Genomic DNA, 57671 nt, shown 5'->3' with positions numbered 1-57671 from the left:
TACCGAAGTGCATCCCCGCGAAGTGGTTAAATCAGCCCTGAGACATAACGCTGCTGCGGTCATTCTGGCTCACAACCACCCGTCTGGTACGACAGAAATCAGCCAGCAGGATAAACATATTACTCAGAGGATTATGAAAGCGCTGGCACTGGTGGAAGTGCGCGTGCTGGATCATCTTGTAATCGGAAACGAGGTGGTGTCTTTTGCTGAACTTAGTTTGCTTTAAAGGAAGGTTTTCATGTCATTAATACCAGCCCATGAATGGGGGATAAAAAGCGATATTGTTCCACGGCTTGGAGTCAGATTAGTTCAGGAAGGCAACCGGCTGCACTATCTGGCTGACCGGGCTAGTATCACCGGTAAGTTCAGTGACGCCGAATGCCTGAAGTTGGATATCGTATTTCCGCATTTTATCCGTCAGATGGAATCGATGCTGACCACTGGTGAAATGAATTCTCGCCATGCCCACTGTGTCACTCTGTACCACAACGGTTTCACCTGCGAAGCCGATACCCTTGGTAGTTGCGGCTACGTATACATCGCCATTTATCCCACTCAACGCTAACAAATTTCACGAGAGCAAACATGAAAAATCTACCTGCTACAATTTCGCGGGCGGCGAAGCCCTGCCTGTCGCCCGTTGCAGTCTGGCAAATGTTACTTACTCGTCTGCTTGAACAGCACTATGGTCTGACACTGAACGACACGCCGTTCAGTGATGAAACTGTAATTAAGGAACATATTGATGCTGGGATTATCCTGGCCGATGCAGTCAACTTCCTGGTAGATAAGTACGAACTGGTTCGCATTGATCGCAGAGGATTTAGCTCACAGGGACAAGTACCATATTTGACCGTGACAGATATCCTTCATGCCAGAAGAGCATGTGGATTAATGAAAAGTTGCTCTTATCGGGAAGTAAGTAATATTGTTCTTAGTCATTCGCGGCAGTGAGGGGGTCTTCAAGAGCCGAGAAGATTTGCACGGTTTGTGAAGAAACTGGTGAGATTGGCGACTCAATGAAAACCTCATCGAGTCGCATGAAAAACAAGGTGGGGGCACAAAAGGGGGCATTTATAAAGATGAAACAAGAAAATATGTATATTTATCAATGGTTGGATGGGTTGTGTTATGTTCCTATTATCGCACCATTTTTCTATGTCTCCGGACTGATTTTTCCCATTTCCTGTACCAGGCTCAGGTCGTTTGATGTCATCAGCACGATGAGCAGCATCATCATCCCATTGTACTCAAATATATCTTCTGTATTACCGCTATCCTCCTTCCAGAAAAAGGAGCAGCGACAGCCGCTCCCTTCTGGCATCAGGATTTTGGGAACACCCAAACATGTTTTTCGGGTAACGCCAGGTGGCAGTGCTGAGGATCGCGAACTTCGTTGCCATAGGCGCGGATGACAAAATCATCAGCCACGGTGCGGAACAGGTACTCCCAGCGGTCACCGAGATACATGCTGGTGAGCAACGGGAGAGCCAACTGGTTTTCGCCTGGCCCGTCGGCCAGCACCACTCGTTCAACGCGGATCACCGCGGTGCCCTCATAGCCAACCTGAACGCCGTCGCCCGCCTGACCCCACAGAACCCAGTCGCGTCCTTCAATACGTGCTTTGCCGTCGCGCACGTCAGTGACTTTGCCATGCAGACGGTTGTTGCTGCCCATAAACTCAGCGGTGAACAGCGTTTTTGGGGAACCATACATCTCTTGCGGCGTACCCTGCTGTTCAATTTTGCCGTTGTTGAGCAACAAAATGCGGTCAGAAATCGACATCGCTTCTCCCTGGTCATGCGTCACCATCAGCGCGGACAACCCGAGATTAATAATCAGCTCACGCAGGAATACGCGCGCTTCTTCCCGCAGTTTTGCATCAAGGTTGGATAATGGCTCATCGAGCAGGATCACGGGTGGGTTATAAACCAGCGCCCGGCCAATCGCTACACGCTGTTGCTGGCCGCCAGAAAGTTGATGCGGATGGCGCTTACCCAGATGTCCCAGGCCCAGTTGATCCAACACACCCTGTACCCGTTGGTTGATCTCTGCGGTGGAGACTTTGCGCAACTTCAGCGGGTAGGCCACATTCTCAAATACGGTTTTATGCGGCCACAAGGCATAGGACTGGAACACCAGCCCCAGATTACGCTCTTCGGCTGGGATTTCGCTGCGCGGGGTGCCGTCGTAGACCTTGTTGTTGCCGATGGTAATTGACCCTTGTGTCGGTTTTTCCAGCCCGGCCACCGCGCGCAGGAGGGTGGTTTTACCGCTACCGGACGGTCCCAGTAACGAAACCACTTCGCCCCGTTTGAGGTCCATGGTCACGCCCTTTAGCACCGGGTTATCACCGTAGGTTAAGTGCAGGTTCTCGACCGATAATTCAATCATGTAATTTCACTCCAAAACGTAGGGCAATACCCAGGCCCACCACCACCAACAAAATATTGATAAACGAGAGTGCGGCGACGATGTCGATAGCACCTGCCGCCCACAGAGATACCAGCATCGAACCGATGGTTTCCGTGCCTGGCGACAGCAGATAGACGCCCGTTGAATACTCACGCTCAAAGATCAGGAACATCAGCAGCCATGAGCCAATCAGCCCATAACGCGAAAGCGGAATGGTAACGTGGCGGGTAATCTGCCCACGCGTCGCACCGGTGCTGCGTGCCGCTTCCTCCAGCTCTGGCCCCACTTGCAGCAACGTTGAGGAGATGAGGCGCAGGCCGTAGGCCATCCATACCACCGTATACGCCAGCCAGACGCTGAAAATGGTGCTACGCAGCGAGCGCAGCCAGACAATCAGCGTGTCTCGCAACCACTGCGACCACGGCATGCCGGATAACCAGCCGGATTTCAGCGCGTTATCGAGCCACATCGGTAAGAACAGAAACACCCACAAAAACGCCAGACCCGCGAGCAGGCCCGGCACCGCACGGGGCACCAGCACGCTGTAGTCTAGAAAACGCGTGGTGTTATCCGGCTTGCGGTGCATCGCGATACCGATAAACAGATAGCAACCTACCGCCAGTGCGCCGCCTATTACGCCAATCGCCATGGAGTTGACGATGGCCCGCAACAGGTTCGGCTGTTCCCAGATGGTACGGAAGGTGCTAAGCGACAGCTCATCCCACAGCGACACACCCACACCCCAGTTGGAGATAAACGCACGCAGCACCACACCCATCAACGGTACGCCAATGGTAATGGTCAGCCAAAACGCGACCACACCACCCGCTATCCAGCGCCATTTACCCAGCGGTAACGCGCGGGCCTGCGAGGCTTTACCCTTCATGGTGACGAAGCGGTTAGCGGTACGCATCAGGCGACGCTGTAGCATGACCAGTGGGATGGTCAGGCAGATCAGCACCACGGCAACGGCCGCCATCAGGTGATACGACGGCGTACCCAGTTTATTGGTCAGCTGGTACAGGTAGGTCGCCAGCACCATGTTGCCTTCCGGATCGCCCAGCACCAGCATTAGACCAAAGACTTCCAGACCGAGGAAAAACAGCAGCACAACGGCGTACAGAATCGAGGGGCGAACCATCGGCAGGCTGACCGAGGTCATCACCTGCAGCGGGGAAGCGCCGGAGATACGCGCGGCTTCCTCCACGTCTGAGCTCACGCTGCGCAGCGCTGATGAGATATACAGATAAGCGTGCGGTACGTGTGTCAGGCCTGCAATGACCACGATGCTCGACATGTCGTAGATATTCCACGGCACGAAGCCAATCAGCGATTGTGCCCACAGTGACAGGAAGCCTACCGGGCCTGCGGCCACCACATAGCCAAAACCCAGCACCATCGGTGAAACAAAAATAGGCACCAGGATCAGCGGCTCAATCAGACGTCTACCCGGTAGGTCGGTACGTACCATCAGGAAGGCCAGTATGCCGCCCAGAGGAATGGCGATAATGACCAGACCGAATGCGAGGATAAAGCCGCTTTTCAGCGCTTTATAGAAGTCAGGGTCGGTAAAAATAAAGCCAAAGGATTCAAGGCTCCAGTCCTTTGCCGGCGAGAAAAACGGCGCGGACAGAAAGCTTTGTATCACGATGAACGACAATGGCGTGTAGATAACCAGCGCGGTTAACAGCACGACGATGCCGCGCGGCAAGCTTTGCCACTTTCTGCGTAATGCATTCATAAGCGAGATCCGGTAACACGAATTCAGGAAACGAGCACCAGGCGCACCAGTGAACCGTGCACCTGGTTCTGGCTCTTATTTGGCCGCGGCTTCACGCCATTGTTTGATGTAGTCCAGACGTTTCTTCGGTTGCAGGTATTCAAGTAATGACTCATCAACCGGGATCGGCTTCAGCGCGCTACCCAGCATTTTGGTCATACCGTCGATGTCATTTTTACCTTCGATATCGTTACGGATAGAGGGAATATCGGCCTGGTTGGCGAGGATGTTTTGCCCTTTTTCAGACAGCACATAGTCCAGCCACAATTTGGCAGCATTGCTATGTTCTGCCTGCTGGCTGATGAAAGAAACTCGTGACAGCACCAGGGTGTAGTCCTTCGGATAGGAAATACCCAGTGACGGGTCGTTTTTGGCACGCGCTTCGGCGTAAGAGCCGAGGATATTATAACCAATCAGGTTTTCACCCGATGAAACCCTCTCCATCATCGTACCGGTGGACGATTGCACGGCTAACCCGCCTTTCGCCACGTCGGCCAATGTTTTGAAGTAGTTCGGATCGGCCTTGTAATCCAGCACCGATAGCATGAAGCCAACCCCGGATTTTTCGATATCGTAGGTGGTGACTTTGCTTTTGAATTTATCCACCTGGCCTGCAATCAGCTTTGCCAGCGCGGCGTGAGAATCCGGAACCTCATTCGCCGGGATGAGGCGCTTGTTGTAAATAAACACCACCGGCTCGTAGGTGGTGCCGTACGCTTTGTTGTGCCAGACAGCCCATTTCGGTAGCTGGTTCTGCTCTGCTGAAACATACTCCATGGCATAGTCGGTCGCGAGCTTCATCGCGGTATCCATAGAGGAGCTCCAGATGACGTCACCGCTGCCGCCGCCAGCAGCCTGTTCGCTGATATAACGGTTATACAGCTCGGTGCTGTTCATATCGTTATATTCAACTTTGATGCCCGGATAGGTGGCTTCAAAGCCCTGAATCAGCGGCTCCGCCGCTTTGGTATCCGTTGTGGAGTAAACCACGACTTTGCCTTCTTTGGTGGCGGCATCAACCACCTTTTGGTAGTCAGCCGGATACCCCTGCGGTAGCGCGGACAGGGCAGAAAACGACATGAAAACAGCAGCAGGGATCAGAGAGATGCGGAATGTGTTTGTCATTATTATTAACCTTCTAGTTACACTTTGGGAACTAAAAGTCAACATAGCGGATGAGAGGGGAGAGACAAGAGGGGGAAGAGAGCCGGCTGGTGGAAATGTGATTGCTGGCGTTGTTTCGGTAATTAACACCATAGAAACCGTGAGCGCAGGGATTTGAGAGAACGGAATGCTCACCGCTGTAGGCCGGATAAGCGAAGCGCCATCCGGCACTATACGGAACGCAGCCGGATGGCGCTTCGCTTATCCGGCCTACGGAGTTGTCAATCAGCCCCCTTCCGGTACAACCGCCTTGGATGCCCAATATTCCCATACTGAATCTCAATCACAACAAACCCAATCTCCACGCAATACTCCAGATAGCGGCGACCCGTAGTTTTACTGATCCCTGCGTCTTTCACCACCTGTTCGACTGACCAACTGGTGTCAGGATGTTCGCTGAAAATACGCTTCACCCGCTCAAGCGTTGCAGGTTCAATGCCCTTTGTTGATGGCTGGGTTGATGCCTCACCCGCGGGTAAATTGAACAGTTTATCCAGTGCATGTTGGTCAACAACCTTCACCTGCCGCAGAGTGTGTACCAGCAACATAAAGCGCTCCAGCGAGGCCCGCAGACGGTGGGAAAATACGGGTTTTAGCAGGTAGTCAAACGCGCCGCTGCGCATAGCATGGCTGCAGGTTTGCATATCGCTGGCGGCGGTGATGAATATCACCGAGCATTCAAACTGTTTGAGCAGTGGGCTATCAATAAGCTCAACGCCCTGACCGTCCGGCAAATAGTTGTCCAGCAGCAGCAGACGTGGCTGATGGAGGAGGAGCAGTTCGCGGGCCTGTTCCAGCGATCCCGCGATTCCCACGATGCGCAGATGGAAGTTTTGCTCAATAAACTCCCGATGCAACTGTGCGAGATGCGGCTCATCTTCAACAATAACAACCTCAAGAGGGCGGATATCAGTCATGGGAAGATCCTGTTGAAAGAGAAATCTGGAACGGGATGAAAACCGAAAATACGGTACCCTGTGGGATGTTATTGCTTATTTCGATGCTGCCACCTGCCCGACGAACGTAGCCCACGACCAGGTACAGGCCAATACCATGTTCTGAACCGGTGAGTTCACTGCTGTCAGTGGGTTTACTGGTAAAGCCTTGCTCAAAAATATGCGGCTTCATGGCCTCATCAACGCCACAGCCCCGGTCAGCCACTTCAATCACCAGTTCGTGGTTGCGATCCGATATATACACTTCCACCGGCGCGGTACGTGCTGGCGTTTTCAGCGTGGCATCGACAGCGTTGTCCACCAGATTACCAATGACTGACATCAGCTCCGTTTCGCTCAGTCCTTCCGGCAGGCGCGAGAGCTGGCAGGCGGGATCGAAAACCAGCTCAACGCCTTTCTCGCGGGCACCGACATATTTCCCCAGCAGCAGGCCGCACAGCGCCGGAGAGACAAACTGCCTGGAGAGGAAATCCAGCACCTGCTGGGCCCCCTCTGACTGTACCTGGATATAACGCAGCGCATCGTCATAGCGCTGCATTTGCAGCAGACCGACGAGCGTCGCCGTCCAGTTGAGCTGCTCGTGGCGCATGATGCGCAGGTTATCGGCATAGCGGGTCACCTGGCTGAGTTGGCTGCTGAGCGTATTGATATCGTTCTTATCGCGGAAGCTGAATACCCAACCGCTTTGGGTGCCCGGCTCGACTTCAATAGCCACGCGGTTGACGATGGTTTCCCGTTGATTCAGGACGGTAATATGATCGTGATGGCGGCTGTCATAAGCGGTATTGCCTGGCGCGAAAAACGACGGTGGCAGTTGAATCACCTCATCCAGCGGCTTGCCGAGCAGCGCTTGTTCACTCTGGCGAATATTGAGCATCTCCCTGGCGGCGCGGTTGATGAGTATTAGCCGCTTATCGGCATTCACCGCAAACACACCTTCGTACATGGCCTCCAGTAACGCCTTTTGCTGTAGCACCAACTGGGCGATATCTTTGGGTTCCAGGCCGAACATCTGTTTTTTCAGCGTGCGGGTCAGTAACCAGGAAAAAATAAACAGCAGCAGCAGCAGGGCAAGGCCGTACATTCCGGTGCGCCACAGCAGTCGGGCGTTGATATTGGCGATGTAGGAGGTGAGGTAACCGACGGAGACAATGCCGATTACCTGATGATGGCTATCGAAAATAGGTGCCTTACTGCGTAACGAGACACCGATCCCGCCCTTACGCACCGTGATAATGGTTTTGCCCTTCAGTACATCAGCATTGTCGCCGCCGATCATCGGCAGGTTAAGGCGCTCCGGGGATTCTGAGTGGTAAAGATGCTGTTCACGCGCATCACCAATCACAATATAGCTGGCGTCGCTTTCGGCACGCAGCGGCTGAATCAGTTGTGCGATACCGGGAATATCCCGCTGCTGTACTTTTTCTGCCAGACCGGGAATCAGGGCAATTTCGCTGGCCTGTACGCGCGCGCGTTGGCCCAAATCGTGGTGCAACTGACGGTCGATAAAGTGAAACAGCAATACGCCAAGCAGCGCCAGCAGAAGGCAGGAAAAAGCCACCAGTGAGAGGAACAGCTTTACCTGAAAGGACAATCTGAGTTTCATGTAGTCCGCAGCGGCCAGAGCAGAAAGGGTCATCTGAAAAGCCTATCATGCGAAAATACGAACCGTAATCGAGGGACGACAGAGTTGTGAACTGCCTACATTCTCCGCAAATTTCTGAGGCAATAAACGGTATGTCGACGATGCGATCCAACGACTGTATCCATTGAAAATGCGCATCGTTGACGGTGATTTTTTTGGCGCTTCCGGTCTATGACTCTGGGTGTCCGTCGATCGCGGCCTTCAGATCGCGATACTCTTCGCATTGGGTGCCGCAGATATTCTTAATGGTTGCCAGCTCCGCTTTCGCCAGGTCGGGGCGGCTTTTAACCATCCATGCTTCCCCAAGATATTCGCGCACTCTCGCATAGTGCGGATCAAGGGCAATCGATCGTTGGTAGTAACTTATCCCTTCATCCGTACGCCCTAGCTTGCGTGTCGCGTAGCCTCGATAGTTCCAGGCTTCACGCGTATTGGGCTGCTGTAAGGTATCGAGTAAATTGATGGCATCCTGATAATGGCCGGTTTTCGCCAGGTGATACGCATACTGCGTTTTATCCTGATCGTCGATCATGCTGCTTTTTTCTGGCAAACATTTTTGGGTTTTGTTGTCGTAAACCTGACCCTTCGGGCATGTTGGTGTGGTGGTATCGTCATTTCCCATGGCGCTGGCTGCAGCGGAGTAGAGCAGCCCGCCTGAGATCAGGCAAATCAACGGCAGTATTTTCGTCCTGGCGTGCATCTTCATGGTCCTGTCCTCTCGGTATGAGTGAAGGTTCTTGCATGCTGTAAACCGCGCAGACCATGCTTTATTCATTATCGATGCCTATAAATTGACCTGCCGTTTATTTTTAATACACCGCTTTATTAGCAAAGAAGGAGGAGCCGCTAACGAGGCTGTTGCTGGGTCGCACAGTGAATACCGCCGCCACCGGCCGCGATACCGTCGATATTCAATTGAATAATCTCACGCCCGGTAAATTGCTCCTGCAAAATATCGCGCGTGTTACGGTCCGTGCGTTTATCGCCAAACTCCGGCGCAATGACCGCATCATTACACAGATAGAAATTGATATAACCGGCGGCAAAATCACTGTTCGCATAGCTCTGGCGAATAGTTGATGGTCCTTCCAGCGTGATCACGTTCAGGTGCCGTCCTTTTGCATCTGTGGCTGTGCGTAAGATTTCCAGATGTCGCCGGGTTACAGCGTAGTCAAACGATGTTGGGTCCTGCTCAAGACCCGCTACCACCGTACCCGGATGTGTGAATCTGGCGTAAAAGTCCGTATGGCCGTCGGTAATATCCTTTCCGGCAATACCTGGTAGCCAGATGATCTTATCCAGTCCCAGCAGGCGCTTTAATTCGGCTTCACATTCAACTTTACTGACGCCCGGGTTGCGGTTGGGATTGAGAACACAACTTTCGGTAATAATGGCTGTCCCTTCGCCGTCTACCTCTATCCCGCCACCTTCAAGGATCAAGGTTGAGCGGATAAATTCAGCTTTAGCATAATCTGTGACAAATTCAGCCACTTCGGCATCGCGATCGTGTTCCTGCTTCTCGCCCCAGCCGTTGAAGTTAAATCCAACGCCACCGGGCATGCCGTGGGGGCTTTTCACAAATACTGGTCCGGTATCGCGGATCCACAGATCGTCAATTGGATGAACCAGCAGGTTAACTGATGGCCCACATAGTTTTGCCGCGAGCGCGTGGTCTTCTTCGCGCACCAGCATATTCACGGGTTCAAAGGCGGCAATGGTGTTCGCGACCAGCGCCAGATTTTTCCGTACCACGGGAAGCAGGTGAGGTTCCCAGATAGCCACACTGGCACCAAACGCCATCCAGGTGGCAGCATGAGGTGCTCCTTCATCCGGCATCTGCCAGCGGCGGCTCTCTGCTGCGCAGGCAACCTGGCTTAAACTGATACCCGTCATGCTGGCGAGTAGCATACTCGTTGACGTCACCAGGCTCTGCCTGACAAATGAACGTCTTGTTATCATGGGATTAACCTTTGCGTATATTTATCTGATATTGGATGAATAAAATAATAATAGATAATTAATGCTCTGCGTATTTTAAATATTGAATAATAAATAAATTGATTGCGGGTAAGTTTCATGCGGAATATAGCACAGGAGATATTCGTTGCAATCTCTTAGTTTTATATTATGAGTGAAATTGACTACTATTAAAATTTCTCAACTATATATTTATATATAATTTATATTTATCAGCATGAACATGTGTCACGCCGTTGGCTCTGAAGCCTCGTCTGACGGGCCTTGTCGCGGATTGTGATCTGGCCGGTTGTTCTGTTGTATTTATTAATGCCATGAACCGTGTGGACTATAGTAAAGATGGCCGTTATTTCTCATCATTAATAACCGTGAGTGGGGGATGTGCATGAAGAAGATACTGATGCTGGTCGGAGATTATGTCGAAGATTATGAAACGATGGTGCCTTTTCAGGCTTTGCAAATGCTTGGGCATCGTGTGGATGCCGTCTGTCCGGATAAAAGTCAGGGTGACTACGTTCAGACCGCCATTCACGATTTTGATGGGGCGCAGACCTACAGTGAGAAACCCGGGCATCGCTTCACCTTGAATGCGAATTTCTCTGATGCGCGCGAGGCGGATTATGATGCCTTGTTGATCCCTGGCGGGCGGGCGCCGGAGTATTTACGTCTGAATCCGGATGTCATTCAACTGGTACAAGACTTTAACTCTGCGGGTAAACCTATCGCCGCGGTGTGTCATGGCCCGCAACTGCTGGCGGCAGCCGGAGTGTTAGAAAACCGGACCTGCAGCGCGTATCCAGCGTGTGCGCCAGAAGTTCGGTTGAGCGGTGGGCATTATGCCGATATCGGGATTGACCAGGCGCACGTCGACGGTAATCTGATTACCGCGCCGGCATGGCCTGCTCATCCTGCCTGGTTGGCTAAATTTGTTGAAGTATTAATGAAGTAACGGGTACCGGCTTTGCAGGTCGGTATAACCCATCCGGCTATACCGACTGCAAAAAATTACCGTTGCATGAGTGCGAATACTCCCCAGCCGAGATATTCCCGGGTGAAGGTGACATGGCGTCCCGGTGACGTCCTCAGTTGCTCTCTGACTTCCTGCGCAAAGTCATCATTTGGGTTCGCCTCCAGCCATCGACGCATCGTCAACCACTTAGCGGCTTCGTATCGATCCCAGCCTTCCTGGTCTGCCAGCACCATTTCAACCAGGTCGTAGCCCAGTTTGTCGAAAAACGAAACGAGGTCGGCAAGGGAAAGAAAATCGGCCACCGAGCCGGCTCCGCATGCCTGGGCAATATCTTCTGCGGCGGGCATTTGACGCCAGTACGGTTCACCGATCACGATGATTCCGCCAGGTTTGAGGCTCTTTGCCAGCAGCGTGATTGTCCCGGCGACACCGCCTGCAATCCACGTTGCGCCGACGCAGGCAGCGATATCGCATTTTTCATCCGCGACATAACCTGCCGCATCGTTATGGATAAAGCTCACGCGATCGGTGACGCCCAACTGTTCCGCGCGTTGTCTGGCTTGTGCGCTAAACAGTTGGCTCATATCAATACCGATCCCCGTAATGCCATGGTCGCGTGCCCAGGTGCAGAGCATCTCACCGGAACCACTGCCCAGATCCAGAACACGGGTTCCTGGCGTCATACATAGCGCCTGACCTAACGTGGCATATTTTTGCGCGGTGAACGGATTATGAATGCGATGAGCGCTTTCGCTGATCGTAAAAATCTTGGGAATATCCATCACTCTCTCCTTAGCGATTATCTAACTGGGCGCGAACATTGTTTAATCCGGTGGTGTTGATGCGGTAGGGCTGACCATTGACGGATTTGATCAACTTTTTGGTTCTGAGCTTTTTAAACACCTCAAGCGTGCAGTCGCAGAGCAGCAATCCTTCACGGCTATAACATTCAACGGATGTGACGCGGCCAGCGCTGTCGCGGACGTGCGCAATGCGGCCACCTTTGGCGAGAACGTGTAAGGTACGTTGTTCCTGACGGGATAAATTCATACTGGGAAACCTGTTTAATCATCATGTGCAAAACGTGCAAACACACAGCGGTGTCCGCATTCGATTTCAGCGCATTGATAACCAGTCCGGCCTGATAAGGTCGGCAAACTGATTATCTGATGATGACATTCTCCAGCATCAAAGCCTCGGGTTGAGTTGAAAGGTATTTACACGGTGTATGATAGCAGTGGAATGTTGGATGGGAATCTTGCGCCAGTAAAAGTGTGACCCGCAACGGAAAAATGGCCTGGAAGGACATCCCGTCGCATCGAATAGCTTTAAATTGTTGTAATGTTATTAACATATTAAATCATTAAAATATTTTATAGTTAAATGGCTTTAGGAAATATGAATTTGAGTTATTCTGCACTCTTCGTTCTTATATTACACGCTAATATATTAGCCTGATTTAAGCGTGTCGGGATTGATTGTTTTATTTATGATAAGCAGTATTTATTATAGCTATCGCAGGATGATGTTCTGTAAATTATTTCTGTTTAAGAATTCTCTCTATGGTGAGAAATGTGTATACTTGATTCTGCAAGAGACTCTTCTGTTATCATTAAAATTATAAGTATGTCCTTTACACCCGTATTTCCTCTACTCTGTATCTCTTCTCAGGGTAGAGGTTTTTTTACCTGTAATTCATCGGGTAGCACCTATTAATAATAATTTAACACCGTGCCAGGTGTTATTATAGCTACTATGACTAATGATGCCGGATATCATGATTTTATAATAGTACCGCGGCGTTTCTATTCCGTAATGAATTGTTCAGCTATCCCTCTGTTTACCAGGGTATAGTATAGTGGCGCTTATAATTGTCTGTTTTTCAGCGTGATATGTTTTTCTTGTCGTTGGGATAAATGTGACCTTGCTCATGGATTTTAATGCACTAAATGGCTATTTCTAGAGAAGTGCAAACGGTTGCACGTAGCTGTAATGGTATTCGTTCATTAAAAAAATATAGCGATGGTTTGCCTTGTGTCTTTATAGGATATGGAGACTTAAATGATTTCCATTATCTCTTGGGTAGACGGAAACTGTTATGGCTTCTGTTAGCTTAACACCATGTAAAATAGTCGTAAAAACAAGCAGGGAATATGATGTGATCATCAAAAAGGCGATTTTTGATTACAAGCATAACGATCGGTTTTTTATCTTCCTTAATATAAATCGTTGTCAGAACACTCATGAGATCAGTGGTCTGGGATGAGCGCTGATTTTATTTGACACTTCAGATGTATCCCTCTCTCGCTGCATGCAGGTATCTCCTCGCAGTACCCCATGAATGAAACATTAAAGGATGTCCCACAATGGATATTGTTGAACGCTTTATTAACTACACCAAAATCAATACCACAACCTCACGGGAAAATGGCGCAAATGGCATCATGCCGTCTTCCCCAGGCCAAATGGTGCTGGCAAAACTGCTCGCAGCAGAGCTTGAAGTATTAGGGATGCAAAACATTGAAGTCAGGGATACGGCGATTGTAACGGCAACATTACCTGGAAATACTGACGATAATATTCCTGTCGTTTCCTTTTTTGGACATCTGGATACCAGTGCCGAACAGACTGCAGACACGCATGCGCAACGCCTTCACTATAGCTGTGGCGATTTATGCCTGAACAAAGAACATAATATCTATCTGCGCGAAAGTGAATTTCCAGAACTGAAAAACTATATCGGTGATGACCTGCTCGTGACGGATGGAACCAGCCTGTTAGGTGCTGATGATAAAGCTGCCATCGCTGCCATCATGAATGCCATACAGTATCTGGTTGCACATCCGGAGATTAAACATGGACCGGTGAAGGTCGGTTTTGTTCCTGATGAAGAGCAGGGGCTACGGGGTGCCAAAGCTTTTGATGTTGCCGCGTTTGGCGCAAATTTTGGCTATACCCTGGATTGCTGCGGCATAGGTGAGTTTGTCTATGAAAACTGGAATGCAGGCGATGCGGAAATTATCTTCACCGGTCAATCTGCGCACCCAATGTCAGCTAAAGGTAAACTGAAGAATTCTCTGCTGATGGCGCATAAGTTTATTGCGATGCTGCCGGGCGGAGAAGCACCTGAATATACGGAAGGTCGTGAAGGATATTACTGGGTAAAACAGCTGCAGGGTAACAGTGCCCGTACCGTACTGAAACTGGATATTCGCGACTTTAGTGAAGAAGGTTATAAGTCCCGTATGGCATTTATTCGCCAGCTTGCAGTAAGTGCCTGTGCACTATGGGGCGAAAATAGCGTGGTCTGCCATTTAACCGATCGCTATGCGAATGTGTTTAATAGCCTGCAGGGCGATTCGCATTATCCTATTGATATTGCTATGCGTGCTTATCAGAAATGCGGAATCACTCCGCAACCTGTCGCCATGCGTGGCGGGTATGATGGCGCGGTTCTGTCGCAGAAAGGGTTACCGTGTCCGAATATTTTTACCGGTGCGCATAATTTCCATTCAATTTATGAATACTTGCCGGTGCGATCGCTACGGGCAGCCAGTGATGTTGTAGTCGCAGTTATTGAAGAAACCTACGCTGAGTTCGCCGAAGGGAGAACTCAGTCATGATTCAGGTAATAATTGCCCTTCTGGTTATCGTTGTGGTCGCTCGTCTGATCCTGAAGGGGTACCGGGCCGAACCCGTGTTATTTATCGCGGGTCTGGTGCTAATGATTTGTACCGGATTAACCGGATGGGGCTCCGTATTGCCGAAGGGGGTTGCCAGTACCGGGATTGCTTTTCTCGATCCATTTGAAGTTATGCGCGATCTGTTCAGCACACGTGCAGCCGATCTCGGTCTGATGATCATGGCGTTGATGGGATTTGCTCACTACATGGATCATATCGGGGCAAATGAAGCTGTGGTGCGCGTGGTGACGAAACCGTTACGGGCACTGAGATCTCCTTATATTCTGCTGTTTTTTTCCTACCTGCTTGCCAGTCTCCTGCAACTGGCCATCCCTTCAGCGACCGGGCTTGCCGTGTTACTGATGGGGACAATGTTCCCGATTATGCTGGGCCTGAGGCTCTCTGCGGCTTCGGCCGCCGGGGTCATCGCCACCTCGCTGGGGGTGGCATACACCCCAACAGCGATTGATGCCATCAGGGGAGCGAAAGCAGTCAATATGGATGTGGTGGAATACGTTGTTTACCACCAGGGGCCAGCAGCGCTTGCAACCGTACTGGTTGTCGGTGTTTGCCATTTTTTCTGGCAACGTCATTGCGATCGCAACGCGGGGACGTTACCTCGGGAAATCGGGAGCGCTGAGATTGTCGATTCAGGAAAGGCGCCGGCTTTTTATGCTGTGCTTCCCATGCTGCCTATACTGATGGCGGTAGGATCATCCGCGATGTTTGTCAGTGGAATTAATCTAAACATAATCACCATCGTGCTTATCGCAATGGCTATTTGTATGCTGATTGAATGGATACGAGCGCGTGATTTAAAGTCGGTGTGTGAAGGGTTCAGCCATTTTCTGAAAGGAATGGGCGCGGCGTTTACCGGTGTTGTGGGCCTGCTGGTCGCAGCCGGAGTTTTCGCGCATGGCATCAAAGTCATTGGTGCCATTGATCAGTTAATTTTGATGGCAGAACATGTCGGATTACCACCCTTTGCGATGGCCGTCGTCTTTGCGCTGGTGACGCTTGCGGCAGCAATTATTATGGGCTCGGGGAATGCGCCATTCCTGGCATTTGTTGAGTTAATCCCACAAATTGCCGCGAGCATGGGCGCTAACGCGGTTGCTATGATCCTACCTATGCAGCAGGCATCACATATGGGGCGGGCTATTTCGCCGGTATCCGGTGTTGTTATTGCGGTTTCAAGTGGGGCAAAAATTACACCTTTCGATGTAGTTAAACGTACTGCTGTACCGCTTATTGTGGGCTTTGTCACCCATACTTTGATTATCGGTATTTTCTATTAGTCGTAACTGCTGCAAGCAAACCTCCGGGGCACGGAGGTTTGCTTGATAATGTTATTTATAATCTCAAATAAAACTGGTTGTCATAAGTTATTATTTGTTTTCATCTTTATCGCATTATTCTTATTGTTCTACCACGGTGTCGTATATAGATGAATGATTAAGGAAGGTAATATGTTAATCTGGCGTTTTTTATACGTGAGAATTAATTAATCTGGATCATATTATGCTGGTTTTAATTGTAGTAGTTTTTTAAATGAAGTGATGCCAAGTCCAAATGTGATAACGATTTATCTGGGTGGGTTTTAAGTGGTCAGTGATTTAGGGAAGGTGCGAACAAGTCCCTGATATGAGATCATGTTTGTCATCTGGAGCCATGGAACAGGGTTCATCATGAGTCATCAACTTACCTTCGCCGACAGTGAATTCAGCAGTAAGCGCCGTCAGACCAGAAAAGAGATTTTCTTGTCCCGCATGGAGCAGATTCTGCCATGGCAAAACATGGTGGAAGTCATCGAGCCGTTTTACCCCAAGGCTGGTAATGGCCGGCGACCTTATCCGCTGGAAACCATGCTACGCATTCACTGCATGCAGCATTGGTACAACCTGAGCGATGGCGCGATGGAAGATGCTCTGTACGAAATCGCCTCCATGCGTCTGTTTGCCCGGTTATCCCTGGATAGCGCCTTGCCGGACCGCACCACCATCATGAATTTCCGCCACCTGCTGGAGCAGCATCAACTGGCCCGCCAATTGTTCAAGACCATCAATCGCTGGCTGGCCGAAGCAGGCGTCATGATGACTCAAGGCACCTTGGTCGATGCCACCATCATTGAGGCACCCAGCTCGACCAAGAACAAAGAGCAGCAACGCGATCCGGAGATGCATCAGACCAAGAAAGGCAATCAGTGGCACTTTGGCATGAAGGCCCACATTGGTGTCGATGCCAAGAGTGGCCTGACCCACAGCCTAGTCACCACCGCGGCCAACGAGCATGACCTCAATCAGCTGGGTAATCTGCTGCATGGAGAGGAGCAATTTGTCTCAGCCGATGCCGGCTACCAAGGGGCGCCACAGCGCGAGGAGCTGGCCGAGGTGGATGTGGACTGGCTGATCGCCGAGCGCCCCGGCAAGGTAAGAACCTTGAAACAGCATCCACGCAAGAACAAAACGGCCATCAACATCGAATACATGAAAGCCAGCATCCGGGCCAAGGTGGAGCACCCATTTCGCATCATCAAGCGACAGTTCGGCTTCGTGAAAGCCAGATACAAGGGGTTGCTGAAAAACGATAACCAACTGGCGATGTTATTCACGCTGGCCAACCTGTTTCGGGCGGACCAAATGATACGTCAGTGGGAGAGATCTCACTAAAAACTGGGGATAACGCCTTAAATGGCGAAGAAACGGTCTAAATAGGCTGATTCAAGGCATTTACGGGAGAAAAAATCGGCTCAAACATGAAGAAATGAAATGACTGAGTCAGCCGAGAAGAATTTCCCCGCTTATTCGCACCTTCCTTAGGAAAGATCAGCGCATCGAGGCACAATTACCAGGATGAACTTGAAACGTTTACCTGGAGTGCATTAGTTGCCGTGGGTATCGCAATACAGGACCAGAAGATTTACTCTAAAATATCAGAGCATCTCTTCATTATGAACTGGCTGGCGATTGCGAAAAAAAGGAAGATATTTTCAAAAACTATCGCCAACGAACTTCAGTGGTTAATAGAAGAGGGGAAAAGGAAAAGCATTAATGCCCAACTTAAATTTAAGATAGAGTATTTATATGCTACATCAAGTGGTGATGTCACAATGCAGAGTTACTATTTTAAATTTACTCATGTTATTGAAAATCTAAGGAATAATGGCTGGGAGAGTTTTCTTCTCACACCCGGGAAATGGCGTGATTTGAGTGAAGATGTTAAGGTTCGCAAAGGCAATTTTATTTTTATGGATGACACCCGACTTCAGGAGTGCTTTGGTACTCAGGGCGAGATATTAAAACCTTTCTGTCTTCGGGTTTATGGTGATGTCGAATTTGCAAAGTCGCTGTTCATCAAAAATAATCTTCCGGTTGAGTTTGTAAAGCATACTTCAAATGAGTTTTACTACTTTTATTTTAATCTGGATGGGTGATGAACACTGGCGATACATAAATGAAATTTGCCAGTCATAATATGTTGTTGTAGCCAGATTTTACATTCTGAGATATAAATCGCGATAGAGGGATCGGGGATGTTTACGCGAAAGTTAACGATCACGACTGAATGGATAAAGTTATCTGATGTTCCTGACCGTGTGTTCATCGCTTTTCGAGGGGTAATCGAAATATGCGAAAGTTCATCTGTTCCTGACGACAAGACTCCCCTGCTAAGGTTGGAAAATGAAATGGCGATTATCACGGTTGACGCATTATCCTGGGTCAGAGTTCCGGCAGAAAGTCGGGGAAATATTACGGTATATATTCTCTGATGTGCTGAATATTAACACCGATAAATTACATCAGACATCGGTAAAATCATCATGACCTGATTATGCGGGCTACAACATTCGTATTGCATTGGTGTTATAGATAATGCCAAACACCGCTACCGCCAGCAGGAACAGGGATGAGATAAAAACGCTGTATCTGACAAACCGCGTGGGCATCCAGCGTTTGAAAATCACGATATAAAATGACAGAACGGCAACGTCAAAAATGATCCATACCAGCGTGAGTATCAGCATGCTGGTGGCGAAATTATGGGTAATGGTGATGAACTGTGGAAAGAATGAAACGAAAAACAGAATATCTTTCGGGTTTGATACGCCAATCAGAAAACCGTTGATAAATCCCCCATGAGACGGCTGGCGAGAGTCTTCGCAGGCGGCTTGATTTCTTGCCCACAGACTGCAAAACGCGCTATAGCCGATATACAGCGATCCGGCGAGACCCAACACACACAGCAGCAGAGGAGAGAGTGATACCACCCCCGCCAGCATCAGCGCAGCGAGCGCAAGCAAGAGCAATGAAGCACCGTTAGTTCCGCATAGCGTCATAAAGGCCTGGCGATAGCCGTACTGTGCCGCCGTCGCGGTAATCAGTGCCACAACAGGACCAGGCGTTAGCAACAGTGTTAGCACCGAGAGGCTGTATATAGCCAGTAAAGCGAGATTCATATCTGATGATCCTGACGTTATTTTTCATCAGTATTCCGCTTGCGTGCCACATTGAAAAACGAATAAAACTGCGCTCTACTGTGAGTAAAACTCAACATAGAAGCCGATGATGACGCTACCCCCGCTGTATGCCCTGAGAGCTTTCGAAGCTGCTGCCCGTCTGGGGTCCTTTAGTAAAGCGGCTATTCAACTGAACGTCACGCCTGGTGCGGTAAGCCGTCATATTCGCACACTGGAAGCCTGGTTTGGCTGCGAACTGTTTGTTCGTAGCGGCCCCCGTATTGAGATAACGCCTTCAGGGCAGGGGTTAGCGCAACAGCTGACGGCCGGGTTTCAGAGTTTAGAACATGCCTGCCATGCTTTTCGTAGCAGCAGTCATGAGCTGCGGTTGAAAGCACCCTCAACGTTGACCATGCGCTGGCTGCTGGATGTGCTGCGGCATTTCCGGGAAGCCCATCCAACGCCGGTGATTGAAATCTCCAGTGTGTGGATGGACACCGATTCCGTCGCATTCAGTCGCGAACCGTATGACTGTGCAATCCTGTTGGGGAATGGTTATTTTGGCGAGGATACGGACAGTCGTTTGCTGTTTCAGGAGTGGCTAATCCCGGTCTGTGCGCCTGCGTTGCAGGCTCAGGCGCAAAGTGATATCGCCGCCTGTGAATTGATTCATCCTTCCGCCGATCGCCGCGACTGGCGTCGCTGGCTGCAGCGTACCGGGGCGTTTCCTGCGTTGAACCTGGCACGTGGCAACGTGTTCGACACCCTGGAGCAGGGGAGTCTTGCGGCAATGAGCGGGCATGGGGTAGCGGTCGCCGATCTGCTATTAAGCCTGACGGCTATTGAGAGTGGGATGCTGGCGTTACCGTTTAAACAGGTGGTCGCGACAGGGGACGGTTATTATCTCGTCTGGCCAAAAGCGTCAACCCGGCTTCGAAATATTGAGTTGCTGTATCGCTGGTTAAAAGAATCTGCGCCTGAGGCTGACATAGCAGAACTGCTCTGGCTGGAGTAACCCGCAGAACACCATATTGATAACGATTCTCATTATTATTGTTGTGTTGTGCGGGTAATGGTAATGTTGCCACCCATCGTACATTGCAAATTCCATTTCTTGTGCAGAAGACAGCATGAACAACACCACCATCCAGAATACATCCGGACGTTTTACCCGCACCTTCTCCGTCAGTGAGTTTAGGGACTTTGGTGAGCGTTACGGGATCGATTACCGTTTTCCGTTGCTGGCGCAAAAAACGGGTCTTCCGTGTTCCAGTGCTGTATTGCAAGGGGAAGTAGAGGAGATGATGCTCCCTTGCGGGATGTGCGTCACACACTCTGATGTACAGGTGCTGCAACCGTATGAAACTACCTCCCGGCACAGTAGCCCTTTGTATATGCTGGTGGTGCTGGAAGGTTGCGTGATACTGACGCTCAACGGGCAGGAACATGTGGTACGTTCCGGCATGGCGTTTAGTTCGCGTCTGAGTGAACGCCAGGCAATGAGCGCTCGTCACCCTGCCGACTGCAAGCTACGGACGCTATCACTCGGGTTGTATCCTGACGGAGCATGGCGCAAAGGATTACTTGAATCCCTCATGCGTGAGTGGGAAAACTGTCAGACGCCAACGCTTATTTGGCAGGTGCCGGGGTTTTTACTCAGCGGATTACAGTATGCGCAGCAGGGCTCACTTAGCCATGTTTCCCGCCAGTTGATGCTGGAAGGACTGATTTTACAATTATTTGGTCACGGTCTCAGCGTTTGTCAGGTGGAAAGCGGCAAATGCCTCGCCGCCAGTGGCGAACAGCAGCGGCTGGAAAGGGTGCGCCGTCTGTTGGAGCAATCCCCTGAAAATGACTACACGCTTAACGAGCTGGCGCAGCGCGCAGCGATGAGCCCCAGCAGTTTGCGCAGCAAGTTCCGTGCGGCATATGGCTGTTCCGTCTTTGACTACCTGCGCGACTGCCGTCTGGAACGTGCGCGCGGCTATTTACTGGAAGGATACAGCGTACAGCAGGCGGCCTGGATGTCGGGTTATCAGCACGCAACTAACTTCTCTACCGCTTTTCGTCGTCGCTATGGCTTCCCGCCTGGTGATGTTCTCAAACTTTGCTAATCCATTTTCCCGTTTTATGCGCGAAGCTGATTCATAATTTGGCGCTGCGCATACGCAACCTGGCATTCGGCATAGCGACTCCTGATACAAAAATGGCAATAATTCTCATTTACAGATAGATATGCCTTGGGAGATGTTCATGTTCGCGAAGACTCGGTTGGCGCTGCTGATAGGATGGGTGACCGGCAGTGTGGCTTTTCCTCTGCTGGCGCAGGAAACAACAAAAAACGATACGGTGGTTGTCACTTCGCAAATGCAGAGTGGGGCGACCAAGCTTGCCACACCGGATATCGAAACACCGCAGTCGGTATCGATCGTTACCCGTGAACAGTTTGAAGAGCAGGGCGCAACCAGCGTGCGGCAGGCTGTTAGCTACACACCTGGGGTGTACAGCAATCAGATTGGTGCCTCCAACCGCTTTGACTACATTGTGCTGCGCGGTTTCTCCGATGGTAGTCTGGACAACGTCTATCTCGACGGCCTGAAAATGATGGGCGACACTAACTCGCACAGTTCGCTGGTGGTCGATCCGTGGTTTCTCGACAATATTGAAGTGGTGCGCGGCCCGGCTTCCGTGCTGTACGGCCGTTCCTCTCCGGGCGGGATCGTGGCGCTGACATCGCGTAAACCGTCGTTTGATGCGGGCGGAGAAGTGAAGCTGTTTGCTGGCAACAATAACCAGCGCGGCGCAGCGTTTGACGTCACCGGGGCGCTGGATGATAACGATCGCGTCGCCGCACGACTGAGTGGAATGACGCGTTATGCGGACTCGCAGTTTGGTCCCTTGAAGGAAGAACGTTACGCGCTGATGCCGAGCCTGACCTGGCGTATCACCGACCAGACGCGTCTGGATCTGATGGCCTATCTGCACCGTGATCCTGAAGGCGGTAGCCACTCCGGTCTGCCGTATGACGGCACCGTGGTTCCGCATTACGGGCAAAAGATCTCCAATACCTTTTACGAAGGCGAGGATGATTATGACAAATACGATCGCCGTGAAAACATGGTGGGCTACAACATTGAGCATATGTTTGATAGCGGTTGGTCGGTACGGCAAAAGCTACGCTATCTGCATACCGACGTTGAGCTGAACCAGGTGTATGCGGCGGGCTGGTTGAATGAAACCGAGCTTAATCGCGGCTACTCCGGCTCCGATGAAAAAATGTCGGCGATTACGCTGGATAACCAGCTCGACGGCAGCTTTGATACCTGGCAGGTAAACCATCGTCTGCTGGTGGGGATCGACTATCAGGATCGCAGCAACAATACCACCGGCTACTACGGGGCGTTCCCGCCGATTGACGCCTTTAACCCGGTGTACGGCGCGAAGCCTGATTACATCAATATGTATGCGCGCGAGAAACACAAGTTGCGCCAGACGGGCTACTATTTGCAGGATCAGATGTCATGGGATCGCTTCCGTATAACGCTCGGTGGCCGCTACGATCAGGTGAGCATATCTAATATTGATAAGCAAAACGGCACTCGCAGCGATCTGGACAAAAATAACTTCAGCAGTCGCGCTGCTCTGCTTTATTTGTTCGATAACGGCGTCGCGCCGTACATCAGCTATTCCACCGCCTTTACGCCAACCAGTTTTGCTGATGAGAACGGTAACCTGTTGGAACCGATGAAAGGCAAGCAGTGGGAAGCCGGGCTGAAATATGAACCGGAAGGGTTGAATAGCCAGTTTAGCGCGTCGGTGTTCCGCATTAATCAGACCAATATTGCCACCAAAGAAGAGCCGACCGATCCGTACCGTTCGATTGGCGAAATTGAATCTGAAGGGGTAGAGCTGGAAGCTATTAGCCAACTGACGGACAGTTTCCGTTTGCAGGCGGCGTATACCTATACCGACATTCGCTATAAGAAAAGCAGCCCGGAAGAGCAGGGCAAGCGTGCCGTTTATGCGCCGCGCAATCAGGCCAGCACCTGGTTAAGCTACGATGTGAAAAATGGCCCACTGGCGGGGCTAACGTTGGGTTCAGGCGTGCGTTACGTCAACGGTATTACCAGCGATCGCCAGAATACTCACACCCTGCCATCGTATACGCTGGTGGATCTGGCGATTGGCTACGACTTAACGAATATTGGTATTAAAGGTTTGAGCACGCAGTTGAACGTCAACAATCTGACCGACAAGCGTTACGTTGCAGCCTGTAATTCGCTCTCATACTGTTATTTCGGTGCCGAGCGCAGCATTGTTGGCAGCGTTTCGTGGAAGTTCTGATGCTTAAGCCGGATGCGGCGCTGGCGCCTTATCCGGCATACGGCAGCGTGCAAATTGTAGGCCTGATAAGCGCAGCGCATCAGGCATAGTGGATTGCGGCTATTTGGTAAAACCGTTTTGCATACAAATCTGTGCGCTGGTTCTCAGGGTGAAGGCTAACTTGTCAGGATACTGGCGGTAATAGTTATGTTCTTCTTCCAGCCCTTTTGCCTGCGCCAGACGTACCGTTTCCAGCGAACAGGTTCGGTAGATCAAATCTTTATTCATATTGCTCTGCTTCTCGCGCTGTTTATCTGCGGACAGCGCCAGCCAGCTCTCGGACAGCGTATAATCGTAGACCACCCGATTCCCTTTCGCCTGCACGTTCTCAATGGTAATGAATTCGTCGATCTTCAGTCTTGGCTGACCACGCATTTTTTTCTTATCTTCTGCGGCGGCATATTGTGCCAGTGCATTAATATCCATCCCGGCTATTTTCTGCTTATAGATATCGACATAGGCGGCGGGTTGCTGATAATGCTGAGCATAAGCATTTCTTAATTCTCCGTCACTCATTGAACAGCCAGCTAAAAATAAAGGTAATAGCAGCGTCAGTTTTGTTTTAGTCATGATGTTATCCCATTCATTATTGTGGTCCCCAGTCGCCCATAACAAAATAAAAGTCATCAAATTACAGGTGATCTTTAGGGTTGTATAAACGGGGCGACGACAGCACAAGTGCAATTATCTTAAAATGGCGGAATAAGCGGGAAACCCTGCCAGAATTGGCAGGGTTAATGGATGAAGAGGATCAGAATTCCATTTTCACCGTGAACTGCACTTCTCGTGGGTCGCCGATCTGATTACCCAGATTATTGGTGGCAATGGATGAGGTGTAATAGGTCTTATCAAACAGGTTTTTCACATTGAGCTGCAATGTGACCGGATATTGCAGCTTCATCTTATAAGCGGCAAAAGCATCGGCGACAAAATAGCCTGGCAGATAATAGTCTGCGCCATTGGTTGCGGAACGGCGACTCACCCCATGACCCCCACCGCCAATCGTCAGGGTATTGCCCATAAAGGCATTCTGAATATCGTAGGTGAGGAATAATGAGCCGGTATGCTTCGGTACATTAGGCAGCGGCTTACCTTTGTAATCAGGATCTTCCGTCACTTTCGCGGCGGTATAACCGTAGCTGGCGATAATATTGGTGTTGGTGGTCAACGAACCGGCGACATCCACTTCCACGCCTTGTGAACGCACGCGACCCGCCGTTTTCGCCACGGTTTCGCCATTGATCATTTCGTTGTACAGCACATTGCGTTTATCAATATCAAACAGGGCAATATTGGCGGTGATACCGTCAAAGATATCGAATTTTGCCCCCACTTCATAAGCCGTTGAGGTTTCAGGTGGCAGTTCGCCAATATAACTGGCGATAGAATATTGCGGCATGAAGGATCGCGACACGTTACCGAACAGCGATACCGACGGCGTCAGTTTGTAAACCATACCGAATTTGGGCACCCACTGTTGGTCGGTACTGTCGGTGTTGACGTTGAACGGACGCCCTTTGCCAGCGTATTCTGTGTAGTACTGATAACGCATCCCGGCGACGGCGATCCATTTATCGGTCAGGTACAGCGCGTCCTGCACATACGCAGAATAGCTCTCTTGTTGAATGGTTTGATCGCTATCAGCGGCAGAAACGTTAGTACATTTACCCAACGTACCGTAGACAGGATTATAAATATTGAACCCTTTTACGTTCTTGCAGCGGATCATGTCGGTGCGTAGCAGATCGTAGTTCTCATAAGAGACACCGGTGAGGATCTCGTTATAAAAACCCGCGATATCGACGTTGCCCTGTAAATCGGCACGTGTGGCGTGCATGCGCTGGGTGGAGCCTTGAGTGGCATCGACACGGCGGGTCAGATTTCCGGTTGCAGAATCATACGCCATTACGCGAGCCTGATTATCGCTGTATTTATCCTGGCTAAAGCTGTAGTCGAATTTCGCTGTCCATTCGCTGTTGAAGCGGTATTCGGCATTCAACTGTGCCAGATCCGATTTGCCGTCGGTGATATTAAACGGCTCATCAAAGCGGGTTTTGCGATCCACATTCACCGCGTGTTTGGTGTTGAGATCAAAAATGGTGCCGCGATCGAATGGCGCTTTGTAGTCGCGGTGTGAATAGAGCACGCTGACGGTGGCGTTGTCGCCAAACCAGGTCAGAGAAGGGGAGATAAAGCTGCTCTGATTGGTGCCAAAGTTGCGCCAGTAATCCTCGTGTTGGTACTCGCCAATCAGACGATACGCCAACGGCGTACCTTCAATCGGCCCGGTCACGTCAAACTGCCCCGTACCGCCGCCAAAACTGCTGGAGGTTGCTGAAATCGACCCGCCAAACTGCGTTTCCGGACGTTTGGTGACGACATTAATCAGGCCGCCGGGATCGAGAATCCCGTACAGGGTTGAGGCCGGGCCTTTCAGCACTTCCACGCGTGAGGTTGCGGCGTTAAAGCTGCGCGGCAACACGGTTTTCAGACCGTTGGTCATCACCGAGCCGTCACGGTTTGCGCCGAAGCCACGGCGGACAAACGCATCCTGTGTGCCACCTAATGTGTTGGTTTGCACAACGTTACTGACGTTATACAGCGCTTCGTCCAGCGTCGTGACATGCTGATCTTCCAGTACTTTATCGCTGACAGTGTTCACCACTTGTGGGATATCCAACAATGGCATGGATGTCAGCGTCGCGGTGGACGAGCTCAGCGGTTGATAACCCGATGTTACGGCCTGATCGGCAGACGACGCATCTGCCCGAACGGTGATGGTATCTTCCCCTTTAGGCGGAGTCGTCTCTTTCTCCGCTGCAAATACCGTAGGTGTTGTTGTTATGCCCAGAAAGAGAGCAGAGCACAATGCCCGCCCTTTCATCCCCGAAAAGTAAGTCGTTAACTCAGCCATTATTTTATTTATTCCGCAAAAGACCCTGCCAAAAATGGGCAGGGAAACAGGTTGATTCAATTCATTGCCCGGCTTGCCAGCCCTGCATTTATCCATCTGTAAGCCGGCATTACTGGCGTCAGACGTGTAATTGAGAATCATTCAATCATGGGTGTTTGTAGTAGTAAACGTAAAAATAAAAAAGAAACTACAGGCGATTTGATGCAACTTAACCGTCGTTTTTTTAAGGGTATTTAATTTCCAATGCATTGAAAAATAATGGTTTTTATTGATTTTTCGGCATTTTTTATTTGTGCTTTGGTTGTTGGCAACAGGTGATGTAACTACAGGGTGTAATTGCTTGACTACTACAGCGCAAGCCAGCAAGATCACAAAGAGAATGAGTTTTATTTTTATTTAGAGAATTACGCATGCAGGCTTTGCCATGCGGCGGCGCAGGAGTGAACATGCCACAGCATGTGGAAAATACCGCCCACAGAACGGGCATTGAACTACAACAGCTTTCTGCGGGTTATCGCCATAACACCATTGTCCACGATATCTGTCTCACTATTCCGCAAGGCAAAATGACGGTGCTGGTGGGGGCGAACGGCTCGGGTAAATCAACGTTGTTAAGCACCATGGCTCGGATGTTGAAACCGCACGGCGGCAGCGTATTGCTGGATGGCAAAGCCATTCATCAACAGCCCACCAAAGCGGTTTCACGCCAGCTCGGCATCCTGCCGCAATCCCCATTGGTGCCAGAAGGACTTACCGTTTTCGAACTGGTATCGCGTGGGCGTTTTCCCTGGCAGAACATGCTTTCGCAATGGACGGACGATGACGAACGCGCCGTGGAGCAGGCGCTCCGGTTAACCGGAACTGCTGATTTTGCGCATTTGCCGGTGGAGAGCCTTTCCGGTGGGCAACGTCAGCGCTGCTGGATTGCGATGGCGCTGGCACAGCAAACGCCGGTCATCTTGTTGGATGAGCCGACTACGTTTCTCGATCTGCGCTATCAGGTAGAGATCCTTGAACTGTTGCATTCACTGACTCGCCATCATGGTCGTACAGTGATCGTGGTCCTGCATGACCTGAATTTTGCCGTGAATTACGGGGACATGCTGGTGTTCCTCAAACAGGGGACGTTGCAGGGCGTCGTGCATGATGGCGAAAACTGCACGCCCGAGTTGATTAAGCACGTGTTTGACGTCGACGTGCAGATGTCGGTGAATCCTCTCACCGGCAAACCGTTCTTTATGCCGTTCCGCGCGCCGGGCGGGCAAGAGCAATGACGGTCATGACAAGCACACTGGCTCGTCGCCGTGGCCGGTTTATGCTGGCACTCCCCGTGTTAACGCTGCTGTTGTGTGTTCTGGCGGTGGTGCATCTGGGTGTTGGCGCACGCACTATCAGCCCGCAGACCGTCGTGCAGGCGCTGTTCCACTTTGACGCGAAAGATTTCGACCACCGGATTATTGTCTCCTTACGCCTGCTGCGCATGACGGCGGCGATGCTGGTCGGCGCAGCGTTAGGTGTGGCGGGTGTGCTGTTGCAGGCGTTGATTCGTAATCCGCTGGGAGAGCCGCATATTCTGGGGCTGAACGCCGGGGCTGCTTTTGTCGTTGTGTTGTGCACCGCGCTTGGCGTGACGGGGGTAAGCCAGCCATTGCTGGCGGCTGGAGGCGCAGCGGCGTTGTTCTCGTTGGTCATCGCGCTTTCTTCCGCCGGACGGGGGGGGTTAACGCCGCTGAAGGTTACGCTGTGCGGCGTGGCACTGTCGGCCATGGTGTCATCGCTTACTGCGGCCATCCTGATTCTGGATGAACAAACCCTGTTGGCAATGCGCACCTGGCTGGTGGGCGATCTTTCTGGTCTGCACTGGGAAGCAGTCAAAAGCGCCGTTCCTCCGTCGCTAGCTGGTATGGTTTTGGCGCTCGCTATCGCGCCGGGCCTGAATATTCTGGCTCTCGGCGACCGTATGGCCTGTGGGTTAGGGGTCAACATTCTGCGCATACGCTTGCTGGCGATGGTAGCCATTGCGCTGTTGTGCGGTGCGGCAGTCTCTGTCGTGGGGCCGCTGGGGTTTATCGGTCTGTTAGTGCCTAACGTTACCCGCCGTCTGGTAACAGAAGATATTCGTCAGATGCTACCGACGTCGGCATTGCTGGGTGCGGCGCTGCTGCTGTTGGCGGATATTGCCGCCCGCACGGTGCTGGCTCCGCAGGAGCTGGCTACAGGGATCATGACCGCCCTGGTGGGCGCGCCGGCGTTTATTTTCATTGCGTCGAGGTTTTTGAAATGAACGATATGCTGCAGCGTGCAGGGCTTCGTGCATGGCGGGTGGGGGGATTTTCTCGTGTCATTCGTCCCAAAACCGTGCTGTACAGCCTCAGCCTGACGGTGCTGGCAATCGCATTACTGCTGTTCGGCGTGATGCAGGGTTCGCTCCCGGTTCCGGCTTCCGCTATCGGACGGGCGGTGTTTGACCCTCAGGCGTTGACGGCTCAGCAACAGTATGTCGTTTGGGATGTACGACTGCCGCGACTGCTGATGGCGCTTCTGTGCGGGGCGATGCTCGGATTGGCTGGGGCGGCGATGCAATCTATCACCCGCAACGGGTTGGCCGATCCCGGGCTTATCGGTGTCAAAGAAGGGAGTTGCGTGGTGGTGCTGGCCCTGGTGCTATTTTTCCCGTCCGCAAGTCTGGTCTGGCGGCCCCTGGCGGGAATGGCCGGTGGCGCACTGGTCGCTGCACTGGTGATGCTGCTGGCCCGTGATTTCTCCCGGCCTCGCTTCGTGTTGATAGGCATTGGCGTGTCGTGGTTCTTTGCCGCGGGAATGGGCGTATTTATGACCACCGCGGATGTCCGTGACGTTCAGACTGCACTGGTCTGGCTGGCGGGCAGCCTTCATGCCGCCACCTGGCCACTGCTGCTGGTGGCACTGGTCTGGACGTTGCCTGCGGCCATCATCTTATTTGCCACGGCGCGCGCTTCGGATGTGGCGCTACTTGGCAATGCGACGGCAACGGGGCTGGGTGTCCATTTACCCAGACTGGCGTTGTTGCGTTTTCTCGCGCCGGTTGTACTCACCGCCGCCAGTGTTGCCTGCGTGGGCAGCCTCGGTTTTGTCGGGTTGATGGCGCCACACATGGCACGATTCTGGCTGCGTGGCGGACAAACAGCACTGCTGTGGGGTAGTGCGTTGATCGGTGCGTTGCTGGTGCTGGTCACCGATACCGTGGGTCGTCTGGCGTTTGCACCACTGCAAATCCCCGCCGGGATCGTCATTGCCCTGGTCGGTGGACCGTTCTTTTTGCTGTTGCTCTGGCGTCGCCGGGATCGTTTGTAATTGTTAAGAGGGTATATGCGTTTAATCTTTTCATTGCTGCTGGTCGGCTGCACCGTCCAGGCGGCGGTGCCTGTTCAGTCATTTACTGACGATCTCGGGCGAGTGGTGAACGTGCCGCTGCATCCGCAGCGTATTGTGTCATTGCACGATCTCGACATCACTATTCCGCTGATCGAACTGGGCGTGCCTCCGGTGGCCAGTCATGGCCGAACGCGCCCGGATGGCAGCCATTTTTTACGCTCCGGCGTGCTGCTGACCGGCGTGGATTTTGATAATTCGAACATGACGTATATCGGTACGGCAGACATTGATATAGAAGCCATTGTGGCGGCAAAACCTGATTTAATTATCACCGAACCCAGCCGTAACACGCCGATTGAGCAACTGGAAAAAATAGCGCCGACGGTCAGCATCGATCATCTTGATGGCGGTGCGCCGGAAATCTACCGCAAGCTGGCGCAGCTTACCGGTACGCAGAACCGGCTGGCATTGCTGGAACGGCGCTACCGTGAAGAAATAGCCCAGCTCAAGCGGACGGTCGATACGCAGCACATCTCTGTGGCGGTAATACAGGCCAATCAGGGCAAAATCAATGCGTTGCACACCTATCATTCCCTGGGGCGAGTTTTACGCGATGCTGGTTTCACTTTCCCGAAGCTTATCGACAGTATTCCGCCGGGTGGGCGCATTGATGTCAGTGCGGAGCGTCTGCCTGAACTGGATGCCGATTTTGTCTTCGCGACCTGGCGTGGCGATACCGGCGGTAAACCGCAGGATGAAATCGCGGCGATGGATGCGGTGATGCCTGGCTGGTGTGAGTTCCTGACCGCCTGCCAGCGCGGACATTACGTTTTACTCTCCCGTGAAGAGGCGATATCTAATTCCTATGCCTCGCTCAGTCTGATGGTGGCGCAGGTGCAAACGCACATCGCCGGACGATGGCTACCGGAGGCTAAATAACCATGCTGACGGCGAAAAAAGCCAAAAACCGTATTGATGTCTATGGTGACCGTTTTCGCGCCCGGGCGCATTTACTCTCGCCACGTATGCAGGCCGTGGCGCGTTATATCAACGAAAACCGCGAAGTGGTGCTGGAGTTTACAGCGATAGAAATCGCTGCCGCCACGCAAACATCTGACGCGACGGTGGTCAGGGCAATTCAGGCGCTGGGGTTTGCCGGGTTGCGCGATTTAAAGCAGACCATTGAACACTGGTTTGGTCCTGGCGTGACCTCAGAAGAGAAGATGACCACCACGGTGAATACGCTCTCTTGCGATGTGAACTCAAGCATTGATTTCGTCCTGCAGGGGCATCAGCGTACCTGTGAAGCTCTTTCTACACCGCAAAACCGCTATGCGATTGCCCAGGCGGTGGCGTTATTGGTAGAAGCCCGTCAGGTGGGGATTTTTGGTATTGGCGCATCCGGCGTATTGGCGGATTATACCGCTCGTCTGCTCAGCCGTATTGGCCTGCCTGCGGTAGCATTTAATCGCACCGGGATTAACCTCGCAGAGCAACTGATCGCATTGCAGCGGGGAGATGTGCTGATCATGATGGCGCAGAAATCACCGCATCGGGAAGGGCTGACGACCATTCGCGAGGCCAGGCGGTTGGGTGTCCCGGTTATTTTACTGACGAACGCGCTGGATTCCCGTTTTAGTAAAGAAGCGGATGTGGTGATTAACGTGCCACGCGGCGGCGAGAATGGGAAAATGCCGCTTCACGGTACGGTGCTGGTGTGTCTGGAAATGATCGTCCTGTCCGTTGCTTCGACTGCGCCGCAACGTTCAATTAAGTCCGTGAAACGGATTAACGAACTGTATCGGGGCATTGGTAAATCCGGGGCGAAGAAATAAACCGGTTATACCCGATGTGTAGGCCGGGTAGTGGGACGTCGCCACCCGGCATAAAGGCAGACAGATCAAACCATTAATGGCCGATCATTCTGGCCTTCGGGATCAACTGGAAATACATATGATCCGGCACCGGCGTCTGCCAGACGTTGGCGTACACCGCATAACCTACGGCGGCAAACAGAATACCGAGCAGCAGTAGCGTCATTGTCCACCCTGATAACCTACCTTGTCGCCACCATGGTGTCGGCGCTGCGCTATGCCCTGATTGTGCGCCAGGCGGTGTCTTCAGTGACATAGTCAGCGTCGAGGCTACCGGACAGGATTCCACACAGGTCATACATCCTGTGCACTCAACGGTGCGTACCTGAATTAAGCGATCGACCGGAATATTCGACGGGCAGTTCTTTGTGCATTTGCCGCAATCGATGCAACTGTCGGCATTACGGCGGATCTTAAACGGCGACAGCAAAGAGAACAGGCCAAGCAGTGCGCCATAAGGGCACAGATAACGGCACCACGCATTGCGAATAAACAGGCTCATGATGCTGATAACCGCCACTACGATGAGCGTCGTCGAGCCGATATTACGAAAGAAATCGAGCATCTTAACGTCGATAATCATGCCGTAGGCTGACATCAGAAAATACTGAATCCCCTGTGCTGGCATCGACAGGGCGATATACAGAAAGAAACTCAGCAGCAGATATTTCAGGCTCAGCAAAGGGAGGTCCAGCCAGCGCGGCAGGGTGAAGTTGCGACCCGTTATTTTTTTGCCCAGATTCCCTATCAGCTCAGACAGCGTACCCACCGGGCACAACCACGAGCAGAACGCTTTTTTTAACAGCAGACTCATCAGGATAAAGGCAACAAGCAGCAGCATGGAAGCGGCGTGAATGGGGGGAAGAAAGCCGGTTTCCAGTGTGTATCTGATATTCATCAGACCGGCAATGGGAAGCCATCCCTCAATACCGCCGGGTCTTGATATATAAACGCTGGTACCGGCTGTTTCGAAATAGCGAACCCAATACCAGAAAGTCACGCCAATATAGATATTGATAGCCAACAGGAGAAACTGGGTGGCTTTTCTCCAGCTACTGGCATTGCGCCAGTCATTCCACGGCAGTTTTCCTCCGACGGTACCAGGGCGGCGCTGCCAGCGCGTTTTCTTCTTCCCGTTCATGATCTTTTATTATCCCTCATATTTCCCCCTGCATTCAGGAAGACTCATCACCGGGATATGCTACCGCTATAAAGATATAGTGTATTTGATTTGCATCTTATTAATCGGCTGCCATTTTTATCACGCTAATGGGCATGTATAAAAATAACAGCACGATATTTATCACAGGTCAGATAAATACCCTGAACGGGGTATTTATTTATCTGTGGGGGACGACGGTCATTCCCGGTACGTTTCTACGCGGTTACGGCCATGGCTTTTCGCCAGATAGAGCGCGCGATCGGCTTTATCAACCAGTTGTTTGTAGTCGGGGTGATAGTCATATTCGGCAACGCCGATACTGACGGTAATAGAGAAGGATTCAGTCATGGAAGCGGCGATACGCAGCTCGGCAATTTTCTTGCGCAGTGTTTCCAGAATAATCGAGGCCTGCGATTCGTCTGATTCGACGAGCAGGATCATAAACTCTTCACCACCATAACGGAATACGTAATCGCTACTGCGGATGTGCTCATAAATAACGGCCGCGACGTTTTTCAGCGTCATATCGCCAGTGTTATGTCCGTAGCTGTCGTTGATCTGCTTAAAATAATCAATGTCCAGCATTGCCAGGGTAAAGGGCCTTCGTGAATGTAACGCCAGCGAGATTTCACGGCGCATAATCGTCGGAATAAAGCGGCGATTAAGCAGCTGGGTCAGCGAGTCTTTGCCATTTTCCTGTTTGACCAGCGCTTCAAACATTGAGGCGAGGAGAAAATGGATTTTGGCCGAGAGCTGTCGGATATCCTGCAATAAGCTCATCCGCTCGGTTTCGCCAGGTTGTTGCTGATTCGAGAGTGCCTGTGTCAGACGGTTATCGATTTCAGCGATCACGGATTCCATTTCTGCCAGCAGATTACCGCTGCCAAGAATGTGTTTTCCTTTATGGGAGAACCACATACCAAAATCTGAGTCCGCCAGGAACACCAGATCACCGGACGGTAAGCCGGTCGCAATGTTGTAGATAAACTGATTTTCCCAATCGGTAAACGAACGGATTTGCCGTTCGCGCTCGACGTTGACGTCGTCGTAAATGGTCTGCAGCCGATACTGCTCCTGCGTGTGCAGCGAGTTTTGATAGCTTGGAGAGTAGGAAACGGTCATGGCCTCCAGCGCGGTGTCCATCGCCAGACTGCTGAAACAGATAGCATCGCTCAACAGGCTGACAGAGTAGTCGGCCTTACTTTTCAGCAACTGATACAGCTCTTCTTTTAGCTTACGTGCACCGCGGTTAACCAGATCGATAGGCAGGCCGATACGGGCGTGTACCACACCAATTTCACGCTGTTTTGCCAGCAAGAGCGGGAGGTCTTCATATGCGCTGCCGAGCACGCTGCGCAACCAGTCAAACATACTGCCGCTCAGTCGCGTACTGACCTGCTCCGTATTCAGAAACAACGCGCTCTCCGCATGAGAGAGCATGTAGTCATAAAAAACGGTCACTAAATGGCGGATCTCATCGTCGCTTAACCCTGTGAGGATCGTATGAACGTCAGGGGATGTCTGGCGTATTAGCGCCCGCCATTCTGTAAGGAGTAATGTGTCGTTTACGGGATCAACCTGTTCCATCTCACAGCCACTCAAAATGTGATTGAAAAATTCAGGCGGTATTACGGACAATTACGTCACGATGGTCAAGTGAAACTCTCTTTACGCATTAACGATGGCGAATACCTTCATAAATCAGCCTTAAGGCGAAGACGCCGATAATGGCGCCAATTACCCGGCTGGCAACGCGCTGAATGCGACCATATGCACGGCGTACTGCAGGAAGAGAAAACGCCTGGCTGAGAAAAATACGCCAGATAACAGAAGAAAGCACAATGCCTGCCCATGCCATCAGCCTGGCCCAGGTCGGGGTTTCTGCGCTTAAGGTGACCGAGAAAATACTAATAAAAAACAATACGGTTTGCGGATTCGATAAATCCGTTAACAGCCCGCGACGAAAGAATACGTACCAGGGGGCGGATATCGGCTGCTGTAACGTGGGCATTTGCGGTGTCGCCTGATGGCGAATGCTGTTCCAGGCAAACCACAGCAGATAGGTTCCGCCAACAATCTTAATCAACGAAAATATCTCTTCACACTGGGTAATAAGCGTTGCCATACCAAACAGGCCAAGGCCGGAGTAAAACGCGTCGCCCAGGGCCACGCCCAGACCGGTCATCACCCCCGCGCGCCGTCCTGATGCCAGGCTGGTTTGCACCACCACAAACAGGTTCGCCCCGGGGTTGAAAAAGGTTAAAACAAACAGGCTGACGGTGAGTACGACGGCGTGTAGCGGTTCCATAGACAACCATTCCTCAAATATTCATAAAGTTAACACTATAATTTCAACGAGCTGGCTGTTCTGAGGATTAACTCACACTGGCTATTGAAACTTTGAACCGGTTGAAATGCGGATACGCGATGGCTGGTTTTTTCTGTGCCGCAAAATTTCTATATATTTCTGCTGAGTGTGGATTTTTTATCCAGGCTGGACTAGTTATTAATCATCCTTGAATCGCGTTATCTCATGTTCAGGGATCGATGATGGCGTCATAACAAAACCTGGAGCTGGTCTATGAAAACTGGAATTAAAGTACTTATTGGTGCATTAGCTTTTGTCGTGACCAACGCATATGCTGCGGAATTTATGACAAAACTTGAGTTTGAAAAGGTTGAGTCGCAGTACACAAAAATCGGTGATATCTCAACGAGTAATGAAGTTTCTGTCGCAGATGCTAAAGAAGAGCTGCTGAAGAAAGCCGAAGAGAAAGGCGCCGATGTTGTGGTATTAACTTCCGGTCAAACGGATAATAAAATCCATGGCACAGCCAATATCTACAAGAAAAAATAATACGCTGCATTGAAAGATAAAATACCCGCCAGCCTCTGTACTGGCGGGTTATTCTTTTAACCTGCGCCAAAACGTGGTTCGGCTGATACCGAGATATCGTGCCGCCGCTGTTTTATCACCATTGAATTGTGCCAGCACCTGCTGTGGCGTCAGTGATGATGATATCTGGGGTATTTCGGCGACAATCGCCAGTTCTGGCAATAATTGCTGCAAGAAATGGACGTTAAGTTCTGGTTGTGGCTCGACGCTTAAAAATAATGCCAGACGCTCCATCATATTGCGCAGCTCACGAATATTCCCCGGCCAGCCGTAATTCAGCAGCATATGTTGGCTGAGCCCTAGTCCTTTGCGCACAGGCTCAGAAAACGGCACATCTAATTCCGCCAGTGACTGTTTTAAAAAGCCTTCCGCCAGCGGTAAAATATCGGGCAGCCGTTCGCGTAGCGGGGGGAGTTTGAGGCGCAGAATGCTCAGGCGATAAAACAAATCGGTACGAAACTCGCCTTGTTTCATCTCCTGCTCCAGATTGCAGTGGGTGGCGCTAATCACCCGCACATCGACCGGAATCGGCTGGTGCCCACCGACCCGGGTAACCTCTTTTTCCTCCAGCACGCGTAGCAGTCGGGTTTGTAACGGCAGCGGCATTTCGCCTATCTCATCAAGAAACAGTGTTCCGCCGTGGGCGATTTCAAACAGACCCGCGCGTCCGCCCCGCCGTGAGCCGGTAAAAGCGCCATCTTCATAGCCAAACAACTCCGCTTCCAGTAAGGATTCGGTGATTGCCCCGCAGTTGACGGCGACAAACGGTGGTGAGGGTTTACCGCGTCGATTCTCCTGACGGGTGAAATATTCACGATGAATGGCCTGCGCCGCCAGCTCTTTACCCGTGCCCGTTTCGCCCTGAATCAGCACCGGTGCGCGAGAACGGGCGTAGAGCATTATGGTGTGCCGTACCTGTTCCATCTGCGCAGAGTGACCGCGCATATCACCGAGCGCGTAGCGGGTGCGCATCGTATCGCCAGAAGCGTATTGACCGTTTCGCCGTAGCGTCAGGCGCGTCATATCCAGCGCATCGACAAAGGCCTGGCGCACGGTAGCCGCTGAATAGATAAAGATGCCGGTCATACCCGCTTCTTCCGCCAGGTCGGTAATCAGCCCCGCGCCGACTACCGCTTGTGTACCGCTGGCCTTCAGTTCGTTGATTTGCCCACGAGCATCTTCTTCAGTGATATAGCTGCGCTGTTCAAGCTGCAAATTGAAGGTCTTTTGAAAGGCGAGAAGCGCAGGAATGGTTTCCTGATAGGTAATGACGCCAATCGATGATGTGAGTTTTCCCGCTTTCGCCAATGCCTGTAGCACATCGAAGCCGCTGGGTTTAATCAGAATAACCGGAATTGATAAGCGGCTTTTCAGATAGGCACCGTTGGAGCCCGCCGCAATGATCGCATCACAACGCTCGCTCGCCAGCTTCTTGCGGATATACGTCACCGCTTTTTCAAAACCCAACTGAATAGGGGTGATGGTCGCCAGGTGGTCGAACTCCAGGCTGATGTCGCGAAACAGTTCGAACAGGCGGGTGACCGAAACGGTCCAGATAACCGGTTTGTCGTCGTTCACCCGCGGCGGAAGATACGTATCAGCCATAGCCAACCCAAAAAGTAAGGAACCGAGTATTAGGGTTTAGTTGTGTTTCATAAATGTTGCAATGAAACGTTAAGGCCAGTTTCATGAAACGATAGCTGACACGCTTTTGTACAACAAAGATACAGAAATTGATTTTAATGCATTGTTTTTAAAGGTGAATATATAAATTGATGAAAAATTAAGGTCTTTGGCATACCCCTTGCTTTAGGTAAATCAACTAATGCTAACAAGTTGATAACAAGAGGACGGGATATGTCTCTACACTCCCCAGGGCTGGCGTTTCGCGCCGCGCTCAGCAAAGAAAATCCATTACAAATCGTGGGCACCATCAACGCCAATCACGCTCTGCTGGCCCAACGCGCCGGGTATCAGGCGATTTATCTCTCCGGCGGCGGCGTGGCGGCAGGGTCTCTGGGTCTGCCGGATCTTGGTATTTCTACCCTAGATGATGTGCTGACCGATATTCGTCGCATTACTGATGTTTGCCCGCTGCCCTTGCTGGTGGATGCGGATATCGGGTTTGGATCGTCAGCGTTCAACGTGGCGCGTACCGTGAAGTCGATTTCCAAAGCTGGGGCTGCCGCGCTGCATATTGAAGATCAGATCGGCGCCAAGCGCTGCGGTCATCGTCCGAACAAAGCGATCGTCTCTAAAGAAGAGATGGTCGACAGGATCCGCGCCGCGGTGGATGCGCGTACCGATCCCAATTTTGTCATTATGGCGCGAACCGATGCGTTGGCGGTGGAAGGGTTAGAGGCTGCCATCGATCGCGCCCAGGCGTACGTCGAAGCGGGCGCTGACATGCTGTTCCCGGAAGCCATTACCGAGCTTGCGATGTACCGCCAGTTTGCCGACGCGGTGCAGGTGCCGATCCTCGCCAACATTACTGAATTTGGCGCTACGCCGCTGTTCACCACCGATGAACTGCGTAGCGCAAACGTCGCGATGGCGCTGTATCCGCTGTCGGCTTTCCGCGCCATGAACCGCGCAGCGGAAAAGGTTTACAACGTGCTGCGTCAGGAAGGAACGCAAAAGAGCGTGATCGACATTATGCAGACGCGTAACGAACTGTACGAAAGCATCAATTACTACCAGTTCGAAGAGAAACTCGACGCGTTGTATAGCAAAAAGTAACCGTCGTAGGCCGGATAAGGCACAGCCGCCATCCGGCAATAAATTTGTACCCTACATATTATAAAAATGACGAGGACAACATGAGCGACACAACGATCCTGCAAAATAGTACCCATGTCATTAAACCTAAAAAATCGGTTGCGCTGTCAGGCGTTACCGCCGGAAATACCGCGCTGTGTACCGTCGGTAAAAGCGGTAACGATTTACACTATCGTGGCTACGATATTCTCGACCTGGCGCAGCAGTGCGAATTTGAAGAAGTCGCGCATCTGCTGATCCACGGGAAATTACCCACCCGCGATGAACTCACCGCCTATAAAAGCAAACTAAAAGCGCTGCGCGGACTGCCCGCTAATGTGCGCACCGTGCTGGAAGCGCTGCCTGCCGCCTCGCATCCGATGGACGTGATGCGCACCGGCGTCTCCGCGCTGGGCTGTACGCTGCCGGAAAAAGAAGGTCATACCGTCTCCGGCGCGCGCGATATTGCCGACAAGCTACTGGCGTCGCTCAGTTCAATCCTTTTGTACTGGTATCACTACAGCCATAACGGCGAGCGTATTCAGCCGGAAACTGACGATGATTCCATTGGCGGTCACTTCCTGCACCTGCTGCATGGCGAAAAACCGTCGCGAAGCTGGGAAAAAGCGATGCATATTTCGCTGGTGCTGTACGCCGAACACGAATTTAACGCCTCCACCTTTACCAGCCGCGTGATTGCCGGAACCGGCTCCGATATGTATTCCGCGATTATCGGCGCGATTGGCGCACTGCGTGGACCGAAACACGGCGGGGCGAATGAAGTGTCGCTGGAGATCCAACAGCGCTACGAAACGCCGGACGAAGCTGAAGCGGATATCCGTAAACGCGTGGAAAACAAAGAAGTGGTGATTGGCTTTGGTCATCCGGTTTACACCATCGCCGACCCGCGCCATCAGGTGATCAAACGCGTGGCAAAACAGCTTTCCCAGGAAGGTGGTTCGCTGAAAATGTACAACATTGCCGACCGTCTGGAAGACGTAATGTGGGAAACGAAAAAGATGTTCCCCAACCTCGACTGGTTCTCGGCGGTCTCCTACAACATGATGGGCGTCCCGACCGAAATGTTCACCCCGCTGTTTGTTATCGCCCGCGTCACCGGCTGGGCGGCGCACATCATCGAACAGCGCCAGGACAATAAAATTATCCGTCCTTCCGCCAATTACACCGGCCCGGAAGATCGCGAATTTGTCCCGATTGAAAAACGTTGCTAATTCAAAAACCTCTAAAGATAAAAAACAGGAAATGTACCCTATGTCCGCACATATTTCGAACGTCCGCCCGGAATTTGACCGTGAAATCGTTGATATCGTTGATTACGTCATGAACTACGAGGTCACCTCGAAGGTGGCGTATGACACCGCGCATTATTGCCTGCTTGATACCTTAGGCTGCGGCCTGGAAGCGCTGGAATATCCGGCCTGTAAAAAACTGCTGGGGCCGGTCGTCCCAGGTACAGTGGTACCGAACGGCGTGCGCGTACCTGGCACCCAGTTCCAGCTCGACCCGGTGCAGGCGGCGTTTAACATCGGTGCGATGATCCGCTGGCTGGACTTCAACGATACCTGGCTTGCCGCTGAGTGGGGTCATCCTTCTGATAACCTCGGCGGTATTCTGGCCACGGCTGACTGGCTGTCACGCAATGCGGTAGCGGCGGGAAAAGCACCGTTGACCATGAAAAAAGTGCTGACCGGTATGATTAAAGCTCATGAGATTCAGGGCTGTATCGCGCTGGAAAACTCCTTTAACCGTGTTGGTCTCGATCACGTCCTGCTGGTAAAAGTGGCCTCCACGGCGGTGGTCGCTGAGATGCTTGGCCTGAACCGGGATGAAATTCTCAACGCCGTGTCGCTGGCGTGGGTCGACGGACAGTCGCTGCGTACTTATCGCCATGCGCCGAATACCGGCACGCGTAAATCCTGGGCCGCAGGCGATGCGACCTCGCGCGCGGTACGCCTGGCGCTGATGGCGAAAACCGGTGAGATGGGGTATCCGTCTGCGCTGACGGCGAAAACCTGGGGCTTCTATGACGTCTCTTTCAAAGGCGAACCGTTCCGCTTCCAGCGCCCGTACGGCTCATACGTGATGGAAAACGTGCTGTTTAAAATCTCCTTCCCGGCCGAGTTCCACTCGCAGACCGCGGTAGAAGCAGCAATGACGTTGTACGAGCAGTTACAGGCCGCAGGTAAGACCGCTGCCGATATCGAAAAAGTCACCATTCGCACGCACGAAGCCTGTATCCGCATCATCGATAAAAAAGGCCCGCTGAATAACCCGGCGGACAGGGATCACTGTATCCAGTATATGGTGGCCATTCCGCTGCTGTTCGGGCGCTTAACGGCGGCAGATTACGAAGACGGCGTGGCGCAGGACAAACGCATTGATGCACTGCGTGAGAAGATCAACTGTTTCGAAGATCCGGCCTTTACCGCCGATTACCACGACCCTGAAAAACGCGCCATCGCCAACGCCATCACTCTGGAATTCACCGACGGCTCCCGCTTTGAAGAAGTGGTAGTGGAATACCCAATCGGCCATGCGCGTCGTCGTGCTGACGGCATGCCGAAGCTGGTCGAGAAGTTCAAAATCAACCTGGCGCGTCAGTTCCCGACCCGCCAGCAGCAGCGCATCCTGGATGTCTCCCTGGACAGAACTCGCCTGGAGCAGATGCCGGTCAATGAGTATATGGATCTCTTCATTATTTAAACCAGCGTGCAGCAAGGCGTAAGTTCAACAGGAGAGCATTATGTCTTATAGCGAGTTTTATCAACGTTCTATAACGCAACCGGAGTCGTTCTGGGCCGAGCAGGCCCAGCGTATTGACTGGCAGCAGCCGTATACGCAGGTACTGGACCACAGCAACCCGCCGTTTGCCCGCTGGTTTTGCGACGGCACGACCAATCTGTGCCATAACGCCATCGACCGCTGGCTGGAGAAACAGCCTGACGCGCTGGCGCTGATTGCTGTGTCATCCGAAACCGAAGAAGAACGCACGTTTACCTTTCGTCAGCTGTATGACGAAGTGAACGTCGCGGCGGCGATGCTATTGTCGCTGGGCGTACAGCGTGGCGATCGGGTGTTGGTGTATATGCCGATGATCGCCGAGGCGCACATTACGCTACTGGCCTGCGCACGCATTGGGGCGATCCATTCGGTGGTGTTCGGCGGCTTCGCGTCGCATAGCGTGGCGGCGCGCATCGACGATGCCCGGCCGGTGGTTATCGTCTCGGCGGATGCCGGGGCGCGCGGGGGCAAGATCTTGCCGTATAAAAAGCTGCTCGATGATGCGATCGAACAGGCGCAGCACCGACCGCGTCATGTGGTGCTGGTCGACCGCGGTCTGGCGAAAATGGCGCGGGTTGAAGGACGTGACCTCGACTTTGCCGCCCTGCGCCAACAGCATCTCGGCGCGCGGGTACCAGTTGTCTGGCTGGAATCAAACGAAACCTCCTGCATTCTCTACACCTCCGGGACAACCGGGAAACCGAAAGGCGTCCAGCGCGACGTTGGCGGCTATGCGGTCGCGCTGGCGACCTCGATGGACACCATTTTCGGCGGTAAAGCGGGCGGCGTGTTCTTCTGCGCGTCGGATATCGGCTGGGTAGTTGGGCATTCCTATATCGTGTATGCCCCGCTGCTGGCGGGGATGGCGACGGTGGTTTACGAGGGGCTGCCAACGTACCCGGACTGCGGCGTGTGGTGGAAAATTGTTGAGAAGTATCAGGTCAGCCGGATGTTCTCGGCCCCGACAGCTATCCGTGTGCTGAAGAAATTCCCCACTGCGCAAATCCGTAATCACGATCTCTCCTCGCTGGAGGTGCTGTATCTGGCGGGGGAACCGCTGGACGAACCAACCGCCAGTTGGGTAACCCAAACGCTGGGCGTCCCGGTTATCGACAACTACTGGCAGACTGAATCCGGCTGGCCGATTATGGCAATTGCCCGCGGGCTGGACGACAGGCCATCGCGTCTGGGCAGTCCCGGCGTGCCGATGTACGGCTACAACGTACAACTGCTCAATGAGGTGACCGGTGAACCTTGTGCGGCAAACGAGAAGGGCATGCTGGTGATTGAAGGGCCGCTGCCGCCGGGCTGTATTCAGACCATCTGGGGCGATGACGAACGCTTTGTGAATACCTACTGGTCGCTGTTCTCCCGCCAGGTGTACGCCACCTTTGACTGGGGCATTCGCGACGCCGATGGCTATTACTTCATCCTGGGGCGTACGGATGACGTGATCAACGTCGCCGGACACCGACTCGGTACGCGAGAGATCGAGGAGAGTATTTCCAGCTATCCGAACGTTGCGGAAGTGGCGGTGGTCGGCGTGAAGGATGCGCTGAAAGGGCAGGTGGCCGTCGCGTTTGTCATTCCAAAGCAGAGCGACAGTCTGGAAGACCGCGACATCGCCCATTCGGAAGAGAAGGCGATTATGGCACTGGTGGACAGCCAGATTGGCAACTTTGGCCGTCCGGCACATGTCTGGTTCGTGTCGCAGTTGCCGAAAACACGTTCCGGTAAAATGCTCAGACGGACGATCCAGGCGATCTGCGAAGGCCGCGATCCTGGCGATCTGACCACCATTGACGATCCAACATCGTTACAGCAAATCCGCCAGGCGATCGAGGAGTAGGGCGTTGCCGGGTGGCGGCTTCGCCTTATCCGGCCTACGAAACCGCGCACCGTAGGCCAGATAAGCCGCGAAGCGGCGCCATCCGGCAAAAGCAACGTGATTAGCGCCAGCTCAGCTGATAATGATAACGCCCTGCGCTCAACTGAAATTCTGGTGACACTGAAGGGCTCCACGAATCATCCCCGCCGACGCCCATATGGAAACCATCAATGTTGAGCCATGTTCCGGCTTCAGGCTGCAGCAGATGGCGATGGCTGGTTGCCATCAGTTGCTTCTGGCTGTAACGGCTGATGTTGAACTGGAAGTCACCACGCCACAGATGATCCCCGTAGCGTAATTCGCGTGTCCCGCAGCGCAGGCCATTTTCACTTGGGAAAACATACGGGGTGTACATTTCATCGAGCGATAAATCCCAACGGTCGAAACAAGCGGCGTTCAGCCTGTCCGGGTAGTTCTCATGCGGCCCAAGGCCTAACCAGTTTACCCGTTCAGCCACCTGCGCCAGCTGGCAGCTCAGGCCGATGCGGGCCGGATGCGGCGTACCGCTGGCGATGTCGACATCCACCGCTATCTGCATTTCACCCTTGCCGTCAATACGGTAGCTTTTTCGGCTGATGAACAGCGTTTCGCCCCGATACTGCCAGGCATGCGCGGTGGTGATAAGGATGCTGTTCGACAGCGCTTCGGCCTCGCATTGCAATAGCCATGGCTCAGCATGGTAATGGCCCGCAGCCTTCCAGCGTTCGACCCAGGCATTAGGATCGATGCGCGTTACTTCGCTGATACCGATGTCGTTATCCAGCGGCGCGCGGGTAAACTGATCGATTAACGGTGCTAACAGCTGTGCTTTTTCGGCCAGCCAGTATTGCGTCAGTAAGCCTGTACGGCGGCAGAATTCCCAGCGTTTATCACTGACGATTACCGTAAACGTGTCATCGCGGATCGTCAGCTGTGGCGCTGTGCTGGCGCGAGGTTTAAGCGCCAGACTGAGTTTCTCTTCCAGCTTCCATTGCTGCCAGGCGCTGATATGTCCGGCGTCTGACCACGCAGTAGCCTGGGGTTGTTCCACGCGAACCGTCAGCCATAGCTGGCCTGCGGTTTCCGGCATCGGGATAGCCGGCAGGGTGATCCGCTGGCGACCCTGTGGGGCGATATCCAGAACGACCTCTCCGGCGGCCAGCGGGTTGCCGTCCTGGGCAATAGACCAGTGCAGAACTTCGTTATCGCTGCGGCGGAACAGATATTCACTGGTCACTTCAATCTGGCGTTCAGCGCCCGGCAGTAACGTGAACTGGAAAAACTGCTGTTCATGTTTGGCCTCATATAACGCCGGGTGTGGGGTACGATCGGCGAACACCAGTCCGTTCATGCAAAACTGACGGTCGTTTGGTGTGTCACCAAAATCCCCGCCGTAGGCTGACCACGGATTACCGTTGTCGTCATATTTAATCAGCGACTGATCGACCCAGTCCCAGACGAATCCTCCTTGCAGACGCGGATACTGGCGGAATGCCTGCCAATATTTGGCATAGCCGCCGAGGCTGTTACCCATCGCGTGAGCATATTCGCAGAGGATCAACGGGCGCTGCTCGCCGGGCATCGACAGCCACTTTTTAATCGACCATTTGGGTACGGCGGGGAAGGGCTGATCCTGATCGACGCGGGCATACATCGGGCAAATAATATCGGTGGCTGCGGTATTTGCGCCGCCGCCTTCATATTGTACCGGGCGTGACGGGTCTTCTGATTTTATCCAGCGGTAGAGCGCGTCGTGATTGACCCCGTGACCGGATTCATTACCCAGAGACCAGATGATAATGCTCGGATGGTTGCGATCGCGCTGCACCATGCGCGTGACGCGCTGGCTCATGGCGGGAAGCCATGTTGGGTCATCGCTCAGGCGATTCATGGGCACCATACCGTGGGTTTCGATATTGGCCTCATCCACCACATACAGGCCGTAGCGGTCGCACAGGGTGTACCATAGCGGGTGATTTGGGTAATGCGAACAACGCACGGCGTTAAAGTTGTTCTGCTTCATCAGCAGAATATCCTGCACCATCGTTGCCTCGTCCATCACCTGACCGTTGACCGGATGGTGCTCATGACGGTTGGTACCGCGAATCAACAGCGGCTTACCATTGAGTAACAGCAGTCCGTTTTCAATGCAAACCTGACGAAAGCCGACGTCACAGGCCTCGGCTTCAATCAGCGTACCGTCAGCGGTATGTAGCTGCACAACGGCGCGGTACAGATTAGGCGTTTCGGCACTCCACAACGCCGGGTGTTCAACGTTGAGGCGCAGCGTAGTACGGTCGTGATAAGCGCCGCGTTCATCAACAATCTCGCTGCCGGGCGGTGAGGTGAGCTCGCCAACCAACGTTTCGCCGTTCCACAATTGCAGGGTCACGCGTACATCTTCACGCTCGTCGCCTGCTATCCGGACTTCCGCTTCCAGCAACGCGCGGCTGAAATCATCATTAAAGCGCGTGTTGATGCGTAGGTCACGGATCTGTGTTGTGGGTTTATGCAGTAAAGAAACATCGCGAAAGATGCCGCTCATGCGCCACATATCCTGATCTTCCAGATAGCTGCCATCGCTCCAGCGCAGCACCATGACGGCCAGGCGGTTTTCGCCGCGCAGCAGATAATCGCTAAGATCAAACTCAGACGGCAGACGGCTGTCCTGACCGTAGCCGACCCAACGACCGTTGCACCACAGATGAAACGCGGAGTTCACGCCGTCAAAAATAATCCGCGTCTGACCCTCATCTAACCATGCTTCTTCGACACTAAATGTGAGCGAGTAACATCCGGTAGGGTTCTGCGTCGGAACAGAGGGCGGATTGACCGGGAATGGATAGGTGATATTGGAGTAGATTGGCGCATCATAACCGCTCATCTGCCAGTTAGACGGCACGCAGAGGGCAACGGCCTGCGGTGAATCATGCTCAAGCCAACTTTCTGGTACTGCCTCTGGTGTGGCAAACCAGGCGAACTGCCACTCGCCGTTTAACGAAATTCGTTGGGATGAAGGCCGGTGGTTACGGGCATCATCCACGCAGCGCCAGCTACAAAACGGCGGATGTGCCTCCAGACGGTTTATCTGTGTGACGCCGGGGTTTTCCCAGTCACGGCGCGCCAGTACGGCGGCGAGTGAGTCCGAGCTCAGAGTCATAGCGGTATCTCATGTTTGTTATTCGCTCACAATTTAATAAACATAAGGCCTGCGGTGAGACGCTGTAAAGCCGGGCGGGTTTAATGGGTGAACTGACTCACAGTAATTAGCGCTCGCCGGATGGTAGCAGAGAGACCTGACGCGCCAGTTGCATCAACGACTCCGCCAGCACCTGAGGCGTGGCGGTTTGTGCGTCAGGCGGCAGTACGGTTTTCCGTTCGACCAGCGTGACCGGCAGCAGCAGATTGCCGGGGGCGGACATACCCTGCGTAAGCTGCAACAGCCTGTCAACGCTGGTCTGTCCGAGAGTGGGGAAATCCTGCCTGATGGTGGTCAGCGGCGGGATGTAGCAGGCGCTGTCTTCGGTGTCGTCGTAGCCGATCACGGAGATGTCCGCTGCAACTCGCAGACCGAACTCGCTGATTGCGCGCATCGCGCCCAGCGCCATTTGATCGTTAGCCACCAGCATAGCGGTTGGAATGATACCGTCGTTAAGCATGTGCATGGTTTGATGAAAGCCGGACATGGCGCTCCAGTCACCTTCACGTTCTACAATGGGACGTAGCTGGTAGTGCGCCAGATATTTATGCCAGCCCGCACGGCGAAGCCTTGCCGAAACTGAAGTGTGCGGCCCGCTCAGCAGGGAGATTCGCTGATGACCATGCTGTACAAGATGTTCAACGCCGAGCCGAGCGCCGTCATCATGGGAGAAAATCACGCTGTTAATCGGCGTCTGGTCAGAGACATCGAGAAACAGTACCGGCACTGTACCGCAGGCGGCGGCCATGGCAATGGCGTCTTCTTCATCCAGCGGATAGTTGATGATAAGCCCGGTTACGCGCTGAGAAAGCAGGTTGTGGACCGCGGTTTTACACGCCTCAACGCCGCTGCGCTCGACCATGGCGATCACCACGCTGGCGCCGGACTGGTCGGCGCGGGATTTTATGGCGGCAACGATTTGTGAGGGGGCATGCAGGGCAAGGTTCGCCGTCACGACGCCAATCAGCGGCGTCTGTTTGCCTGCCAGTTGTTGTGCGACGCGGTTGGGGATGTAATTGAGTTCCGCCATCGCGGCCTCAACTTTCTGTCGGGTTTTTGCGGAAACGTGGCTGGCCTGATTCACGACGCGCGAGACGGTCTGGTAAGAGACGCCTGCATGGTCTGCGACATCGTATAGCGTTACCGGTTTCACGTTTATCACCCCTGTCATGATGTTATCTGCGCGCTATGATGCCACAGCGGGACGATTTTGGGGGATTTACGCATAGGTTCTGCGAGGCGCATTCCAGGGTTGCGGATCGTGTGCGGGAGGATTTATCGTCGTTAAACTTATCAGATTAAAAAGTGAGGACATCGTGAGCGACTCTGCGGCAAATAATATCCTGTCCATTTACCGACGCCATGCGGAGGCTTTTGCCCGCCAGCGCTCACGCGCCTTGTTTGAGAAAAGCTGGCTGGACAAGTTCATCAACGTGATGGGCGGGCAGGGCCATATTGTGGATATTGGCTGCGGAAACGGTCAGCCGATTGCGGGTTATTTTATCCAGCAAGGTTTTCAGTTGACGGGGGTTGATGGTTCCCCGGAAATGCTGGCGCGGGCGCGGCACTCTTTTCCCGCACAGCGCTGGCTGGAGCAGGATATGCGTGAGCTGGCGCTTAACGAGACATTCGACGGTCTGATCGCCTGGGACAGCTTTTTCCATTTAACCCAGTTGGACCAGCAAAAGATGTTCCCCATTTTTGACCGGCTCAGTCATCCCGGCAGCGCGCTGATGTTTACCAGCGGCACGGACAACGGCATTGCGATGGGGGAATTTGAGGGTGAGCCGCTGTTTCACGCCAGCCTCGCGCCTGATGAGTATCACGCATTGCTGTCGATGCACGGTTTTACGGTGATTGAGAGGGTGATGGAAGATCCGCACTGTACCGGGCACACCATCTGGCTGGCGCAAAAAAGAGGTTAATCGCCGCGAAAGGTTTTACGCCATTCAGCTGGGCTGACGCCGAAGCGGGATTTAAAATGCTGCCGCCAGGTGACGGGGGAGAGAAAACCTACCTGTTCGGCGATGCGTTCAACGGGTAACTGACTGGACTCCAGCAGGATCTGGCTGCGGTGTAGGCGCTCGGTAATCAGCCATTCAGCCACGCTTGACCCGGTGGCCTTCATAAAATGACGGGTTAGAGTGCGACGACTCATCATCACCCGCTGTGCCAGCTCGTCGAGATTATGCGGTTCGTGGAGATGCTGGCGCAAATAGTCGAGCAGGGCGTTAATGCGCTGATCCTGGGTATTTTTCGCTACCGGTTGTTCGATAAACTGCGCCTGACCGCCCTCACGATGCGGTGGCACAATCATCCGTCGGGCAATCTGATTCGCCACCGTGCTGCCAAAACGCTGGCGAATTACGTACAAACAGCAATCCAGCGCGGCGGCGGTACCTGCTGAGGTAATAATACCGTCGTCATCCACGTACAGTGCGTTGATATCCAACTGGGCCGCCGGGAAGCGCGCCTGAAAATCCTGCTCGAACTCCCAGTGCGTAGCCGCTCGTTTACCGTCCAGTAACCCCGCATAGCCGAGGACAAACGCGCCCAGACACAGCCCGACAATCTGCGCGCCGTTTTGTCGCGCGCGGTTGAGCGCACCAAGCAGGCTTTGTGGTGGACGATGCGCGGTGGTGCCCCACCAGGGGATCACCACGATGTCGGCAGCCTCCACCGCTTCATAGCCGTGGGTTGCGGTAATGGAGAAACCATCCTGCGAGGAGATGATGCCCGGTTTTTCGCCGCACATCTGCACCTCAAAGCGCTTTTTCACCGCCATTTTGTCACTGAAAATGATACACGGCACCGAGAAGTGAAATGGGCTGAAATCTTCCACGGCAACAATGGCGACGTTAAGCGGCTGCATACGATTCCTTTGTAGAGATTAAAATGCCAGGGTTTCACCATCTTCCGGCACGTTGACATATTGCGCAATCTGGTTGTCGCGGGCGTACTCTTTCAGGGCCGCGCGGGTCAACAGACAATGGTTAATCGCCTCCATATGGGTCGCCACAATGTGTGCTTCGGGTAAGGTGAAGTGGGTTTTCAGCACATCTTCCGCACCCATGATAATTGGGCCAAAACCGATGACGTGGGCAAAACCCGCATTCAGAACCACCACGCCTGGCTGGAAGGTATGCATGTTGGCTTCCACCTCGTCGCGCCAGAGGGTGTCCCCGACCAGATACAGCGTTTTTTCCGCCGGATGCATAAAGATAACGCCACAGGCATCACCCAGGCGTTCTGCCATTTGTGGAATGGCATAGGCGCGATCTGAGCCGTGCTGGCCACCGGTTTTACGCAGAGTGATAGCGCCGACCACGGTATTTTGCGTCAGCACGATGAGTTGTGTGAAACCCTGCCCCCGCAGTACGTGTGCATCATGGTCATTTTGCACATAGATTGGTTTGTCTTTCGGCACGACACGAGCGGCAACCTCGTCCCAGTGATCTTCATGCAGATGGGTCACGATCAGCGCATCGACATTAAGCAGGGTATCGATGTCGATGGGCAGATCGACGGTTGGGTTGCGAATGTCGGCTCGTGCGGTTCCGGCAAAACCCGGATATGCGCCTTTCGCAGCCAGCATAGGATCGACCAGAAAAGTCATTCCACCAAAGGTGATGTGCTGTGTGGCATTACGGATTTGCGTGATGTTCATGGTGTGCGCTCTGCGTGTTGGGTCAGTGGTATCATCGTAGAGTGTTGTCCAGAAGATGAATGTGGGCAAATGGGCGACTAACGATGGGATTGGGCCAATCGCATCCAGCCTGCAGAGAACGTTATTTATGGCGTTTAATCGCCGTCTCATTATCTAAATTAATAAACGTATACTTTCCTTTTTCCTGCATTATTTACTCTGCGGCTATTATACCGAGCTAAATAAAGAAACAGTCATTTTAATTCAGGAGAATTAATTAAATGCGAAGTGGCTCCAGACAATATTGTTGATTTATGCAACACATTACAGCCAGGAAACAGATCGCGAACCATGAAATAACAATGCTATCATTCGCTCCAGACGCGGCAGGCAACTGCTGGCACACGCATTTACCCCGGAGCACCTGATGAACAACGACATTCCGCTAAAATATTATGATATCGCTGATGAGTACGCGACCGAGGCTGCAAAGCCGGTGAACGATGCCGAACGCGATGCGCTGGCGCACTACTTCCAGCAGCTGATCACCCGTTTGATGAACAACGAAGAGATCAGCGAAGACGCGCAGCAGGAGATGGCAACTGTCGCCGGCGTCGACGCACAGCGTATTGATGACATTGCGGAGTTCCTCAATCGCTGGGGTAACGAGTAGCCAAAGACGGGGCCTGTGTTTTACACTGCGCGCAAATTGAGTAGGTATACTCTACGAGTATTCGGTTTAATCAGGCGGAAACAGCAATGAACGGAACAATCACAACGTGGTTTAAAGATAAAGGCTTTGGATTTATCAAAGATGAAAACGGCGACAACCGCTATTTTCATGTGATTAAGGTTGCTAATCCTGAGCTGATCAAGAAAGACGCGGCGGTGACTTTTGAACCCACCACCAACAACAAAGGCCTGTCTGCCTATGCGGTGAAAGTCATACCCGACAGCAAGTACATCTATATCGCGGGCGAGCGCCTGAAGCTCACGGCGATCAAGTCATACCTGGTGTACAGCGAAGAAGTGCCGGTTGAAACCCGTATCGACAAAGAAAACGCGGTGCTGTCTGTCGGCGTGCTGATGAACAGCATACGACCGAAATCAGACGTGAAGCCTGGCGAAATGCGCACACTGAAAAAGCTGGCGATCACTACCTTCCAGGGCACGACGCTGATCTTCTCGGAAGATGAAATCGACATCGACGAGACGGTGAAGCTGCTGAAAGTCTGACGTCCTTCAGAGTGAATGAATGCCGAAACGCTGCTCTTTTCAAAAGCAGGGTTTCGGTTTTTTTTTGCATTCAGTCAGATCGGGTAGGTATGTGTGCGCAAAAGCTGCTTTGTGTCAGAAGCAGATGTGAACGTTTTATATAAGAAGTGAAAGTGGTACTTTGCCGGGGTTATTACTTTTGATTCTCTTGTCTTATCTATTATTGCTGCTGCGCCAGTGTTAAAAATAAAAATAGAAAAATCAGCAGAAAGTTATGTAGTAACTTATCCATAATGTTAATTATTGATGAAATTAAAGTAACACTCCGTAAGGTTTGGATGTTTTTATTTCTCATAGACGAGAATTTACATATAGTGATATAATATGGCGGGAAAAACAGGCAGCTTATTAAGCTGCCTGTCATGTAAATAAATTTTCGAGGAGACTATTCCAGTGGGACGTAAATGGGCCAATATTGTTGGTAAAAAAACGGCTAAAGACGGTGCAACGTCTAAAGTATATTCCAAATTCGGTGTGGAAATCTATGCTGCGGCTAAACAAGGTGAACCAGACCCAGAATTAAACACAGCTTTAAAATTCGTTATTGAACGTGCGAAACAAGCCCAGGTTCCAAAGCACGTTATTGATAAAGCTATTGATAAAGCCAAAGGTGGCAGCGACGAAACGTTCATGCAAGGGCGTTATGAAGGCTTTGGTCCAAGTGGTTCCATGATTATCGCTGAAACCCTGACTTCAAACGTTAACCGCACGATTGCTAATATTCGCTCAATCTTCAATAAAAAAGGCGGGAATATTGGCGCGGCGGGTGCTGTCAGCTATATGTTTGACAATACTGGCGTGATTGTATTTGCGGGAACAGACCCTGACCGTATTTTTGAAATTTTACTTGATGCTGAAGTGGATGTACGTGATGTTACCGAAGAAGAAGGCAACATCATTATTTATACTGAATCTACAGATCTTCATAAAGGAATTGCAGCCCTCAAAGCAGCTGGGATTACTGAATTCTCAACCACAGAATTAGAAATGATTGCTCAATCAGAAGTTGAACTTTCACCAGAAGATTTAGAAATCTTTGAAGGACTTGTTGATGCCCTTGAAGATGATGATGATGTTCAAAAAGTATATCATAACGTTGCAAATCTCTGATTATAAATTAAAGAAATCTGTCATTATGGCAGATTTTATAAATTGTAAGTTTGTTATGATCAACATGTCTGATAAGATGTGTTGATTATAACGAATAGATAAAAATACTATCGCTAAAAGAAACGCATCAATTGAAATTCCTGGCCTAAACTATCTGATAATAAATGGCAAAGGCGCTCCTGCAAGTTCAGGTCTTCAATACTGAAGCGTATTATCTTGAGTAAGGACAGTGCTGATATGAATATTATTGAAAGTGGTATTCGTGACGTAAAACAAGGTGAAAATGTCACAATAGTCATGCCTGTGAATCTTTATGAATGCGAGTTGGGCCATGATGTGTTTGTCGGGCCATTTGTTGAGATACAAAAGGGATGTGTCATAGGCGACAGAACTAAAGTGCAGTCCCATACTTTCATCTGTGAAAACGTTACCTTAGGCGAGGACTGCTTTATAGGGCATGGCGTGACCTTTGCTAACGATCTTTTCAAGAGCGGAAGTCCTGACGCTTCTGCAAAAAGCTGGATTAATATTGTATTAGGTAACGCAGTAACGGTGGGCAGTGGAGCCACAATTTTAACAACGGAAATTTGCAGTGGTGCGGTGATTGGTGCCGGTAGTGTGGTGATAAAGCCCGTGCTGGTAAAAGGCGTGTATGCTGGCAATCCGGCCAGACTTTTGCGAAAGCTTTAAGTATTACCCTTGCCATTGCGAACCCAAATTTATGTTCTTCCCAGACCGTTCATGTCGACCCCTCTTGTTTGCGGACATGGCGACTATTCTTGCTGCTCACGCCATATAAAGAAACGTCTGCTGCATCAGACGTTGCGTTCCTCTGAATGGTGCCGTAGGTCATGACTCATTTCCTGTAGTTCATTGATTAATCGTGCTAAATGGAAGCCATCGCACACAGAGTGATGTACCTGAACGGCGAGAGGTAACACTACTTTCCCATCTTGTTCATAGTATTTCCCAAGTGTGAACATGGGGGCAAAAAAGTTCTGCATGTTCGCAATGTTGATATTAAAACTGGTAAAACTTACCCAAGGGATAGCCGATACAAAAAATACATTTTCCGGAGACTCTCCCTTCGGCCAATAAGAAAGATTATTACAATAGCGTGCAACGTCTTCTGAATAAGTGTTTTGGAAGTGATGAATATTGCCATCGTAGCGGCTCCATAATGATGAAAAAGTCTCAGTTTCATTATGGAAAATGGTATAGCTTGGATGAATTTCATTCCATATGACAAGCTCATTGTTCTTTATAGCCATACGGAATTCAGTATGCTTGTTGACAACTTTAGCAAGGAGGGAAATCATAGTAGGGTAAAATTTCCAGCCAATCTCTTTTATATGTTTTAGTACTGCGGTAATGTCTAACAGAACAGTTTGGTTAATTGTACTTTGAGCAAAAGACTGAAATACCTCAAAATGCTCTTTCCTTGGCCAACGAGACAAGTCAACAGCCGTATATTCTGGAGTTGTTTTTTTCACTTTTTATCCTTTGATTTGCAATCAAATATCATATTTTAGCCTAAGTCTTTCCATGACGTAATCAGGCTGCATGTCCCGAAGCATGTTACCAGCGAACGCATTTGCGAGAGTAGCGTATCCTTATACAGGAAGAAGGATTAAAGCCTCTTCACAAGAGACTTTGCGCCCCTGGATTTACGATGTCATTCATCAGTGTGTAACGTGCTTCTTTGCGCGTGTATTGATCGATTAACGGCACAAGTCGCCGGAAATGCTCACTGGCACAATGTTCATCGAGAGCCGCGTGGTCTGGCCATTCTTCGATGAAAATAAAATGGCCCGGATCTTTTTCATCAATATAGAGGTCATAAGCAATGCAGCGCGGTTCTTTCCTGGTGGCCGATATTAGCTCACGATACAACGGGAGAACGGTTTCAATATACTCAGGTTTGATGAAATCCTCGGCAATGACCTTTAACATGCAGCCTCCTGGCAAAAAATGAATGCACACTCTGCAATGAAGATATCATTAAAGCAAGATGACACCGCGTGATATCGGCTGATGAGTGAGTCATCCCAACTATCAATCAGATGATGCGCATAACTGTGATCCACTTCACCTCCCGGCAACCAAAATCTCCTGCGACTCGACGCCGTCCTCAATCTGTTTCGCCACCCTTTGTAAGGCCGGAAGATGCTTTTCTGCGGCCTGTTCGATGGTCATGGCGCTGGCCATATACACCAGATTCAGGCAGCCGATCACCCGCTGTTCGCTGCGGATGGGGACGGCGATAGAAGCGATTTTCTCCTCCTGATCCCAGCCGCGATAGTTCTGACCAAAACCGTCTTTCCGCGCCCGGGTCAAAATGGCGTCGAGCTTTAAGGGTTCGCGCGCCAGCTGGAACTCTTCTCCTGGCCGGGAGGCCAGCATTTCAATCAGTTCCTGACGTTCATTCTCCGGGCTAAATGCCAGCCAGGTCAGGCCGGAAGCGGTTTTCAGCAATGGCAAACGACGCCCGACCATCGCCCGGTGAAACGACAGGCGGCTGAAGCGGTGGGTTGTTTCACGTACCACCATCGCGTCCACATCCAGCGTGGAAACGTCGGTCGGCCAGATCACCTCGCGCAGCAAATCCCCCAGCAGCGGGGCGGCCAGCGCAGAAATCCACTGCTCGTCACGAAATCCCTCGCTAAGCTGACGGACCTTGATGGTTAAGCGAAAGCTGTCATCGGACAGGCTGCGTCGGACGTAACCCTCATCCTGCAACGTTTCCAGCAGCCGCCTGACCGTAGTGCGGTGCAGGCCGCTCAGCTCAGCCAGCAGGCCAACGCTGGCTCCACCATCGAGCCGGTTTAACATATTTAATAACATTAATCCGCGCGTTAATCCGCGTACGGTTTTGTATTCAGTACCGTCATCATTTTTCATATTTATTGACAAATCTACAGGTAAAACAACGTTGTGCACTTAGTGCACATCCAGGCATGTTTTGATTGTAGCGCAAAAACTCACTCCTATACTGACCGCACAACAAAAAATTATTCACATATTTTTAACAAAACAGATTGCGCCTCACCAGGGTCTGCAATTGCGTTTTGTCCGAGTCGTGAGGTTCTGAAATGACAACAATAAACCCTGATATCCAACCCGCTGTGCAGCACACCGTTCAGGTCGCGATTGCTGGTGCCGGCCCGGTGGGGCTAATGATGGCCAACTATCTGGGCCAGATGGGCATTGAAGTGCTGGTGGTGGAGAAGCTCGACACGCTGATCGACTATCCCCGCGCTATCGGGATTGACGATGAAGCGCTGCGCACCATGCAGTCCGTTGGTCTGGTCGAAAACGTGCTGCCGCATACTACGCCGTGGCACGCGATGCGCTTTCTCACCCCGAAAGGCCGCTGCTTTGCTGATATCCAGCCGATGACCGACGAATTTGGCTGGTCGCGCCGCAACGCGTTTATTCAGCCGCAGGTGGATGCGGTGATGCTGGAAGGGCTGTCGCGTTTTCCCAGCGTGCGCTGCCTGTTTTCCCGCGAACTGGAAGCCTTCAGCCAACAGAACGGTGAAGTAACGCTGAATCTGAAAGCGCCGGACGGCCAGCGCGAAACGGTGAAGGCCCAGTGGCTGGTGGCCTGCGACGGTGGGGCCAGCAACGTCAGACGTTCGCTGAATGTGCCATTTGAAGGAAAAACCGCGCCAAATCAGTGGATTGTGGTGGATATCGCCAACGATCCGCTCAGCACGCCGCATGTGTATCTGTGCTGCGATCCGGTGCGCCCGTATGTCTCCGCTGCGCTGCCACATGCGGTACGCCGCTTTGAATTTATGGTGATGCCGGGAGAAACCGAAGCGCAACTCAGTGAGCCGCAAAATATGCGCCAGTTGCTGAGCAAAGTGCTGCCGAACCCGGATAACGTCGAACTGATCCGCCAGCGTGTGTATACCCATAACGCCCGTCTGGCCGAACGTTTTCGCATTGACCGCGTGCTGCTGGCCGGCGACGCGGCGCACATTATGCCGGTCTGGCAGGGGCAGGGGTACAACAGCGGCATGCGCGATGCCTTCAACCTGGCGTGGAAACTGGCGCTGGTCATTAAGGGCAAAGCTGGTGATGCGCTGCTGGATACCTACCAGCAGGAACGCCGCGACCACGCCAAAGCAATGATCGATCTCTCGGTGACCGCAGGCAACGTACTGGCACCGCCAAAACGCTGGCACGGTGCGGTACGCGACGGGGTTTCCTGGCTGCTGAACTACATTCCGCCGGTCAAACGCTACTTCCTTGAAATGCGCTTTAAGCCGATGCCGCAATACCATGTTGGAGCACTGGTGCGTGAGTGTGACGCGAAAACGTCACCGGTCGGCAAGATGTTTATCCAGCCGAAGGTGACGCTGGAATCGGGTGAAGTGACGCTGCTCGACAATGTCATCGGGCCGAATTTTGCGGTGATTGGCTGGGGCTGTAACCCGCTATGGGGCATGAGCGAGGCGCAGATCCAACAGTGGCAGGCGTTGGGCACGCGGTTTATCCAGGTGGTGCCGGATACGCAAATTCATACCGAGCAGGATAACTATGACGGCGTTATCCGCATTGGCGATACGCAAAACCGCCTGCGCACGTGGTTTGCCCAGCACAACGCTTCGCTGGTGGTGATGCGCCCGGACCGCTTTGTGGCCGCCATCGCTATTCCGCAAACTCTGGGCAGTACCCTGAATAAACTGGCGTCGGTGATGACGCTTACCCGCGCTACTGCCGATATTCCTGTTGAAAAGGTGGCCTGATATGCACGCTTATCTTCACTGTCTTTCCCACTCGCCGCTGGTGGGGTACGTCGACCCGGCGCAGACCGTGCTCGACGAGGTTAACGGCGTGATCGCCAGCGCCCGGGCGCGCATTGCGGCGTTTGACCCTGAACTGGTGGTGCTGTTTGCCCCCGATCACTACAACGGTTTTTTTTACGATGTGATGCCGCCGTTCTGTTTAGGCGTGGGAGCCACGGCGATCGGCGATTTCGGCAGCGCGGCGGGGGAACTGCCGGTGCCGACAGATCTCGCTGAAGCCTGCGCCCACGCGGTGATGAAAAGCGGCATCGATCTCGCCGTGTCCTACAACATGCAGGTCGATCATGGTTTCGCCCAGCCGCTGGAGTTCTTGCTTGGTGGGCTGGATAAGGTGCCTGTGCTGCCGGTGTTTATTAACGGTGTCGCCACGCCGCTGCCAGGCTTTCAGCGTACCCGCATGCTCGGGGAAGCGATTGGCCGTTTCGCCAGCTCATTGAATAAACGCGTACTGTTTTTAGGCTCCGGCGGGCTGTCGCATCAGCCGCCGGTACCGGAGCTGGCGAAGGCCGATGCTCATATGCGCGACCGTCTGCTTGGCAGCGGTAAACAACTGCCCGAAAACGAGCGCG

Annotated in this window: 51 protein-coding genes (2 of these 51 cut by a window edge); 28 read left to right on the top strand and 23 right to left on the bottom strand. The window is 52.3% G+C overall.

Annotation, left to right across the window (positions count from 1 at the left end):
* The 3 genes in view from radC to SK32_RS24720 are tightly spaced (at most 20 nt apart) and all read left to right on the top strand, a layout consistent with a single transcriptional unit that may run on beyond the window.
* A protein-coding gene (gene radC, locus SK32_RS11470) for a RadC family protein (RefSeq protein WP_023303147.1) crosses the window boundary here: on the top strand, positions 1-226 show its 3' portion. The gene continues 245 nt to the left of window position 1, outside the view; the window shows 226 of its 471 coding nt (coding positions 246-471); its start codon lies off the left edge, out of view; the stop codon is at positions 224-226.
* Positions 227-238: 12 nt separating this feature from the next.
* Entirely contained in the window at positions 239-565 is a 327-nt protein-coding gene (locus SK32_RS11465; protein ID WP_023303148.1) for a type IV toxin-antitoxin system YeeU family antitoxin, read from the top strand.
* 20 nt (positions 566-585) lie between these two features.
* The gene (locus tag SK32_RS24720) at positions 586-954 is read left to right on the top strand and encodes a TA system toxin CbtA family protein (RefSeq protein WP_023303149.1); all 369 of its coding nucleotides are present in this window, start codon (positions 586-588) and stop codon (positions 952-954) included.
* Positions 955-1323: 369 nt separating this feature from the next.
* Here the strand turns inward: SK32_RS24720 and SK32_RS11460 are convergent, their stop codons facing one another.
* The 7 genes from SK32_RS11460 to SK32_RS11430 all read right to left on the bottom strand — a co-directional run bounded on the left by SK32_RS11460 (position 1324) and on the right by SK32_RS11430 (position 9919).
* Positions 1324-2394, bottom strand: coding sequence for an ABC transporter ATP-binding protein (locus SK32_RS11460; RefSeq protein WP_005133552.1), 1071 nt, complete (start codon positions 2392-2394; stop codon positions 1324-1326).
* Positions 2387-4156: an ABC transporter permease gene (locus tag SK32_RS11455; protein ID WP_040232845.1), complete on the bottom strand. Its 1770-nt coding sequence runs from the start codon at positions 4154-4156 to the stop codon at positions 2387-2389. Before SK32_RS11455 ends, SK32_RS11460 begins: the two co-directional genes overlap by 8 nt.
* Positions 4157-4231: 75 nt before the next feature.
* On the bottom strand, positions 4232-5320 hold the full coding sequence (locus tag SK32_RS11450) for an ABC transporter substrate-binding protein (RefSeq protein ID WP_048212525.1): 1089 nt from the start codon (positions 5318-5320) through the stop codon (positions 4232-4234).
* Positions 5321-5580: 260 nt separating this feature from the next.
* Positions 5581-6276 carry a response regulator gene (locus tag SK32_RS11445; RefSeq protein WP_040232843.1) on the bottom strand — a complete coding sequence of 232 codons (696 nt, stop codon included), beginning with the start codon at positions 6274-6276 and terminating at the stop codon, positions 5581-5583.
* Positions 6269-7921 carry an ATP-binding protein gene (locus tag SK32_RS11440; RefSeq protein WP_048212626.1) on the bottom strand — a complete coding sequence of 551 codons (1653 nt, stop codon included), beginning with the start codon at positions 7919-7921 and terminating at the stop codon, positions 6269-6271. Before SK32_RS11440 ends, SK32_RS11445 begins: the two co-directional genes overlap by 8 nt.
* A gap of 208 nt (positions 7922-8129) precedes the next feature.
* A complete protein-coding gene (locus SK32_RS11435; RefSeq protein WP_040232840.1) occupies positions 8130-8666 on the bottom strand; it encodes a tetratricopeptide repeat protein in 537 nt (178 codons plus the stop codon).
* Positions 8667-8806: 140 nt separating this feature from the next.
* A complete protein-coding gene (locus tag SK32_RS11430; RefSeq protein WP_048212524.1) occupies positions 8807-9919 on the bottom strand; it encodes an agmatine deiminase family protein in 1113 nt (370 codons plus the stop codon).
* A gap of 397 nt (positions 9920-10316) precedes the next feature.
* Between SK32_RS11430 and SK32_RS11425 the strand changes: the two genes are divergently transcribed.
* Positions 10317-10886 carry a DJ-1/PfpI family protein gene (locus tag SK32_RS11425; RefSeq protein WP_048212523.1) on the top strand — a complete coding sequence of 190 codons (570 nt, stop codon included), beginning with the start codon at positions 10317-10319 and terminating at the stop codon, positions 10884-10886.
* 56 nt (positions 10887-10942) lie between these two features.
* Here SK32_RS11425 and SK32_RS11420 read toward each other — a convergent pair whose 3' ends face one another.
* A complete protein-coding gene (locus SK32_RS11420) occupies positions 10943-11689 on the bottom strand; it encodes an SAM-dependent methyltransferase (RefSeq protein WP_048212522.1) in 747 nt (248 codons plus the stop codon).
* 10 nt (positions 11690-11699) lie between these two features.
* Positions 11700-11957 (bottom strand): YjhX family toxin, encoded by a 258-nt coding sequence (locus SK32_RS11415; RefSeq protein WP_048212521.1) that lies wholly within the window; start codon positions 11955-11957, stop codon positions 11700-11702.
* Between the two features lie 1316 nt (positions 11958-13273).
* Between SK32_RS11415 and pepT the strand changes: the two genes are divergently transcribed.
* From pepT to SK32_RS11395, 4 genes are all read left to right on the top strand, one after another.
* The gene (gene pepT / locus SK32_RS11410) at positions 13274-14530 is read left to right on the top strand and encodes a peptidase T (protein WP_048212520.1); all 1257 of its coding nucleotides are present in this window, start codon (positions 13274-13276) and stop codon (positions 14528-14530) included.
* Entirely contained in the window at positions 14527-15888 is a 1362-nt protein-coding gene (dcuC, locus tag SK32_RS11405) for a C4-dicarboxylate transporter DcuC (RefSeq protein WP_048212519.1), read from the top strand. The genes pepT and dcuC overlap by 4 nt, the downstream gene beginning before the upstream one ends.
* A gap of 390 nt (positions 15889-16278) precedes the next feature.
* Positions 16279-17259, top strand: a complete 981-nt coding sequence (locus SK32_RS11400) for an IS5-like element IS5 family transposase (RefSeq protein ID WP_000019402.1) — start codon at positions 16279-16281, stop codon at positions 17257-17259.
* A gap of 155 nt (positions 17260-17414) precedes the next feature.
* Positions 17415-18023 carry a DUF2913 family protein gene (locus tag SK32_RS11395; RefSeq protein WP_075551401.1) on the top strand — a complete coding sequence of 203 codons (609 nt, stop codon included), beginning with the start codon at positions 17415-17417 and terminating at the stop codon, positions 18021-18023.
* A 405-nt stretch (positions 18024-18428) separates the two neighbouring features.
* Here SK32_RS11395 and SK32_RS11385 read toward each other — a convergent pair whose 3' ends face one another.
* Positions 18429-19046 (bottom strand): LysE family translocator, encoded by a 618-nt coding sequence (locus SK32_RS11385; RefSeq protein WP_048212517.1) that lies wholly within the window; start codon positions 19044-19046, stop codon positions 18429-18431.
* Between the two features lie 109 nt (positions 19047-19155).
* On the opposite strand from SK32_RS11385, the gene SK32_RS11380 reads away from it, so the two are divergent.
* The 3 genes from SK32_RS11380 (at position 19156) to foxA (ending at position 23390) form a co-directional block, all read left to right on the top strand.
* Complete coding sequence (locus SK32_RS11380; protein WP_048212516.1) at positions 19156-20061, top strand: LysR substrate-binding domain-containing protein; 906 nt, start codon at positions 19156-19158, stop codon at positions 20059-20061.
* Between the two features lie 115 nt (positions 20062-20176).
* On the top strand, positions 20177-21160 hold the full coding sequence (locus SK32_RS11375) for an AraC family transcriptional regulator (protein WP_048212515.1): 984 nt from the start codon (positions 20177-20179) through the stop codon (positions 21158-21160).
* 121 nt (positions 21161-21281) lie between these two features.
* Positions 21282-23390: a ferrioxamine B receptor FoxA gene (foxA, locus tag SK32_RS11370; RefSeq protein WP_086523595.1), complete on the top strand. Its 2109-nt coding sequence runs from the start codon at positions 21282-21284 to the stop codon at positions 23388-23390.
* A 99-nt stretch (positions 23391-23489) separates the two neighbouring features.
* On the opposite strand, the gene SK32_RS11365 is transcribed toward foxA, so the two are convergent.
* Together SK32_RS11365 and SK32_RS11360 are read right to left on the bottom strand one after the other, a co-directional pair.
* The gene (locus SK32_RS11365; RefSeq protein ID WP_048212514.1) at positions 23490-23999 is read right to left on the bottom strand and encodes a hypothetical protein; all 510 of its coding nucleotides are present in this window, start codon (positions 23997-23999) and stop codon (positions 23490-23492) included.
* Between the two features lie 181 nt (positions 24000-24180).
* Positions 24181-26343: a TonB-dependent siderophore receptor gene (locus SK32_RS11360; protein WP_048212513.1), complete on the bottom strand. Its 2163-nt coding sequence runs from the start codon at positions 26341-26343 to the stop codon at positions 24181-24183.
* A 446-nt stretch (positions 26344-26789) separates the two neighbouring features.
* On the opposite strand from SK32_RS11360, the gene SK32_RS11355 reads away from it, so the two are divergent.
* Genes SK32_RS11355 through SK32_RS11335 form a run of 5 tightly spaced genes read left to right on the top strand, consistent with a single transcriptional unit; the run spans position 26790 to position 31532 of the window.
* Positions 26790-27617: an ABC transporter ATP-binding protein gene (locus SK32_RS11355; RefSeq protein WP_048212512.1), complete on the top strand. Its 828-nt coding sequence runs from the start codon at positions 26790-26792 to the stop codon at positions 27615-27617.
* Complete coding sequence (locus SK32_RS11350; protein WP_048212511.1) at positions 27614-28627, top strand: FecCD family ABC transporter permease; 1014 nt, start codon at positions 27614-27616, stop codon at positions 28625-28627. The genes SK32_RS11355 and SK32_RS11350 overlap by 4 nt, the downstream gene beginning before the upstream one ends.
* On the top strand, positions 28624-29676 hold the full coding sequence (locus SK32_RS11345; protein WP_048212510.1) for a FecCD family ABC transporter permease: 1053 nt from the start codon (positions 28624-28626) through the stop codon (positions 29674-29676). Before SK32_RS11350 ends, SK32_RS11345 begins: the two co-directional genes overlap by 4 nt.
* A 15-nt stretch (positions 29677-29691) precedes the next feature.
* The gene (locus tag SK32_RS11340; RefSeq protein ID WP_048212509.1) at positions 29692-30636 is read left to right on the top strand and encodes an iron-siderophore ABC transporter substrate-binding protein; all 945 of its coding nucleotides are present in this window, start codon (positions 29692-29694) and stop codon (positions 30634-30636) included.
* 2 nt (positions 30637-30638) lie between these two features.
* Entirely contained in the window at positions 30639-31532 is an 894-nt protein-coding gene (locus SK32_RS11335) for a MurR/RpiR family transcriptional regulator (protein ID WP_005127925.1), read from the top strand.
* Between the two features lie 73 nt (positions 31533-31605).
* Here SK32_RS11335 and SK32_RS11330 read toward each other — a convergent pair whose 3' ends face one another.
* The 3 genes from SK32_RS11330 to SK32_RS11320 form a co-directional block, all read right to left on the bottom strand.
* Complete coding sequence (locus tag SK32_RS11330) at positions 31606-32712, bottom strand: 4Fe-4S binding protein (RefSeq protein WP_048212508.1); 1107 nt, start codon at positions 32710-32712, stop codon at positions 31606-31608.
* A gap of 219 nt (positions 32713-32931) precedes the next feature.
* A complete protein-coding gene (locus SK32_RS11325; RefSeq protein WP_048212507.1) occupies positions 32932-34320 on the bottom strand; it encodes a diguanylate cyclase in 1389 nt (462 codons plus the stop codon).
* 88 nt (positions 34321-34408) lie between these two features.
* The gene (locus SK32_RS11320) at positions 34409-35041 is read right to left on the bottom strand and encodes a LysE family transporter (protein ID WP_048212506.1); all 633 of its coding nucleotides are present in this window, start codon (positions 35039-35041) and stop codon (positions 34409-34411) included.
* 273 nt (positions 35042-35314) lie between these two features.
* On the opposite strand from SK32_RS11320, the gene yahO reads away from it, so the two are divergent.
* Positions 35315-35590 (top strand): DUF1471 family periplasmic protein YahO, encoded by a 276-nt coding sequence (yahO, locus tag SK32_RS11315; protein ID WP_003021310.1) that lies wholly within the window; start codon positions 35315-35317, stop codon positions 35588-35590.
* Between the two features lie 48 nt (positions 35591-35638).
* On the opposite strand, the gene prpR is transcribed toward yahO, so the two are convergent.
* Positions 35639-37234 carry a propionate catabolism operon regulatory protein PrpR gene (gene prpR / locus SK32_RS11310; protein WP_048212505.1) on the bottom strand — a complete coding sequence of 532 codons (1596 nt, stop codon included), beginning with the start codon at positions 37232-37234 and terminating at the stop codon, positions 35639-35641.
* Between the two features lie 252 nt (positions 37235-37486).
* On the opposite strand from prpR, the gene prpB reads away from it, so the two are divergent.
* From prpB to prpE, 4 genes are all read left to right on the top strand, one after another.
* Positions 37487-38368, top strand: coding sequence for a methylisocitrate lyase (gene prpB, locus SK32_RS11305; protein ID WP_003021316.1), 882 nt, complete (start codon positions 37487-37489; stop codon positions 38366-38368).
* Positions 38369-38448: 80 nt separating this feature from the next.
* Positions 38449-39618: a bifunctional 2-methylcitrate synthase/citrate synthase gene (prpC, locus tag SK32_RS11300; protein WP_048212504.1), complete on the top strand. Its 1170-nt coding sequence runs from the start codon at positions 38449-38451 to the stop codon at positions 39616-39618.
* A 40-nt stretch (positions 39619-39658) separates the two neighbouring features.
* Positions 39659-41110, top strand: a complete 1452-nt coding sequence (locus SK32_RS11295; protein WP_048212503.1) for a bifunctional 2-methylcitrate dehydratase/aconitate hydratase — start codon at positions 39659-39661, stop codon at positions 41108-41110.
* 40 nt (positions 41111-41150) lie between these two features.
* Complete coding sequence (gene prpE, locus SK32_RS11290) at positions 41151-43037, top strand: propionate--CoA ligase (protein WP_048212502.1); 1887 nt, start codon at positions 41151-41153, stop codon at positions 43035-43037.
* A 100-nt stretch (positions 43038-43137) separates the two neighbouring features.
* On the opposite strand, the gene SK32_RS11285 is transcribed toward prpE, so the two are convergent.
* Positions 43138-46215 (bottom strand): beta-galactosidase, encoded by a 3078-nt coding sequence (locus SK32_RS11285; protein ID WP_048212501.1) that lies wholly within the window; start codon positions 46213-46215, stop codon positions 43138-43140.
* Between the two features lie 106 nt (positions 46216-46321).
* Complete coding sequence (locus SK32_RS11280; protein WP_137379274.1) at positions 46322-47416, bottom strand: LacI family DNA-binding transcriptional regulator; 1095 nt, start codon at positions 47414-47416, stop codon at positions 46322-46324.
* Between the two features lie 154 nt (positions 47417-47570).
* On the opposite strand from SK32_RS11280, the gene SK32_RS11275 reads away from it, so the two are divergent.
* Positions 47571-48179, top strand: a complete 609-nt coding sequence (locus SK32_RS11275; RefSeq protein ID WP_048212499.1) for a class I SAM-dependent DNA methyltransferase — start codon at positions 47571-47573, stop codon at positions 48177-48179.
* Here SK32_RS11275 and SK32_RS11270 read toward each other — a convergent pair.
* On the bottom strand, positions 48176-49126 hold the full coding sequence (locus SK32_RS11270) for a GlxA family transcriptional regulator (RefSeq protein WP_048212498.1): 951 nt from the start codon (positions 49124-49126) through the stop codon (positions 48176-48178). The genes SK32_RS11275 and SK32_RS11270 overlap by 4 nt on opposite strands.
* Before the next feature lie 18 nt (positions 49127-49144).
* Entirely contained in the window at positions 49145-49921 is a 777-nt protein-coding gene (locus SK32_RS11265) for an MBL fold metallo-hydrolase (protein ID WP_048212497.1), read from the bottom strand.
* A gap of 406 nt (positions 49922-50327) precedes the next feature.
* Here SK32_RS11265 and SK32_RS11260 point away from each other — a divergent pair, with 406 nt between their 5' ends.
* The 4 genes from SK32_RS11260 to SK32_RS11245 all read left to right on the top strand — a co-directional run bounded on the left by SK32_RS11260 (position 50328) and on the right by SK32_RS11245 (position 52975).
* Positions 50328-50573, top strand: coding sequence for a YmjA family protein (locus SK32_RS11260; RefSeq protein ID WP_048212496.1), 246 nt, complete (start codon positions 50328-50330; stop codon positions 50571-50573).
* A gap of 86 nt (positions 50574-50659) precedes the next feature.
* A complete protein-coding gene (locus tag SK32_RS11255; protein WP_048212495.1) occupies positions 50660-51136 on the top strand; it encodes a cold-shock protein in 477 nt (158 codons plus the stop codon).
* Positions 51137-51568: 432 nt separating this feature from the next.
* Positions 51569-52285, top strand: coding sequence for a YebC/PmpR family DNA-binding transcriptional regulator (locus SK32_RS11250; RefSeq protein WP_048212494.1), 717 nt, complete (start codon positions 51569-51571; stop codon positions 52283-52285).
* 237 nt (positions 52286-52522) lie between these two features.
* A complete protein-coding gene (locus SK32_RS11245) occupies positions 52523-52975 on the top strand; it encodes an acyltransferase (protein ID WP_048212493.1) in 453 nt (150 codons plus the stop codon).
* A gap of 125 nt (positions 52976-53100) precedes the next feature.
* Here the strand turns inward: SK32_RS11245 and catA are convergent, their stop codons facing one another.
* The 3 genes from catA to SK32_RS11230 form a co-directional block, all read right to left on the bottom strand.
* Positions 53101-53778, bottom strand: coding sequence for a type A chloramphenicol O-acetyltransferase (gene catA, locus SK32_RS11240; protein ID WP_048212492.1), 678 nt, complete (start codon positions 53776-53778; stop codon positions 53101-53103).
* A 148-nt stretch (positions 53779-53926) separates the two neighbouring features.
* A complete protein-coding gene (locus tag SK32_RS11235) occupies positions 53927-54238 on the bottom strand; it encodes a putative quinol monooxygenase (RefSeq protein ID WP_048212491.1) in 312 nt (103 codons plus the stop codon).
* Positions 54239-54373: 135 nt separating this feature from the next.
* Positions 54374-55186 (bottom strand): DNA-binding transcriptional regulator, encoded by an 813-nt coding sequence (locus tag SK32_RS11230; RefSeq protein ID WP_048212623.1) that lies wholly within the window; start codon positions 55184-55186, stop codon positions 54374-54376.
* A gap of 191 nt (positions 55187-55377) precedes the next feature.
* On the opposite strand from SK32_RS11230, the gene SK32_RS11225 reads away from it, so the two are divergent.
* Both SK32_RS11225 and mhpB read left to right on the top strand, forming a co-directional pair.
* Positions 55378-57042 (top strand): bifunctional 3-(3-hydroxy-phenyl)propionate/3-hydroxycinnamic acid hydroxylase, encoded by a 1665-nt coding sequence (locus SK32_RS11225; protein ID WP_048212490.1) that lies wholly within the window; start codon positions 55378-55380, stop codon positions 57040-57042.
* 1 nt (position 57043) lies between these two features.
* A protein-coding gene (mhpB, locus tag SK32_RS11220; RefSeq protein ID WP_048212489.1) for a 2,3-dihydroxyphenylpropionate/2,3-dihydroxicinnamic acid 1,2-dioxygenase crosses the window boundary here: on the top strand, positions 57044-57671 show its 5' portion. The gene runs 317 nt beyond the window's last position; the window shows 628 of its 945 coding nt (coding positions 1-628); its start codon is at positions 57044-57046; its stop codon lies off the right edge, out of view.

It is taken from the genome of Citrobacter sp. MGH100 (genome assembly GCF_001034465.1).
Classification (GTDB): Bacteria; Pseudomonadota; Gammaproteobacteria; order Enterobacterales; family Enterobacteriaceae; genus Citrobacter; species Citrobacter youngae.
Note: the sequence above shows the minus strand (reverse complement) of the source record. Positions and strands in the feature narration are given on the sequence as shown.

Bases quoted from the DNA above. Each gene is read 5' to 3' on its own strand.
- SK32_RS11465 (WP_023303148.1), top strand. From the start codon at position 239: ATGTCATTAATACCAGCCCATGAATGGGGGATAAAAAGCGATATTGTT.
- SK32_RS24720 (WP_023303149.1), top strand. From the start codon at position 586: ATGAAAAATCTACCTGCTACAATTTCGCGGGCGGCGAAGCCCTGCCTG.
- SK32_RS11460 (WP_005133552.1), bottom strand. From the start codon at position 2,394: ATGATTGAATTATCGGTCGAGAACCTGCACTTAACCTACGGTGATAAC.
- SK32_RS11455 (WP_040232845.1), bottom strand. From the start codon at position 4,156: ATGAATGCATTACGCAGAAAGTGGCAAAGCTTGCCGCGCGGCATCGTC.
- SK32_RS11450 (WP_048212525.1), bottom strand. From the start codon at position 5,320: ATGACAAACACATTCCGCATCTCTCTGATCCCTGCTGCTGTTTTCATG.
- SK32_RS11445 (WP_040232843.1), bottom strand. From the start codon at position 6,276: ATGACTGATATCCGCCCTCTTGAGGTTGTTATTGTTGAAGATGAGCCG.
- SK32_RS11440 (WP_048212626.1), bottom strand. From the start codon at position 7,921: ATGAAACTCAGATTGTCCTTTCAGGTAAAGCTGTTCCTCTCACTGGTG.
- SK32_RS11435 (WP_040232840.1), bottom strand. From the start codon at position 8,666: ATGAAGATGCACGCCAGGACGAAAATACTGCCGTTGATTTGCCTGATC.
- SK32_RS11430 (WP_048212524.1), bottom strand. From the start codon at position 9,919: ATGATAACAAGACGTTCATTTGTCAGGCAGAGCCTGGTGACGTCAACG.
- SK32_RS11425 (WP_048212523.1), top strand. From the start codon at position 10,317: ATGTGCATGAAGAAGATACTGATGCTGGTCGGAGATTATGTCGAAGAT.
- SK32_RS11420 (WP_048212522.1), bottom strand. From the start codon at position 11,689: ATGGATATTCCCAAGATTTTTACGATCAGCGAAAGCGCTCATCGCATT.
- SK32_RS11415 (WP_048212521.1), bottom strand. From the start codon at position 11,957: ATGAATTTATCCCGTCAGGAACAACGTACCTTACACGTTCTCGCCAAA.
- pepT (WP_048212520.1), top strand. From the start codon at position 13,274: ATGGATATTGTTGAACGCTTTATTAACTACACCAAAATCAATACCACA.
- dcuC (WP_048212519.1), top strand. From the start codon at position 14,527: ATGATTCAGGTAATAATTGCCCTTCTGGTTATCGTTGTGGTCGCTCGT.
- SK32_RS11400 (WP_000019402.1), top strand. From the start codon at position 16,279: ATGAGTCATCAACTTACCTTCGCCGACAGTGAATTCAGCAGTAAGCGC.
- SK32_RS11385 (WP_048212517.1), bottom strand. From the start codon at position 19,046: ATGAATCTCGCTTTACTGGCTATATACAGCCTCTCGGTGCTAACACTG.
- SK32_RS11380 (WP_048212516.1), top strand. From the start codon at position 19,156: ATGACGCTACCCCCGCTGTATGCCCTGAGAGCTTTCGAAGCTGCTGCC.
- SK32_RS11375 (WP_048212515.1), top strand. From the start codon at position 20,177: ATGAACAACACCACCATCCAGAATACATCCGGACGTTTTACCCGCACC.
- foxA (WP_086523595.1), top strand. From the start codon at position 21,282: ATGCCTTGGGAGATGTTCATGTTCGCGAAGACTCGGTTGGCGCTGCTG.
- SK32_RS11365 (WP_048212514.1), bottom strand. From the start codon at position 23,999: ATGACTAAAACAAAACTGACGCTGCTATTACCTTTATTTTTAGCTGGC.
- SK32_RS11360 (WP_048212513.1), bottom strand. From the start codon at position 26,343: ATGGCTGAGTTAACGACTTACTTTTCGGGGATGAAAGGGCGGGCATTG.
- SK32_RS11355 (WP_048212512.1), top strand. From the start codon at position 26,790: ATGCCACAGCATGTGGAAAATACCGCCCACAGAACGGGCATTGAACTA.
- SK32_RS11350 (WP_048212511.1), top strand. From the start codon at position 27,614: ATGACGGTCATGACAAGCACACTGGCTCGTCGCCGTGGCCGGTTTATG.
- SK32_RS11345 (WP_048212510.1), top strand. From the start codon at position 28,624: ATGAACGATATGCTGCAGCGTGCAGGGCTTCGTGCATGGCGGGTGGGG.
- SK32_RS11340 (WP_048212509.1), top strand. From the start codon at position 29,692: ATGCGTTTAATCTTTTCATTGCTGCTGGTCGGCTGCACCGTCCAGGCG.
- SK32_RS11335 (WP_005127925.1), top strand. From the start codon at position 30,639: ATGCTGACGGCGAAAAAAGCCAAAAACCGTATTGATGTCTATGGTGAC.
- SK32_RS11330 (WP_048212508.1), bottom strand. From the start codon at position 32,712: ATGAACGGGAAGAAGAAAACGCGCTGGCAGCGCCGCCCTGGTACCGTC.
- SK32_RS11325 (WP_048212507.1), bottom strand. From the start codon at position 34,320: ATGGAACAGGTTGATCCCGTAAACGACACATTACTCCTTACAGAATGG.
- SK32_RS11320 (WP_048212506.1), bottom strand. From the start codon at position 35,041: ATGGAACCGCTACACGCCGTCGTACTCACCGTCAGCCTGTTTGTTTTA.
- yahO (WP_003021310.1), top strand. From the start codon at position 35,315: ATGAAAACTGGAATTAAAGTACTTATTGGTGCATTAGCTTTTGTCGTG.
- prpR (WP_048212505.1), bottom strand. From the start codon at position 37,234: ATGGCTGATACGTATCTTCCGCCGCGGGTGAACGACGACAAACCGGTT.
- prpB (WP_003021316.1), top strand. From the start codon at position 37,487: ATGTCTCTACACTCCCCAGGGCTGGCGTTTCGCGCCGCGCTCAGCAAA.
- prpC (WP_048212504.1), top strand. From the start codon at position 38,449: ATGAGCGACACAACGATCCTGCAAAATAGTACCCATGTCATTAAACCT.
- SK32_RS11295 (WP_048212503.1), top strand. From the start codon at position 39,659: ATGTCCGCACATATTTCGAACGTCCGCCCGGAATTTGACCGTGAAATC.
- prpE (WP_048212502.1), top strand. From the start codon at position 41,151: ATGTCTTATAGCGAGTTTTATCAACGTTCTATAACGCAACCGGAGTCG.
- SK32_RS11285 (WP_048212501.1), bottom strand. From the start codon at position 46,215: ATGACTCTGAGCTCGGACTCACTCGCCGCCGTACTGGCGCGCCGTGAC.
- SK32_RS11270 (WP_048212498.1), bottom strand. From the start codon at position 49,126: ATGCAGCCGCTTAACGTCGCCATTGTTGCCGTGGAAGATTTCAGCCCA.
- SK32_RS11265 (WP_048212497.1), bottom strand. From the start codon at position 49,921: ATGAACATCACGCAAATCCGTAATGCCACACAGCACATCACCTTTGGT.
- SK32_RS11260 (WP_048212496.1), top strand. From the start codon at position 50,328: ATGAACAACGACATTCCGCTAAAATATTATGATATCGCTGATGAGTAC.
- SK32_RS11255 (WP_048212495.1), top strand. From the start codon at position 50,660: ATGAACGGAACAATCACAACGTGGTTTAAAGATAAAGGCTTTGGATTT.
- SK32_RS11245 (WP_048212493.1), top strand. From the start codon at position 52,523: ATGAATATTATTGAAAGTGGTATTCGTGACGTAAAACAAGGTGAAAAT.
- SK32_RS11235 (WP_048212491.1), bottom strand. From the start codon at position 54,238: ATGTTAAAGGTCATTGCCGAGGATTTCATCAAACCTGAGTATATTGAA.
- SK32_RS11230 (WP_048212623.1), bottom strand. From the start codon at position 55,186: ATGAAAAATGATGACGGTACTGAATACAAAACCGTACGCGGATTAACG.
- SK32_RS11225 (WP_048212490.1), top strand. From the start codon at position 55,378: ATGACAACAATAAACCCTGATATCCAACCCGCTGTGCAGCACACCGTT.